56 protein-coding genes and 2 tRNA genes (2 of these 58 only partly in view) are annotated in these 56,349 nt (G+C 62.3%); 37 read left to right on the top strand and 21 right to left on the bottom strand.

Translation table 11 applies throughout. The features are described 5' to 3' along the window. The 3 genes in view from PQR54_RS18165 to PQR54_RS18155 are tightly spaced (at most 1 nt apart) and all read right to left on the bottom strand, a layout consistent with a single transcriptional unit that may run on beyond the window. Positions 1–325, bottom strand: the beginning of a protein-coding gene (locus PQR54_RS18165; protein ID WP_408247978.1) for an amino acid--[acyl-carrier-protein] ligase. 740 nt of this gene lie to the left of the window's left edge; 325 of the gene's 1,065 nt are visible here — the first part of the coding sequence; its start codon is at positions 323–325; its stop codon lies off the left edge, out of view. 1 nt (position 326) lies between these two features. Further along, positions 327–1,613 (bottom strand): acyl-CoA dehydrogenase family protein, encoded by a 1,287-nt coding sequence (locus tag PQR54_RS18160; protein WP_408247976.1) that lies wholly within the window; start codon positions 1,611–1,613, stop codon positions 327–329. Continuing rightward, entirely contained in the window at positions 1,610–1,861 is a 252-nt protein-coding gene (locus PQR54_RS18155; RefSeq protein ID WP_012432736.1) for an acyl carrier protein, read from the bottom strand. The genes PQR54_RS18160 and PQR54_RS18155 overlap by 4 nt, the downstream gene beginning before the upstream one ends. Before the next feature lie 347 nt (positions 1,862–2,208). Here PQR54_RS18155 and PQR54_RS18150 point away from each other — a divergent pair, with 347 nt between their 5' ends. From PQR54_RS18150 to lepB, 7 genes are all read left to right on the top strand, one after another. After that, positions 2,209–2,742, top strand: coding sequence for a GNAT family N-acetyltransferase (locus PQR54_RS18150; RefSeq protein ID WP_012432737.1), 534 nt, complete (start codon positions 2,209–2,211; stop codon positions 2,740–2,742). Between the two features lie 442 nt (positions 2,743–3,184). Then, positions 3,185–4,018: a class I SAM-dependent methyltransferase gene (locus PQR54_RS18145; RefSeq protein WP_408247974.1), complete on the top strand. Its 834-nt coding sequence runs from the start codon at positions 3,185–3,187 to the stop codon at positions 4,016–4,018. Positions 4,019–4,121: 103 nt separating this feature from the next. Next, a complete protein-coding gene (locus PQR54_RS18140; protein ID WP_408247972.1) occupies positions 4,122–5,327 on the top strand; it encodes a sugar phosphate nucleotidyltransferase in 1,206 nt (401 codons plus the stop codon). Continuing rightward, complete coding sequence (locus tag PQR54_RS18135; protein WP_408247969.1) at positions 5,302–5,892, top strand: flavin reductase family protein; 591 nt, start codon at positions 5,302–5,304, stop codon at positions 5,890–5,892. The genes PQR54_RS18140 and PQR54_RS18135 overlap by 26 nt, the downstream gene beginning before the upstream one ends. A gap of 334 nt (positions 5,893–6,226) precedes the next feature. Then, entirely contained in the window at positions 6,227–6,952 is a 726-nt protein-coding gene (locus PQR54_RS18130; RefSeq protein ID WP_408247967.1) for a FadR/GntR family transcriptional regulator, read from the top strand. Between the two features lie 146 nt (positions 6,953–7,098). After that, positions 7,099–8,097, top strand: a complete 999-nt coding sequence (locus PQR54_RS18125) for a Gfo/Idh/MocA family protein (RefSeq protein WP_408247965.1) — start codon at positions 7,099–7,101, stop codon at positions 8,095–8,097. A gap of 120 nt (positions 8,098–8,217) precedes the next feature. Then, on the top strand, positions 8,218–8,916 hold the full coding sequence (gene lepB / locus PQR54_RS18120) for a signal peptidase I (protein ID WP_012432744.1): 699 nt from the start codon (positions 8,218–8,220) through the stop codon (positions 8,914–8,916). Positions 8,917–8,934: 18 nt separating this feature from the next. Here lepB and PQR54_RS18115 read toward each other — a convergent pair whose 3' ends face one another. From PQR54_RS18115 to PQR54_RS18090, 6 genes are all read right to left on the bottom strand, one after another. After that, complete coding sequence (locus tag PQR54_RS18115; RefSeq protein ID WP_134456290.1) at positions 8,935–9,594, bottom strand: amino acid ABC transporter permease; 660 nt, start codon at positions 9,592–9,594, stop codon at positions 8,935–8,937. 113 nt (positions 9,595–9,707) lie between these two features. Beyond that, on the bottom strand, positions 9,708–10,502 hold the full coding sequence (locus PQR54_RS18110; RefSeq protein WP_408247963.1) for a cystine ABC transporter substrate-binding protein: 795 nt from the start codon (positions 10,500–10,502) through the stop codon (positions 9,708–9,710). 259 nt (positions 10,503–10,761) lie between these two features. Continuing rightward, on the bottom strand, positions 10,762–11,823 hold the full coding sequence (locus PQR54_RS18105) for a quinone-dependent dihydroorotate dehydrogenase (protein WP_408247961.1): 1,062 nt from the start codon (positions 11,821–11,823) through the stop codon (positions 10,762–10,764). A gap of 83 nt (positions 11,824–11,906) precedes the next feature. After that, entirely contained in the window at positions 11,907–12,728 is an 822-nt protein-coding gene (locus PQR54_RS18100) for an arginyltransferase (RefSeq protein WP_408247958.1), read from the bottom strand. 117 nt (positions 12,729–12,845) lie between these two features. Further along, positions 12,846–13,583, bottom strand: a complete 738-nt coding sequence (gene aat / locus PQR54_RS18095; protein ID WP_408247955.1) for a leucyl/phenylalanyl-tRNA--protein transferase — start codon at positions 13,581–13,583, stop codon at positions 12,846–12,848. Positions 13,584–13,592: 9 nt separating this feature from the next. Further along, positions 13,593–14,138 (bottom strand): NUDIX hydrolase, encoded by a 546-nt coding sequence (locus PQR54_RS18090; protein WP_012432750.1) that lies wholly within the window; start codon positions 14,136–14,138, stop codon positions 13,593–13,595. Positions 14,139–15,163: 1,025 nt separating this feature from the next. Between PQR54_RS18090 and PQR54_RS18085 the strand changes: the two genes are divergently transcribed. The 5 genes from PQR54_RS18085 to PQR54_RS18065 all read left to right on the top strand — a co-directional run bounded on the left by PQR54_RS18085 (position 15,164) and on the right by PQR54_RS18065 (position 28,334). Beyond that, positions 15,164–16,216 (top strand): helix-turn-helix domain-containing protein, encoded by a 1,053-nt coding sequence (locus tag PQR54_RS18085; protein ID WP_408247952.1) that lies wholly within the window; start codon positions 15,164–15,166, stop codon positions 16,214–16,216. A gap of 228 nt (positions 16,217–16,444) precedes the next feature. After that, on the top strand, positions 16,445–16,891 hold the full coding sequence (locus tag PQR54_RS18080) for a hypothetical protein (RefSeq protein ID WP_408247950.1): 447 nt from the start codon (positions 16,445–16,447) through the stop codon (positions 16,889–16,891). 289 nt (positions 16,892–17,180) lie between these two features. After that, positions 17,181–26,048 carry a two-partner secretion domain-containing protein gene (locus tag PQR54_RS18075; protein WP_408247948.1) on the top strand — a complete coding sequence of 2,956 codons (8,868 nt, stop codon included), beginning with the start codon at positions 17,181–17,183 and terminating at the stop codon, positions 26,046–26,048. Further along, on the top strand, positions 26,049–26,537 hold the full coding sequence (locus PQR54_RS18070; RefSeq protein ID WP_408247947.1) for an Imm42 family immunity protein: 489 nt from the start codon (positions 26,049–26,051) through the stop codon (positions 26,535–26,537). Positions 26,538–26,606: 69 nt separating this feature from the next. Further along, a complete protein-coding gene (locus PQR54_RS18065) occupies positions 26,607–28,334 on the top strand; it encodes a ShlB/FhaC/HecB family hemolysin secretion/activation protein (protein WP_408247945.1) in 1,728 nt (575 codons plus the stop codon). 44 nt (positions 28,335–28,378) lie between these two features. On the opposite strand, the gene PQR54_RS18060 is transcribed toward PQR54_RS18065, so the two are convergent. The 4 genes from PQR54_RS18060 to PQR54_RS18045 form a co-directional block, all read right to left on the bottom strand. Further along, positions 28,379–28,732 (bottom strand): hypothetical protein, encoded by a 354-nt coding sequence (locus tag PQR54_RS18060; protein WP_408247943.1) that lies wholly within the window; start codon positions 28,730–28,732, stop codon positions 28,379–28,381. A gap of 372 nt (positions 28,733–29,104) precedes the next feature. Further along, positions 29,105–29,293: a hypothetical protein gene (locus PQR54_RS18055; RefSeq protein ID WP_408247941.1), complete on the bottom strand. Its 189-nt coding sequence runs from the start codon at positions 29,291–29,293 to the stop codon at positions 29,105–29,107. Positions 29,294–29,311: 18 nt separating this feature from the next. Further along, positions 29,312–29,500 (bottom strand): hypothetical protein, encoded by a 189-nt coding sequence (locus tag PQR54_RS18050; protein ID WP_408247939.1) that lies wholly within the window; start codon positions 29,498–29,500, stop codon positions 29,312–29,314. Continuing rightward, positions 29,501–34,432 carry an LPD38 domain-containing protein gene (locus PQR54_RS18045; RefSeq protein WP_408247937.1) on the bottom strand — a complete coding sequence of 1,644 codons (4,932 nt, stop codon included), beginning with the start codon at positions 34,430–34,432 and terminating at the stop codon, positions 29,501–29,503. Positions 34,433–34,512: 80 nt separating this feature from the next. Here PQR54_RS18045 and PQR54_RS18040 point away from each other — a divergent pair, with 80 nt between their 5' ends. From PQR54_RS18040 to PQR54_RS18020, 5 genes are all read left to right on the top strand, one after another. After that, the gene (locus PQR54_RS18040; protein WP_408247935.1) at positions 34,513–34,851 is read left to right on the top strand and encodes a hypothetical protein; all 339 of its coding nucleotides are present in this window, start codon (positions 34,513–34,515) and stop codon (positions 34,849–34,851) included. Beyond that, complete coding sequence (locus tag PQR54_RS18035) at positions 34,844–35,863, top strand: hypothetical protein (RefSeq protein ID WP_408247933.1); 1,020 nt, start codon at positions 34,844–34,846, stop codon at positions 35,861–35,863. The genes PQR54_RS18040 and PQR54_RS18035 overlap by 8 nt, the downstream gene beginning before the upstream one ends. A 20-nt stretch (positions 35,864–35,883) precedes the next feature. Next, positions 35,884–36,393, top strand: a complete 510-nt coding sequence (locus tag PQR54_RS18030; RefSeq protein WP_408247932.1) for a hypothetical protein — start codon at positions 35,884–35,886, stop codon at positions 36,391–36,393. Next, the gene (locus PQR54_RS18025) at positions 36,390–36,614 is read left to right on the top strand and encodes a helix-turn-helix transcriptional regulator (protein ID WP_408247930.1); all 225 of its coding nucleotides are present in this window, start codon (positions 36,390–36,392) and stop codon (positions 36,612–36,614) included. The genes PQR54_RS18030 and PQR54_RS18025 overlap by 4 nt, the downstream gene beginning before the upstream one ends. A 239-nt stretch (positions 36,615–36,853) precedes the next feature. Next, positions 36,854–38,386 (top strand): recombinase family protein, encoded by a 1,533-nt coding sequence (locus PQR54_RS18020; RefSeq protein ID WP_408248082.1) that lies wholly within the window; start codon positions 36,854–36,856, stop codon positions 38,384–38,386. On the opposite strand, the gene PQR54_RS18015 is transcribed toward PQR54_RS18020, so the two are convergent. Beyond that, positions 38,343–38,419: transfer RNA gene (locus PQR54_RS18015), tRNA-Met, on the bottom strand. The genes PQR54_RS18020 and PQR54_RS18015 overlap by 44 nt on opposite strands. Before the next feature lie 238 nt (positions 38,420–38,657). Here PQR54_RS18015 and PQR54_RS18010 point away from each other — a divergent pair. After that, complete coding sequence (locus tag PQR54_RS18010) at positions 38,658–39,155, top strand: heme-degrading domain-containing protein (RefSeq protein WP_408247928.1); 498 nt, start codon at positions 38,658–38,660, stop codon at positions 39,153–39,155. A 10-nt stretch (positions 39,156–39,165) separates the two neighbouring features. Next, positions 39,166–39,498, top strand: a complete 333-nt coding sequence (locus PQR54_RS18005) for a DMT family transporter (RefSeq protein WP_408248080.1) — start codon at positions 39,166–39,168, stop codon at positions 39,496–39,498. 30 nt (positions 39,499–39,528) lie between these two features. On the opposite strand, the gene PQR54_RS18000 is transcribed toward PQR54_RS18005, so the two are convergent. Next, complete coding sequence (locus PQR54_RS18000) at positions 39,529–39,921, bottom strand: hypothetical protein (protein WP_408247925.1); 393 nt, start codon at positions 39,919–39,921, stop codon at positions 39,529–39,531. Positions 39,922–39,996: 75 nt separating this feature from the next. Then, positions 39,997–40,188, bottom strand: coding sequence for a hypothetical protein (locus tag PQR54_RS17995; RefSeq protein ID WP_408247923.1), 192 nt, complete (start codon positions 40,186–40,188; stop codon positions 39,997–39,999). Between the two features lie 287 nt (positions 40,189–40,475). Here PQR54_RS17995 and PQR54_RS17990 point away from each other — a divergent pair, with 287 nt between their 5' ends. After that, positions 40,476–40,754 carry a hypothetical protein gene (locus PQR54_RS17990; protein ID WP_408247921.1) on the top strand — a complete coding sequence of 93 codons (279 nt, stop codon included), beginning with the start codon at positions 40,476–40,478 and terminating at the stop codon, positions 40,752–40,754. Positions 40,755–40,930: 176 nt separating this feature from the next. Then, positions 40,931–41,215, top strand: coding sequence for a DUF1488 family protein (locus PQR54_RS17985; RefSeq protein ID WP_041758889.1), 285 nt, complete (start codon positions 40,931–40,933; stop codon positions 41,213–41,215). A gap of 218 nt (positions 41,216–41,433) precedes the next feature. Here the strand turns inward: PQR54_RS17985 and PQR54_RS17980 are convergent, their stop codons facing one another. Then, positions 41,434–42,432 carry an NAD-dependent epimerase/dehydratase family protein gene (locus PQR54_RS17980; protein ID WP_408247919.1) on the bottom strand — a complete coding sequence of 333 codons (999 nt, stop codon included), beginning with the start codon at positions 42,430–42,432 and terminating at the stop codon, positions 41,434–41,436. A gap of 135 nt (positions 42,433–42,567) precedes the next feature. Here PQR54_RS17980 and PQR54_RS17975 point away from each other — a divergent pair, with 135 nt between their 5' ends. Next, entirely contained in the window at positions 42,568–43,482 is a 915-nt protein-coding gene (locus PQR54_RS17975) for a TetR/AcrR family transcriptional regulator (protein WP_408247917.1), read from the top strand. Between the two features lie 46 nt (positions 43,483–43,528). Next, positions 43,529–44,653, top strand: coding sequence for an enoyl-CoA hydratase/isomerase family protein (locus tag PQR54_RS17970; protein ID WP_408247915.1), 1,125 nt, complete (start codon positions 43,529–43,531; stop codon positions 44,651–44,653). Between the two features lie 87 nt (positions 44,654–44,740). On the opposite strand, the gene PQR54_RS17965 is transcribed toward PQR54_RS17970, so the two are convergent. Next, complete coding sequence (locus PQR54_RS17965; protein ID WP_106307847.1) at positions 44,741–45,166, bottom strand: hypothetical protein; 426 nt, start codon at positions 45,164–45,166, stop codon at positions 44,741–44,743. Positions 45,167–45,670: 504 nt separating this feature from the next. Here PQR54_RS17965 and ssuD point away from each other — a divergent pair. From ssuD to PQR54_RS17945, 4 genes are read left to right on the top strand one after another with little or no spacing between them, the layout of a single operon-like run. Next, positions 45,671–46,831 (top strand): FMNH2-dependent alkanesulfonate monooxygenase, encoded by a 1,161-nt coding sequence (gene ssuD / locus PQR54_RS17960; RefSeq protein WP_408247913.1) that lies wholly within the window; start codon positions 45,671–45,673, stop codon positions 46,829–46,831. Between the two features lie 51 nt (positions 46,832–46,882). Next, entirely contained in the window at positions 46,883–47,725 is an 843-nt protein-coding gene (gene ssuC, locus PQR54_RS17955; RefSeq protein WP_408247911.1) for an aliphatic sulfonate ABC transporter permease SsuC, read from the top strand. Further along, positions 47,722–48,723: an ATP-binding cassette domain-containing protein gene (locus tag PQR54_RS17950; protein WP_408247909.1), complete on the top strand. Its 1,002-nt coding sequence runs from the start codon at positions 47,722–47,724 to the stop codon at positions 48,721–48,723. Before ssuC ends, PQR54_RS17950 begins: the two co-directional genes overlap by 4 nt. A gap of 48 nt (positions 48,724–48,771) precedes the next feature. Then, the gene (locus tag PQR54_RS17945) at positions 48,772–48,987 is read left to right on the top strand and encodes a TOBE domain-containing protein (RefSeq protein ID WP_012432764.1); all 216 of its coding nucleotides are present in this window, start codon (positions 48,772–48,774) and stop codon (positions 48,985–48,987) included. A gap of 23 nt (positions 48,988–49,010) precedes the next feature. Here PQR54_RS17945 and PQR54_RS17940 read toward each other — a convergent pair whose 3' ends face one another. After that, on the bottom strand, positions 49,011–49,304 hold the full coding sequence (locus PQR54_RS17940) for a hypothetical protein (protein ID WP_408247907.1): 294 nt from the start codon (positions 49,302–49,304) through the stop codon (positions 49,011–49,013). A gap of 152 nt (positions 49,305–49,456) precedes the next feature. On the opposite strand from PQR54_RS17940, the gene PQR54_RS17935 reads away from it, so the two are divergent. The 3 genes from PQR54_RS17935 to PQR54_RS17925 all read left to right on the top strand — a co-directional run bounded on the left by PQR54_RS17935 (position 49,457) and on the right by PQR54_RS17925 (position 50,465). Beyond that, a complete protein-coding gene (locus PQR54_RS17935; protein ID WP_408247905.1) occupies positions 49,457–49,654 on the top strand; it encodes a hypothetical protein in 198 nt (65 codons plus the stop codon). 112 nt (positions 49,655–49,766) lie between these two features. Then, entirely contained in the window at positions 49,767–50,039 is a 273-nt protein-coding gene (locus PQR54_RS17930; protein WP_408247902.1) for a hypothetical protein, read from the top strand. Between the two features lie 57 nt (positions 50,040–50,096). After that, the gene (locus PQR54_RS17925) at positions 50,097–50,465 is read left to right on the top strand and encodes a glyoxalase superfamily protein (protein WP_408247900.1); all 369 of its coding nucleotides are present in this window, start codon (positions 50,097–50,099) and stop codon (positions 50,463–50,465) included. A 148-nt stretch (positions 50,466–50,613) separates the two neighbouring features. Here PQR54_RS17925 and PQR54_RS17920 read toward each other — a convergent pair whose 3' ends face one another. Then, positions 50,614–50,880 (bottom strand): hypothetical protein, encoded by a 267-nt coding sequence (locus tag PQR54_RS17920; protein WP_091794641.1) that lies wholly within the window; start codon positions 50,878–50,880, stop codon positions 50,614–50,616. A 315-nt stretch (positions 50,881–51,195) separates the two neighbouring features. Here PQR54_RS17920 and PQR54_RS17915 point away from each other — a divergent pair, with 315 nt between their 5' ends. From PQR54_RS17915 to PQR54_RS17900, 4 genes are all read left to right on the top strand, one after another. After that, positions 51,196–51,420 carry a hypothetical protein gene (locus tag PQR54_RS17915; RefSeq protein WP_408247897.1) on the top strand — a complete coding sequence of 75 codons (225 nt, stop codon included), beginning with the start codon at positions 51,196–51,198 and terminating at the stop codon, positions 51,418–51,420. Between the two features lie 92 nt (positions 51,421–51,512). Then, positions 51,513–51,758, top strand: coding sequence for a hypothetical protein (locus PQR54_RS17910; protein ID WP_408247895.1), 246 nt, complete (start codon positions 51,513–51,515; stop codon positions 51,756–51,758). A gap of 117 nt (positions 51,759–51,875) precedes the next feature. Then, positions 51,876–52,877, top strand: a complete 1,002-nt coding sequence (gene dusA, locus PQR54_RS17905) for a tRNA dihydrouridine(20/20a) synthase DusA (RefSeq protein WP_408247894.1) — start codon at positions 51,876–51,878, stop codon at positions 52,875–52,877. A gap of 88 nt (positions 52,878–52,965) precedes the next feature. Further along, positions 52,966–53,041, top strand: a tRNA-His gene (locus tag PQR54_RS17900). Between the two features lie 89 nt (positions 53,042–53,130). Here the strand turns inward: PQR54_RS17900 and PQR54_RS17895 are convergent. Continuing rightward, entirely contained in the window at positions 53,131–53,499 is a 369-nt protein-coding gene (locus tag PQR54_RS17895) for a hypothetical protein (protein WP_408247892.1), read from the bottom strand. A 349-nt stretch (positions 53,500–53,848) separates the two neighbouring features. On the opposite strand from PQR54_RS17895, the gene PQR54_RS17890 reads away from it, so the two are divergent. From PQR54_RS17890 to PQR54_RS17880, 3 genes are all read left to right on the top strand, one after another. Next, the gene (locus PQR54_RS17890; protein WP_408247890.1) at positions 53,849–55,450 is read left to right on the top strand and encodes a tetratricopeptide repeat-containing sulfotransferase family protein; all 1,602 of its coding nucleotides are present in this window, start codon (positions 53,849–53,851) and stop codon (positions 55,448–55,450) included. After that, a complete protein-coding gene (gene cysC, locus PQR54_RS17885; RefSeq protein WP_408247888.1) occupies positions 55,447–55,986 on the top strand; it encodes an adenylyl-sulfate kinase in 540 nt (179 codons plus the stop codon). Before PQR54_RS17890 ends, cysC begins: the two co-directional genes overlap by 4 nt. A 126-nt stretch (positions 55,987–56,112) precedes the next feature. After that, on the top strand, positions 56,113–56,349 hold the start of the coding sequence (locus PQR54_RS17880) for a trimeric intracellular cation channel family protein (RefSeq protein WP_408247886.1). Its footprint extends 414 nt past the window's final position; the window shows 237 of its 651 coding nt (coding positions 1–237); its start codon is at positions 56,113–56,115; the stop codon falls past the right edge of the window.

Here is a 56,349-nt window from a genome sequence, read left to right as displayed (position 1 = left end):
GCTGGTGGCCCATGTCGTTGCCGCAGAACGAGTGAATCGTGCCGGCCAGATTCGGGAAGCTCTTCAGGTACTCGCTGTCTTCGAAGTCGGTGCGGCGCATGGCGGGCGGAAAGCGCAGCACTTCCGGCTGCTGGTCCGCGCCCAGATGCGTGATCGCCACGTTCAGGCGGTCCACCACGTCTTCGAAAACCTGGCTGCGGCCATACAGGCCGTTTTCGCCGGTGTCGATCAACAGGCCCGCGGCCAGCAGTTCGTCGCGAAAGCTCGGCGCTTCGGCTGCCTGAGCAGCGGCGGCAAGCGCGGCGGTATCGGTCATCGTGTTCATATCAGGCTCTCCCCGGGGCGGCAGGTCGTTGCGCGAGCAACAGGCTCGCGGTGTTCTGCGCGATGCGGTCGTTATTGATCATCAGCGGCGCGGAATGCAGGTCGCGCAAATGGCGCCCGACGCTGTACGGCGTGCCGTTCTTGTAGCCCGCCATGCCGCAGATCATCAGCACTTCGTGCACGACCTGCAGCGCGGTGGTGGAGATGCTCGTCTTCAGCGTGTTCATGTCGGAGGCGAAGCCGAGCATGGCCGCGAGCGGCGCATCGGCTTGCGAGCCGCCGTGACGCGCGTGGTGAGCGGTGCGTGCCGCCTCCAGCGCGACCGCGAGGCGCGCCTGCATCATCTGCAGCAGACCGACCGCTTCAGCGAGGCGCAAACCGGCCGGCGGAACCACACCTGGCTTCGCACGCGCCTGTGCGCGGAAGAACGCTTTCGCGCGATTCACGGCATCCGTGGCCACGCCGGTCCACACCGAGGCCCACAGCGTGTGCGAAACCGGCAGCATGGTCTGATCGGCGATCTCGGCGAAGGGCGTCGGCAGAATCTGTTCGGCCAGACCCGTGGCGACGAGCCGGAAGCCCTCGCTGCAGGTGCCGCGCATGCCCATCGAATCCCAGCCGCCGCGCTTTTCCAGTTGCGTATCGGCGCGCAACGCGACGATCAGCACCTGATCGGCTGCTGCCGATTCGGCGGTGCGGCGAGCCGTGACGAGAATGCCGTCGGCGTGCGCGCCATACGAAATCGTCGGTGCGAGCTTTTCGATGCGAAAGCGCGCACCGTCGAGCTCGACCGAGCAGGCGCTGGTGCGCATATTGCCGCCGATGGTTTCCTCGGAAGTGGCCGACGCCAGCAGCCACTGCTGCTTGACCAGTTGCACGAGCAACTGCCGATGCCATACCGCGTCGCTGCCATGCGCCTCGATGCACGCCACCTGAATCTGGTGCATTGCATACACCATCGCAGTGGAGGCGCAGCCTTGCGCGAGCGTTTCGCAGATCGCGCCGACGTCCGCGAGCGACAGGCCCGCGCCGCCGAACTCGGCCGGCACCATCACCGAGAGCAGGCACTCGCGCTTGAGCGCCTCGAACGCTTCGCTCGGAAAGCGCGCCTCGCGATCCACCGAGTCCGCGAACTGCGCGGCCACCGCCGCACAGCGTTGCGCGGCCGCGCGCCAGCCCGGTTCGGTTTCGACAGCGGTCAACCCGAGCGACGTGTCGGCGCCTTCCGCCGCACCGTGCGCGTGCCTTGAGGCGGGCTGTGCCGCCGCATCCAGCAGCGGGGCGTTCATGCTGCCGCCTTCGCCTGTTGCAGCTCAGTGACTGCGGCGGCCATCGAATCGATGCTGGAGAACAGGCGCCGCGTCAGCAGACGGTCCGGAATCTCAATGCCGAATTCGTCTTCGATTGCCAGCATCAGATGCACGGTCGCGAGTGAGGAGAGGCCCGCGGCGTAGAGGTCGGCGTCGTCGGCCAGCGTTTCCGCCGGGACGTCCAGACGGGCCGATTCGGAAAGGATGCGGCGCAAGGCGTTTTTCATGATGTGGTCCCCTAGTTGTTCAACGTTCTCGGATGGTGCGGACATCGATCGAACCCACGTGATCGTTTTTGTGTCCTTTGCCACGACGCATGCCGGCGTGGTCCATATGTGGGGCGCGGCGCGTTCACAGTGACCGCGTGCGGTTTCAGGCGGCGTGCCGTGATGCCATGCCCCGACGTCCGTATTTAAGATTCGTCAAAGCCCAGCGTCAGTGCGATGGCGCACGGAAACACGCGTTTCACGGACGTACCGTGTAGCCATCAGAACGGGCCAGCCCATGCAGCCAGGCCGTCAAAGCCGGCGCGCCGTGTCGGCGTGGTTGAACTTCTTGACTGCTGGGGAAGGTGATGAACTGGAAAACGCTGGAATTCGATCAGCTTTCGGCACGCGAGCTGTATTTGATCTTGCGGGCACGCAGCGCTGTGTTCGTGGTCGAACAGTCGCATGTTTGTCTCGATGCCGACGGCCGGGATGAAAACGCGGTGCACGTGTTCGCCGTGGAGGACATGTCGCGGCCGATGCCGATTCTTGCCTACGCGCGCCTGCAACCCGGCGACGCGGAAGATCCGGAGATCACCATCGACAAGGTGCTGACGAGCCCGCTGCGGCGCGGCGACGGCACCGCCGAACTGTTGATCGAACGCGTGCTGCAGGCGATTGTCGAGCGTTGGCCGGGCCATGCCGTGCGTGTCAGCGCGCCCCTCGGTCTGCGCGGTTTCTATGAGCAATTCGGTTTTCGCAAGACGGAAGGGCCGTATCTCGAACACGGCGTGCCCTTCATTGGCCTGACACGCCAGGTGCGCGGCAGTCAGCCGCTTTTCGGCGGACGGCGCCGTGAGCGCGACAGCGCGGTACTCGTCAATACGTTCGAGATGCTGTGATCGGGTAGACGCTCGTCACGCGCTTCCAGCGTACCGATTGTCTTTCCCAAGCTAATGCCGCGCGCTCGATGTTCGCGCGGTGCGCGTCGTATGGCAACCGACTGCATTGCCATGTTTTCCAGTGACGCGTGCGACGCGCATTCGCCTTTTCATCGGACTCCGAGACAATGTGGCGGGACGTACATATCAACCATGCAGCGTTTGTTGTAATGGCTTGAAAAAGGGGGAACCTTGTGAGGAGCGTGGCGTGAGGCTAGTAGCGTTCGACGACCGGTTCGGCTGGTGGCATCCGGCGAGCAGGCCGGGCGGCGAACGGCGGGCCACGGCTAAGGCTACGCCCACGCAATGCTTTGTAAAGCGCTCGCGCAGGTTTCGTCTATTCGGGGAAGCGTAATGCATGCGCAAGGATTGTCCAGCGCACATACGCTAAGGGGAGCGTGTAGTGAACAGTCAATCCGAGTTGGACCGCATCAATCGAGTTGCATGGAATTCGTCGGACGCCGAACGCGTGATGACGTTCGGGAAGAACTATTCCGATCCCGGGGAGCAGGCTGCCTTCGATTGGCTCGCACCGCGTTGTGCGGGTCAGCCCCTACTCGATATCGGTATTGGCGCCGGCCGCACGATTCCGTTGATGACGTCCATCTCCGACGACTACATCGGCGTGGACTACACACAGAAACTGCTCGATCTCGCGAAGGCGCGCCATCCCGAACGCGACCTTCGGCATATGGACGCGCGTGACATGTCCGCGCTGCGTTCGGATCATTACGGGCTTGCCGAATTCAGCTGGAACGGCATCGACTGCGTCGACTACGACGATCGCGTGAGAATTCTCGAAGAGATGTATCGGGTAGTGCGGCCCGGCGGTTATGTGCTGTTTTCGTCGCACAACCGCGGCGGCCCCGGCTACCGCGAGAACATCTGGCAGCTGCTGCCGCAATTTTCGTTCAATCCGCTCAGACTCGGCTGGCGCACGCTGCGCTCCGCACGGCGCTTCCAGCTCGGCACGCTGAACTATCTGCGTAACGTGAAGCTGAATCACGACTGCGGCGGCTACGCGGTCAAGACCGCGGCGGCTCACAACTTCGGCATTGTGATTGTCTACACGACGCTGCGCGAGCAGCGCCGGCAACTGGCGCAAGTCGGCTTGCAAATCGACGCCGTGTTCGGCAGTTCCGCGGGCGACCGCATTCCCGACGACGTGGAAGAGAGCGACGCGTGGTGGTTTCACTTCATCGCGCACAAACCGCTCGCCGCCTGTCGCTTCGACTGACGATCACCCTTGGACGAAGGCACGCTGTATACGTAGCACGGTAGTACGCACGGCAACATAGAACAATGAACCGGACGAGTTAGACCGGATAGGGGACCCGTACATGAATCGCATCGTAGAACCAGGCAATCCGCTTGCGTCGACCGGGGGCGTCAGCGAAGCGGCCACACGTTTAACCGTGCAGCCGGTGATCTTCGCAGATCGCTCGGGCACTCGATCGTGGCCGTTGTCGCGCGAACGCAATCGGAAACGGTCGATCGACCTCATGAGCGATGCGTCGTTGCTCGAAACCACGCTGAGCCGGCTCGACGCGTCGTTCGTCACGGCGCAACACGCTGCGTCGGCATGCGGTCCGCGATCCATTGCGGCGCCGTTAGTGGTCTGTTGCGAGGACCTGCATCGGCAAACGCGCGAACCACTAGAGCGGCTCGCGCGATCGGGCCGGTTCGTGCACATGATCCTCGAACCGATGTCACGCGACACCGCGCCCGCGTTGACCATCGCTGCGCTCGCCGCGCGCGCGGCGGCTGTGGAGGGCGACGATCCGCTTATCGTCGCGTTGCCGGCGGATCATCTGATTGCCGATCACATTACGTTCGGCGCGGCACTCGCCGAGGCGCTCGAGCACGCGACGCACGGCGCGCTCGTCGCGCTCGGCGTGCCGCCGAAGCGCGCGGAAACAGGCTACGGCTATATCCGCACGGGGGCGGCGCTCGGCAAACGGGGCGCGCGCGCCATCGAACGGTTCGTCGAGAAGCCCGATCCGGAACTGGCGGAGCGCTATGCCGCCTCCGGCAATTACTGGTGGAACAGCGGCATGTTCGTGGTGCGCGCGTCGGTCTGGCTCGCGGCCATCGCGCTCTGCCAGCCGGCGATCGCCGAGGCCTGCGCGGCCGCGTTCGAGCGTGCCACGGTCGACGGCGACGGCACGCTGCAACTGGCGCGCGATGCGTTGGCCCTGTGCCCGTCCCGTTCGATCGACTGTGCGGTGATGGAGCGCGTCGGCACCGACGCGCGCGTGGTAGGCGTCACCGTGCCGTTCGTCGCGGAGCGCGCGGAAGTGAGCGCCTGGGATTCGGCGATGCGCGCCGCGCGCGGCGAGGAATGCTTCATGCTCGCGGAGAAAAACCAGTCGACGTATGTTCCGCCCGGCGTCACGCGCCGGCTGGAAAATCCGGTCAGGACGCCGCGAGAAATGATCGAGGTCCAATCAGACGGCCATCCGGGCGAAGACGACATCGTGCGTTTCGAGGACCCGTTCGGTCGCAATCTGGAGAGCGCTCATGCACGCAAAGCTACTTCACGCTGAGACGCCGTACGTCTCGCAGGCGACTTTCGACGAGCGGCGCTTTCGTCACGCGTTGGGACGCTTCGCGACCGGCGTGGTGGTGATCTCGACCGGCAGCGGCGACGATTTGCATGCGATGACCGCCAACGCCTTCATGTCGGGCTCGCTCAAGCCGCCGCTGATCGTCGTCTCGGTCGGGCACCGGGCGCGTATGCACGAGCGTCTGATGGACAGCGCGCTATTCGGCGTGAGCGTGTTGTCCGAGGCGCAGGAGCCGCACAGCCGCCACTTTGCCGGCGAGCCGCAGAGCCGGCTCGCGCCGCGCTTCGCGCCCGTCGAAGGGCTCGCGGACGTGGTGCTGCTCGAACACGCGGCGGCGCGTTTCGCCGCGCGCGTGGTGGACCGGCATCCGTGCGGCGACCATACGCTGTTTGTCGGCGAGGTGCTGGTGTTCTCGCTCGATGAACACGCGCCGCTGATCTTTTTCGGCGGGCGTTATGGATCGGTGGCGGCGCCGGATTCTATTCAGCGATCGACTGCGGCGTCCACACAGGACTCGCCGCCAATTGCCGCGAGCGCCTCCTGATGCGAACGTCATCCGTCATTTCCCGCCAGTTCCTATCCGCCGACGCAGGGTGGATCAGACAAATCGTCTCGCAACGTGCGTCTTCGCACTATGCAAATTCTGCAACGCAGGCACGCTTGAGACGCAAGCTTATGGCCCGTCAAAATATGCGGCGTTACAAGGAAGAAACAATTCTTCAGAGGGATAACCCTGTCAGGAAGTCTCCCAACTGGCGCAACCGTTTTGAAGCTAGCAACGTATCGTAGAAGAACTAAGCGACATCAATAAAGCGAGACATAAGGGCCGCACGACCAACAGGCTACGCGGGGGCAAACACCGCTTCGGGGAGAGTGTCATGGAACAGGCAAACAAAGATCGATCGCTCGTGAGCAAAGTCATGGATGGACTGGTCACGGGCATCGTCGAAGAGAAATACGGCGCCATACTGCCACCGCAGGATGTGCTGTCGAAGGAGTTCGACGTCAGCCGCACCGTCATGCGCGAGGCGCTGTCGATGCTGCTCGCGCGCGACATGCTGGACGTGCGGCCGAAAATCGGCACGCGCATCCGGTCGATGAGCGATTGGCGCATGATCGACGAAGACGTCGTGAACTGGCGTTTTCGCGCTAAACCCGATCCGCTGTTTCTGCGCGACGTGATCGAGTTTCGCATCCTGATCGAACCGCGCGCCTCGGCGCAGGCGGCCGCGCGCGGCAGCGCGGCGGATATTGCCGCGATCCGCGAGGCGTTCGAGGCGTTCCGCACGATCCGCCCGGGCGAGCCGGGCTATCAGGAAGCGGACGAACTGTTCCACACCCGCATCGTGGTGGCGAGCGGCAATCAGTTCTTCAAGCAGATGGCGGCGATCATCCGCGGCGCGCTCTCGACCGTCAATCCCATCGTCACCGAAAGAGACGGGGACGGGCTGTGGGAAACGGCGGTGAAATCCCATCAACGCGTGGTCGAAGCGATCGAACGGCGCGATCCGAAGGAAGCGGAACTCGCTTCGCTTGCAATGATCGACTACACCGCGGAAGAAGTCAGCGGCCAGTTTTCATCGGAACCGCCGGCACGCAGTTGAGCGTCGCCGCCGCGGCGGCACGCTGGGTCTTTTATTTTCCTTGTGAGACTGTGCGATACGGAAGGGCGCGCGTTCACGTCCACGCGAGAGCGTGTGGCATGCGCGACAATAGCGCCTGTTCTGAACTGCATGGACTCGAAGGAACGATGACAATCGCAACGCAGGAAATCCCCTCGGACGGCACGATCCGCTGGGGAATCGTCGGGACGGGCCGCATTGCCCGTCGCTTCGCGGCAGGTCTCGCTCATGTGCCGCACGCGCAACTTTCCGCGCTATGGTCACGCCGTGCGGAACCGGCCATGGCATTCGCCGGGGAATTCGGCGGCGAGGTGTGCGCGAGTTTCGACGCGCTGCTCGCCAGCGGCATCCACGCGCTCTATATCGCCACCGTCCAGGACAGTCACGCCGACTACGCGATCGCCGCGCTGCAAGCCGGTCTGCACGTACTGTGCGAAAAACCCGCCACCATCAATCAGCCGCAGCTCGAGCGCGTGCTCGACGCCGCGCGAGGCGCGCAGCGGCTCTTCATGGAAGCCATGAAGCCGCCCTTTTATCCGCTCTACAGAAAGTTGCGCGCACATCTAGATGCCGATCCGATCGGCGCGGTCGGGCTGGTGCGGGCCGGCTGCTCGGTGCCGGGCGTGCCGGACGATCATCCGTCGCTGTCGTTCGAGCATGCGGGCGGTGCGTTGCTCGACATCGGTATCTACGAGATGTTTCTCGCCGTCGACTGGCTGGGCGCGCCGCTCGAGGTGCAGACGCTGGGGCGGCTCGGGGCGACGGGCGTCGATACGTTCGCGAGCCTGAACAGTCGGCACGAAGGCGGCATCGCCCAGTTGTTCTGCGGGCTCGATCTGCACGGCAAGGGCGATGCGCTGCTGATGGCCAAAGGGGGACACGTCACGATTCACGAGCCATGGTGGAATCCGTCGCGCGCGACGATCCGTTATACCGATGGACGCGTGGTCGAACTCGACGAGCCGTTCGAAGGCGGCGGCCTGAACTACGAGACCGCGCACTTCTGCGAACTGATCCGGGCGGGGCAGGTGGAAAGTCCGGTGATGCCGCATGGCAGGTCGCTGCAGATGATCGCGATGGCCGACGCGGCGCGCGCGGCACTCGGGTTGAAGTTCGCAGGAGAGTAGCGCAACCGGCGTTGCCGCATTGCGCCCAGCAGCGGTGGTAGGATTTGCGCGGGCATGCGGAGAGAAAAAACGCTCCACGTGTCCGCCGCTTTCGAATTCCTTCCAATGGAGCCGCTTGCCATGCGCATGCTCGGAAAACTGTGGCGCGACAACAAGAGCGTCGTCGCGTTTCTCTTCCTGATGGTGTTGTTTCGCAGCGCCGTGGCCGACTGGAACGTCGTGCCGAGCGGCTCGATGCTGCCGACGATCCGCGAGGGCGACCGGATCTTCGTCGACAAGATGGCCTACGATTTGCGCGTGCCGCTCACGCATATCGCGATCGCGCATCTGCACGATCCGCAGCGTGGCGATATCGTGACGATCGATTCGTCGGCGGCGCATGAGCTGATCGTCAAGCGCCTGATCGGCTTGCCCGGCGACAGCGTGGCGATGCGCGAGAACGTGCTGTATGTGAACGGCGTGCGCGCCGATTACCAGCCGCTCAAGCTCAAGCCGCTGCCTGGCGACGCCGCATCGCCCGGCGACTATCTGACCGAACGCTTCGACGGCGTCACGCATACGGTGCGGCTCGCGCCGCAGGCGCCGAGCCCGCGCGATTCGTTCGGGCCAGTGGTCGTGCCGCCCGGCGAGTATCTGATGCTCGGCGACAATCGCGACGACAGCGCCGATTCGCGTTACTTCGGCTTCTTTCCGCGCAAGGAATTGATGGGCCGCACGCGCCATGTCGCGTTTTCGCTCGACCCGGACCACTACTACACGCCGCGCTTCGAACGCTTCGGTGCGCCGCTGGATGCGGCGTCTTCTGTCGCCAGCCGCTAAACCAAAAGCTTCGGGTGCTCAGTGGCGCGACGGCAGCGCAAGGCGCCGTTCGTACCAGCGTTGCACGCTTTCGAGCACCTGACACAACACCCAGTAAACGGCGGCCGCGGCCAGATACAACGGCAGCGGCTGATAGGTCGACGCGATGATCTCCTGCGCGCTGCGCAGCAGTTCGGTCACGGTGATCACCGACACCAGCGAAGTGTCCTTGATCAGGCTGATCAGACTGTTCGACAGACTCGGCACGGCAATGCGCAAGGCTTGTGGCGCGATCACGTAGCGCAGCGTCTGGCGTCGCGAGAGTCCGAGACTGTAGGCGGCGAGCCATTGGCCGTTGTGGATCCCCAGGATCGCGCCGCGCATGCTCTCCGACAGATACGCGGCCACATTCGCGGACAATGCGATCACGCCGGCCGGCGTCGGGTCGAGTGAAATGCCGAAACTCGGCAAGCCGTAATAGATCACGAAGATCTGCACCAATAGCGGCGTGCCGCGCATCACGCTCACATAAATGCGCGCGATCCAGTTCAGCACGCGGTTGTGGCTGACGCCCATCAGCGCGAGCACGGCGCCGGCAATCAGGCCGAAGATCATCGACAGAACCGCGAACTTGACCGTCAGGACGGCGCCCTGCGCGAGCACGGGCAGCGATTCAACGAGCAGGGAAGTGGTGGACATGAGCTGGGCGGAGGACGGGTTAGGCGCGCAAAAGCGCACATCATAAACTTTGCTGTAGAAGCGCGAAGGGCGGCATCGTCGACGATGCCGCCCTTCGGTTCAGCTAGCGTGTTTTACTTGATCGGCTTGCTGACGTCGATGCCGAACCACTTGTCCGAGATCTTCGAGAACGTGCCGTCTGCTTCGAGTTGAGTCATCGCGTCGTCGATCGCCTTGGCGAACTTCGGGTTGCCCTTTCTGAACGGAATGCCGGAAGGGTTGCCCGCGCCGACATTCGCGCCGGTGCGCAGCGGCAACTGCGAGTTCTTCATCAGGTAGGCGAGCATCAGGCGGTCGTTGAGCGCCGCGTCCAGACGCCCGGCGGCCAGATCGCGCAGGTACTCGGGCGCGCCCGGATACGTCTTTACGTCGATGCCCGGCACCGACTTCGCCATGTCCATGTAGTTCGTGCCCAGACCGACGCCGAGCTTCTTGCCCTTCAGATCGTCGAGCGACTTGAACTGGCGCGTGTCGTCCTTACGCTGGATCAGTTGGGCGGCCGAATACGTGTAGGCCGGCGAGAAGTCGAGCGCCTGCTTGCGTGCGTCGGTGATGCCGACCTGGTTGACGATCACGTCGAACTTGTTCGCCTGCAGACCGGCGATGATGCCGCTCCATTCCGTCGTGACGAATTCCGGCTTCACGCCGAGCTTGGCGGCCACGGCCTTGGCGATGTCGACGTCGTAGCCGACCAGTTCGCCCGACGGCGCTTTCGAATTGAACGGCGGGAAGGTGCCTTCCAGACCGATGCGCAGCGTGCCGCGCTGTTTGACCTGATCGAGCAGGTCGTCGGCGTGGGCGGCGACGGCGGTGAACGACGCGCCGATCAAACCGGCGGTGAGAATCTTTTTCAGCAAGCCAAATTTCATCGAGTTCCTTTTTTGTTCGTCTGGCGTTTTAGCAGACGAAAGCATAACAAAGCAGACTATCGAAATTCAAATATCGTTTGTTTATGTCTATATTACGGGCGCGGGGCGCGGCGTCCTGGATGCGGCGGCGAGACGCGAGACGCAGAAGGCGAGACGCGAGACGCGGGGCATGGTCGCGCGGGGCACAGGGCACCGGCGCTATAACCCGATGCCCGAGCCGAGCGTCGCGAGGCAGGCGCGACGCTCGGCGCAGCCGGGTTTAACGCAGCGCTTGCGCACATTCGGCGACCAGCGCCGGTCCGCGATAAATAAACCCGGTATAAAGCTGCACCAGCGACGCGCCGGCCGCGATCTTCGCGCGCGCATCGTCGCCGGAAAAAATCCCGCCGACGCCGATGATCGGCACCGTTTCGCCGACTTCCGCGCGCAGCTTGCGGATCACTTCGTTCGACGCGTCGAACACCGGCTTGCCCGACAGGCCGCCGGCTTCGTCGCCGTATTGCATGCCGGCGACGGCGGTGCGCGAGAGCGTGGTGTTGGTGGCGATGACGCCTTCGAACCGGTGACGCAACAACGTGTCGGCGATCGATTTGATCTGTTCGTCGTCGAGGTCTGGTGCGATCTTCAGCGCGAGCGGCACGAGCTTGCCGTGCATGTCGGCGAGACGCTGCTGCTTCTCCTTGAGCGCCGCGAGCAGCGCGTCGAGTTCGCCCGCGCCTTGCAACTGGCGCAGATTCTTCGTATTCGGCGACGAGATGTTGACCGTCACGTAGCTGGCGAACGGATACACGCGTTCGAGGCAGTACAGGTAGTCTTCGGCGGCGCGCTCGATCGGCGTGTCGGCGTTCTTGCCGATGTTCAGGCCGAGAATGCCGCGGTAGCGCGCGGCCTGCACGTTCTTCACGAACTGGTCGACGCCCGCGTTGTTGAAGCCCATCCGGTTGATCACGGCGTTCGCCTGCGGCAGGCGGAACATGCGCGGGCGCGGATTGCCCGGCTGCGCGCGCGGCGTGACCGTGCCCACTTCGATGAAGCCGAAGCCGAGCGCGGCCAGGCCGTCGATGCAGGCGCCGTCCTTGTCGAGACCCGCCGCGAGCCCAACCGGGTTGCGGAACGTCAGCCCCATCACGGTGCGCGGCGCATCCGGCACGCGCGGCGCGAGCGCGCCGGCGAGGCCGGTGCGGCCGGCGGCGCCGAGCATGCGCAAGGTGAGGTGGTGAGCGTCTTCCGCGTCCATGCGAAAGAGTTGGGCGCGTACAAGCGGGTAGAGGGAACTGAACACGGGATGAAGCCGGGCGGCCGGAAAATGGGAACCCGCCATTTTACCGGCTTTGGGACATTAATGAGACCGACTGGCGGGATCGGGCGCGGCCCGCTCGATCGCGCGCCTTTGCAACGGCCGGGCTACGGCTTGAGCGGCGGGCGCTTGCCGTGTATCGCCAGGTCGACCGGCGGCAGGTCTACGCTCGTGGGATCGAGCACGCACCAGGCGCCGTCGATCAAACCCTCGAGCGGCCGAAAATTCGCCTTGTACGCCATCTTCGGACTCTCGCGAATCCAGTAGCCCAGGTACACGTAGGGCAGCTTGAGGCTGCGCGCCTGCTCGATCTGCCAATAGATGTTGTAGGTGCCGAAGCTCGTGTTGGGCAGCCCCGGTTCGAAAAACGTGTACACCGACGAGAGCCCGTCGCCGAGGATATCGATCATGCTGATCATGCGCAGAATGCCCGGCGCATCCGGACGATCGCGCAGCGGTTCGCGGAATTCGACCAGCCGCGAGTTGATGCGGCTCTGCAACAGGAACTGCTCATATTGGTCGCGGCTGTCGCGATCCATGCCGCCGCCCGCATGCCGCGCCGATTGATAACGCATGTAGAGCGCGTAGTGCTCTTCGTCGTAGTGGAGCGGCGCGACGGTGGCAATGAGTTCGCCGTGTTTCTTCCAGACGCGGCGCTGCGTGCGGTTCGGCTCGAACTGGTCGACCGGCACGCGCACCGGCACGCAGGCGCGGCAGCCGTCGCAATACGGCCGGTACGTGAACACACCCGAGCGCCGGAAGCCGGCCTTGACGAGGTCGGTGTAGACGTCGGAGTTGATCAGGTGACTGGGGGTGGCGACTTGCGAGCGCGCAATGCGCCCGTCCAGGTAACTGCAGGGATAGGGCGCCGTTGCATAAAATTGCAGCGCCGAAAGCGGTGAAAGAGGCAGCTCGTTGGGATGAGTCACGTTGGCAGCTCTCGAAGCGTCTCTGGTAATGCAAACCCGGCGCCTTGCGGTGGACAACCCGCGGCTCGTGACCCGCGGCTCGGTAGGCGGCGGATCCGGATTCGGCCTGATTCTTTCCTACGACGCCGGCGCGACGACCTCGAGCAACGCGGTCTTGTCGAAGCGCCAGGGAATCGGCGGCGCCTCGACCGACGCGCGAACATGCGCGATGAACGCCTTGCGCGCTATCTCGCGACCGCCTAGCGACGCCAGATGCGACGTGTTCTGCTGGCAGTCTATCATTTCTATTTCGTGACGGCGTAAGTGTCCGACAAGCGCGGCCAGCGCCATTTTCGACGCATCCGTGACCTCCGCGAACATGGACTCGCCGAAGAACATTTTGCCGAACGACACACCGTACAAACCGCCCACGCGCTTGCCTTCGAACCAGGTTTCGATGCTGTGCGCGTCGCCCACGCGATGCAGCGACGAGTACGCATCGACCACATCTGCGGTGATCCAGGTGCCGCGCTGTCCACGTCGCGGCGCCTGCGCGCAGGCGCGCATCACCGAGGCGAAATCATGGTCGACGCGGATTTCCCACGCGTCTTCGCGCAGCACGCGCCGGAGCGTTTTGCGCAGCGACGGCGCCACCTTGAATTCGGCGGGGCGCAGGACCATGCGCGGGTCGGGGCTCCACCACAACACCGGCTGGCCGTCCGAATACCACGGGAAGATGCCGCGCCGATAGGCGTCGATCAGGCGCGACGGCAGCAGGTCGCCGCTGGCGGCGAGCAGGCCGGGCGCGCCGCTGGTCGCGCCGAGGGCGCGTTCGACGGGCGGAAACGGATCGTCAGGTCCGAGCCAGGGAACCATGCGCGCCGCTCAACCTTCGCGCAGCGAGCGGAAGATGTCGCCCGTGTGCAGGCCGAAGCTGCCGGCGGCGCGGTCGGCGAAAAAGAAGCGCAGGGTCTGGCCGACCGTGGGAAAGGCAATCTCGTCCCAGGGGACTTCGTGTTCTTCGAAGAGCTTCACTTCGAGGCTTTCTTCGCCGGCGGCAATGTCGAGATCGAGCAGGCGCGCCATATAGAACAGATGCACCTGATGCACGTGCGGCACGTTCAGCAGCGAGAAGAGGTTTTGCACTTCGACGCGCGCGCCGGCTTCTTCCAGCGTTTCGCGCGATGCCGCTTCGGCGGTCGTCTCACCCATTTCCATGAAGCCCGCGGGCAGCGTCCAGTAGCCGTAGCGCGGTTCGATCGCGCGACGGCACAGCAGCACTTTGTCGTCCCACACCGGGACGGTGCCGACCACGTTGCGCGGATTCTGATAGTGCACCGTGCCACAACTGCCGCAAACGAAGCGCTCGCGGTTGTCGCCAGGCGGAATGCTCAGGCTGACGCCCTGGCCGCAGACAGAACAGAATTTCATAGGAAGGGGACGAGAAAGGGTGATAGGAGTTTATCACTGGGACGCGATTTTTCTCAGGCCGCAGAATTGGCGTCGCACGGGATTCCGCGGGCGGTGAGGCTGGGGCGCGGGGCGCCGGAACGGCTCGCAAATGCCGCAATCATTTTGTTCGGAATCCGGAGTATCTAGCGCGTGAGGCTTGATTCGAAGGCGCGGATGCGTCAGGGGCGGGGTGATTGACTTCAGGAACCGCTGATGGAATCAGACTGGGGAAACGAGAAAAGCGGGGAATGCGCGACGCGCGATGAAATATTTGGAAAGAAAACAAAAAAGGCCTGCCGGTTTGGCAAGCCTTCAATGTTGTTTTCGACGTCTCTAACCAACTTGATGAGCTTGGTTGCGGGGGTAGGATTTGTCACCCGGAGACAGGTCTGGCTGCAGTCTATAGACGTGCCGACCGGACGCCCACGGCGCGCTAGGCCCGTTGGCGCGCCGGCTCTGCCGCGCTGACATTGACCGGGGCTGCGCAGCCGGTCGTGCTGCGCGGCTTCTCTGCCTTGGTTGAAATTGTGCTTGCTCGCGTGCGCTGTATAGAAACACAGTAGCAGCCAGAGCCGCGTTCCGCCCCCCTTCTGTACGACAACTCTGACGACGACGCGGTCCGCACTATCACGCGCGCGACAATACGGCCGCGCCAGGGAAAACACCTACAATCCGTAAGATCGAAACTCAATTTACCGACCGCGGCCAAGCGCTCTGATCTTCGAGTCGCGCAGCCCCCACCCGACAGGGCTTTCACGCCGAATGCAATTAACGACGGAAATCAACTTTTGTCCGTAAATTGATTTTGCGAATTCCAAGGAAATAGACATGCGTATATTCGACAGGAACGTCCACCAGTCGAGGCTTGCGCACGACGTTTAAATCCTCTAATGTTGATTCCGCATTACCGAAACCCAAATAATAAACACTCGTCTATAAGACCGCGCGCAAATAGACAATTGTATTAAATGAATTCACCGTGTTAATTGCTTGGGGAATTTTTTATGTACGGTCTTGATTTTTCCGAATGTCGCTTCGTAACGGACCACAAGGGGAACAAGTTGCGCGCCGACATCCCTTATTCCATGTTCTCGATGCTGGCCGAGTTCAGGCAGGCGGCGCTGGCTGCGCAGACACGACGCGTTGAACAGTCGGTAAGGCCTGGAGCTTTCAAGGGATCGCTTGCCAATTCGGCTTGCGGTATGGCCGAGTTAGGGAACGAATGCACTGGCAAACCGTTGGACCGACAACCGCCATCGAACCCACGAGTGGGCAGGCGCGAGGCATTCGAAGCCTTGTTCAGCGAGCCGGTGGCGCCTATCGTTACAGCAATCGGACCAGATGTGCTATCCGCCAGCGAGCAGTTGAACGATGCGCCCACGCTACCCGTCGTAGACGCTGCCCCGGCCACGAGCCGCTACATACGTCACGTTTTCTTTCCACGAGAGTTTCGGGCACCTGTCCCTGACGAGGTCGCCGCTGCGATCGAGGGCGGCACCTACTTTCTGCGTGCATGGCGGGAATACCGTAAATTCACGGCAGTTGACGCGGCCGAATTAACTGGTCTGTCTGATAAGACGGTTATCTGGCACGAGCAGGGATATAACTCACCCGGCAAAGAAACGCTAAAGCGCTTTGCTGAAATATACGATTGCTCGCCTGATCAGTTGAGCGCCATTTCAAATTCTGAAAAGACTAAAAAAGAAGCGAATTATAATAAGCCAGATAAGATGGCACCCGTTGACACGGATTATCCTGATACCGTGCTCGATCACATTCGGGCAGGTAAATCGCCGGTTATTGCCTGGCGCATCTATCGACGGATGACGGACAAGTATGTTGCCGACGGCTTCGGAACGTCGGTCGAATTATTGACACGGATGATCGACCAGGATCGCATGAGCGACCGTGTGCTGAAGAAGTTCGCCCAGATATTCCATTGCAGCCTGGATCAGCTACGCCGTCCCGAAGGGCTGGTTGTCGAGCCACATAAGGTCAGAGCAATGGCTGCCTCTCATCTGACAACAAATACATTACAGGCCGCAAATGCAGCGTAAGACGATAATCAGGAAGGCACGCCCATTCCTGAACTGATCTGATTATTAGAACCGGTTAGGGACGACGCAAGTCGTCATGAAACGGTCGCATCAAAAAAAAGCACGACGGCGGTGCATGTATTCAAAGGAACCTGGAGATTACATATATAAAACATTGCGCTCGCCGTTGATGAAATCTAACTCTGAACGCCCGCACTTGCGGGCGTCGTCATTTGCGAGGGCGGCATTATGAGTTTCGGCGAGAACGTGCGGCATGTTCGTCTGCTCCTTGGATGGAAGCGTGGCGACCTCGTAGACCGACTTGGTCCAAAGGCCAAAGGGAGGGATCGGGCAAAACTTGGACAACAGGTTTATCAACTTGAGCGGCGCGCGTCGCGTCACTCGGATCTGCTGTTGCCACTCGCAGATGCATTCGGGATTGCGCCGGATCTTCTGCTTAACCGAGACCTGACCAGTCTCACGCTCGCCGAAATGCGGCTGCTCAGGGAGGATGCAGCCGCCCCGGTCCCGAACGACCTGTTAGTTCTGGCCGAACGGTTCGTGCTGGCGACAGACGGAACTCGCACAATGATTGAGAAAATCGTCGCCGCAGACCGTGACAACCCTGCCGTCGTCAGGCGACTGTCGATCATCGTCGATGTTTATCTGGACGATGTCCGGGCGCGCCGCAGGTGAATCGGACTATTCATACGGGCGCGCGCCACGCGCGCCCGTATATTGGTGGCTGTATCAGGGCCATCCTTCTATAAAGACGGGCCGTGCTCCCCGGACGGCAAGTCATGCGGATTTGGCCCGCTCCCAGTGGGCTCTTTTTTCCCATGTTGGCGAAATGCTACAGATCAATGCGCCGCGCATCGCCCATTCATAGGACAAATCTGAAAGTATGCGTTCTTGATAATTTGTGACGGACTTTTTCAACCCAACCCCGAAAAATTGACGGATTGTTTACAGCGGGGTTGTGTTGATGAATCGTCGTTACCGGTTGGTCTATAGTCGCGCGCGCAACATGCTCGTCGCCGTTGAGGAAACGGCGACGGCCGCGGGCAAGGCTGGAGAAACGCGCGCTACGGGGCGTGCGCCGCTTTGCTCTGCCATTCGCGTGACGTTGTGCCGTTTCCTGCCTGCGGCGCTGCTGGCGCTCGCGCCGATGCTTACGTTCGCGCAGATCGTCTCTGGCGGCGCACACGCACCTAACGTCATCCAGACACCCAACGGCCTCGATCAGGTCAACATCAACCGACCTTCCGGTGCAGGCGTCTCGGTTAACACGTACAACCGCTTTGACGTGCAGTCGAAAGGTGCGATTCTCAACAACTCGCCGACGATCGTCCAGACGCAACAGGCCGGCGCGATCAACGGCAACCCGAACTTTGCAGCGGGCCAGTCGGCGAGGGTCATCGTCAACCAGGTCAACAGCGCGAGCGCATCGCAGTTGAACGGGTTTCTCGAAACGGCAGGCAATCGCGCCGAAGTTATCATCGCCAATCCGAACGGCATTGCTGTCAATGGCGGCGGGTTTATCAATATTTCCCGTGCGATTTTGACGACGGGCACGCCGAACTATGCGGCCGATGGTTCCGTCTCAGGCTTCAACGTCACGGGCGGCAACATCACTATCAATGGCGCAGGTCTGAACGCGTCGAACGTGGACCAGGTGGATTTGCTGGCGCGTGCCGTACAGGCGAATGCGGCAGTCTACGCGAAGAACCTGAACGTCGTCACGGGCGCGAACAGCGTCGATCACAACACGCTTTCGGCGACGCCGATTGCAGGCGACGGCCCCGCGCCGGGTGTCTCCATCGACGTGAGCAATCTTGGCGGAATGTATGCGAATCGCATCGTTCTCGTGGGCACAGAGGCAGGTGTGGGTGTTTCGCTCAAGGGCGTCGTAGGAGCGAATGCCGGCGACCTTGTCCTGACTACACAGGGCAAACTGGAACTGGCGAGTCAGGCGAGCGCAAGCGGCAACATAAGCGCGAGCGCGCGCGACGGCATCGACAACAGCGGCACGACTTACGCACAGCAGGACGTCAGCCTGAACACGGCTGGCGCGCTAACCAGCAGCGGCATGATTGCCGCGCAGCAGAACACGACCGTCAGCGCGGGCGCGGTAAATTCGACGGGCACGCTCGCCTCTGGCGTAAATGGCGACGGCTCGCTGGCGCAGTCCGGCGACCTGAACGTGAACGCTTCAGGCGGGGTCGCGGCGACCGGCCGCAATGTGGCGGGCGGCAACGCGGCCATTAGCGGCACAGCGGTCAATCTCGCGGGTAGCAGCACGTCGGCGAATGGCAACCTCGTCTCGACCGCGACGGCGGGCGACCTGAACACGTCAGGCGCGACGGTAACAGCAGGCGGCACGCTGACGGCCAACGCGGCGGGCACGCTGACCAACGACAACGGCGCATTGTCGTCAGGCGGCGCAATGGCTCTCAATGCGGGCGCGCTGTCGAACAGCAACGGACAGATCGTATCGGCCGGCACACTTGGCGAAAACGTCACGGGTGCCGTCTCGAACACGGGCGGCACCATGCAGGCGGCGGCTGCGCTGACGGCGAGCGCGGGCTCGTTTGATAACACTGCCGGACGTGTTGCGTCGCTGAACGGTGACGGGCTGACGCTCTCCTCGTCCGGCCTGCTGAAAAATGGAACGGGCGGCACCGGGGCTGGCACCATCGGCGGCAATGGCAATGTCACCGTGCAGGCCGGACAGATCGCAAACGCGGGTTCGATCACGGCCGTTCGGAACCTGATTGCGGCTGCTGTGCAAACGCTGTTCAACAGCGGCACGCTGGCGGCGAACGGCAACGTCAACGCTTCGGCGGGCACGATACTGACGAACGCGGGTCAATTCGGTGCGGCCGGTGCGCTCACGCTCTCGGCGGCCACCTTCGACAATAGCCACGGCTCGGCCAGCGCCAACCAGTTCACGCTGCACGCGGCGAACCTCCTCAACCACGCGGGCACCATCACGCAGACCGGAACCGGCTCGATGACGCTCGACGTATCGGGCACACTCGACAATTCGGCAGGCGGCACGCTGCAAAGCAACAGCACGGACCTGACGATTGCACCGGCCACGCTCGACAACGACGGCGGCGCGATTACGCACGCTGGCAAAGGCAAACTGACAATCAACACGGGTAATGGCACGGGTGCCGTGTCCAACGTTGGCGGCGCGATTGCTACCAACGGACAGGCCGCGATACAGGCCGGAACGCTCAACAATACGGTGGGCTCTGTCATCGGACAGAACGGACTCACGGCGGCAGTCGGCGGCACGCTGAACAACACGAACGGCAAGCTGCTTTCCAATACCGACCTGAGCGTTGTCAGCGGCACGCTGAACAACAACGGCGGCCAGATTGGCGCAGGCGCGAACGCATCGGTCCGGGCGGGATCACTGACCAATAGCCGCGGCTCGATTGTCGCGCCGAACCTCACGGTGACGACCGGCAGCACGCTCGACAACAGCGGCGGCGACATTGAGGCGAACCAGCTCGCGATGAATGCGACGGACCTGTTGAACCACGCGGGCACGATCACGCAGTACGGTTTGTCGTCGATGGGCTTCAATGTCAGCGGCACGTTCGACAACTCGAACGGCGGCATATTCCAGACCAACAGCACTGACCTGACGCTCGCACCAGGAGCGCTCATCAATGACGGTGGTTCGATCCTCGATGCCGGAACGGGCAGTTTGACCATTGCACCGGGCAACGGCGCGGGCACCTTCTCGAACATCGGTGGCAGGATCATCACCGCAGGCCAGCTTGTCGCGCAGGCCGGCAGCCTGAACAACGCGAACGGCGTGCTCGCCGCTCAGGGCAATCTCGCGGCGAACATCGCGGGCAACGTGAACAACACGCAAGGCTCAGTTCGCTCGCTCTCGTCCCTCTCGCTCGATAGCGGCGGTGCGCTGACGAACACAAACGGACAGGTTCAGTCCGGCACGGGTGCGACGGGCGACGCGAGCACACTTGGCATACAGGCCGCGTCCCTCGATAACACGAACGGGCTTGTCGGCAATCTCGGCACGGGCGACACGACCATTCACGGCGGCAGCCTGACCGTGAACACTGATGGCGTAATGACGGGTAACGGCAATGTGGACGTCGATACCTCGGCACTCGTGAACACGCAGAACGGCCAGCGCGGCGGCCAGATAAGCGGCGCGAACGTTACGGTGCAGGCCGGTACGGTCGATAACAGCGGCGGCCAGATCGGCAACCTGACCGGCTCGAACGGCAATGTCGCGATCACGACCGCCGGCGCCGTCACGAACACGAACGGCCAGATCGGCGCGACACATAACCTGTCCGTCAGTGCTGCGGCACTCACGGGAGGAGGCGCATACAGTGCGGCCAATGATGTCGCGGTAGCCGTACAGGGTGATTTCGCGCCTACGCCAGATTTGCAGTTCGCCGCGGGCCACGACCTGACTTTTACCTTGCCGGGGACATTCCGCAACGGCGCGACGCTGGAAGCGGCGAATAACCTCGGCATTAACGCGGGCGATATCGCCAACAGCGGTGTCATGATGGCAGGCGGCACGCTCACGACGCACTCGAACACCCTTGAGAATACCGGCGCGATTGTCGGCGGCAGCATCTCGCTCAATGCCACGCAGTCCATACAGAACGTCGGACCCACCGCACTGATCGGCGCGACGGACAGCACCGGCACGCTCGAACTACTCGCTCAGGACATCGAAAACCGCGACGACACGACGATGACCGACACGCAGGCGACGACTGCGATCTACGGTCTTGGCAAGGTCGTACTGGCAGGTGGCAAGGATGCGAACGGGAACTACACGAACGCCAACCTGATTCGCAACCAGTCGGGCCTGATCGAATCGGCGGACGACATGCAACTGCATGCCGGCCAGGTCACGAACACCCGCACGACGATGACGACGACCGGCCTGAACCAGCCGGTCGATCCGACGTTGCTGGCTCAACTCGGCATCAGCCTCTCGGGATGCACTGCGGTCAATATGGCCGCCTGCTCCGGTCAGAATGTGGGCTGGTCCAATGCGACCCCGGACATGATCGGCGGTGTCAATATCGAGCCGCCGCACGGCGGCCAGTGGAACAGCGGCTACCAGTACACGACCTATACAGGTGTAGCGCTGGCGAATCTGATCGCAAACATCAGCCCGCAGGCGCAGATCATTGCGGGCGGTAATCTCGACGCGTCAACCGTGGGCGTGTTCCAGAACTACTGGAGCGCGGTCGCGGCAGTCGGCAACATCGCCGCGCCCGTGTCGCTCGACCAGAATAGCTGGCAAGGACAAACCGCGCCCCAGGTGCAGGTCACGTACTCCGGCTATTACCACTACAACAACTACGACAACTCCGAGCACAACTGGACATTGCCGTTCGGTAATGCGCCATTTGCTGGTTCGAATCCGGGCGGATATCAGGCTGCGCCGGCCGACATCCGCAACTACTCGCTCCCGAGCTATGAATCGAGCTTTGTCTCGGGCGGCACGCTATCGGGTTCGGGTATCAGCATCGACAACACGGCCGGCAACGCAGGTATTCCGTCGATGGGTCTCGCACCCGGTCAGGCAATGTCCGGCGTGAGCGTGAGTGGCCTGAGCGGTAACGCGAGCGGCGCGAAGTCCGGCGCGGCGTCGGTGAGCGGTGGCGCGGGCATGGTGAATCCGACGATCGCGAGCGCGACCGCGCAGAACGTGCTGCAAAACCTGACTGTTCCTCAAGGCGGCCTGTTCGGTCCGGCAACCGCGCCGGGATCGTCCTGGCTGGTTGAAACGAATCCGGCCTTCACGAACCAGAAGACGTTCATTTCGAGCGATTACTATCTGCAACAGCTTGGTCTGAATCCGCAGACGACCGAAAAGCGTCTCGGCGATGGCTTCTACGAGCAGCAGCTTGTTCGCAACCAGATTACGTCGCTCACCGGCAAGGCTGTGCTCGGTCCGTACACCGATCTTCAGTCGATGTACCAGGCGATGCTTGCCGCGGGCGCGTCGCTCTCGCAGTCGCTGAATCTCCCGCTCGGTATGAGCCTGTCGCCTGAGCAGGTGGCGGCGCTCACGAGCAACGTCGTCATCATGCAGACCGAAGTCGTTGACGGTCAGTCCGTTCTGGTGCCGGTCGTCTATCTCGCGAAGGCGAGCCAGCAGAACATGAACGGTCCGCTGATTGCAGCGACCGATATCGACATCCAGAACGCGCAGACCTTCACCAACAGCGGCACGGTGCAGGCCGGCAATACGCTCTCGATCCAGGGCAACCAGATCAACAACGCATTCGGCACGCTGCAAAGCGGCGGCCTGATGTCGCTGACGACGAAGGGCAACGTCGACCTGACCTCGGCGACCGTGAACGCCGGCAGTTTGGCGCTGAACGCGGGCGGCGACCTGCTGCTGAATTCGGCGGTGAAGACGGTCGACCAGATCAGCGCGACGGGGGCAACGCGCACTACGACCACGCTCGGCCCCATCGCGAACCTGAACGTTACGGGCAATGCGGCCATTGTGACCGGTGGCAACTTCGAGCAGAACGCCGGCAACCTGAACGTCGGGGGCAACCTCGGCATGGCCGTAGGCGGCAACTACGACATCGGCTCGGTGCGGACCGGCGAGCACAAGGTCGTTTCAGGTGCGAACGGCGTATCGAATACGAACATCAACCAGACGACCGGCAGTTCGGTGAATGTTGGCGGCGTCTCACAGATCGGCGTCGGCGGCGACCTGACGGCGACGGGCGCCAACATCAACCTCGGCGGTGGCGGTGTCGTCGCGGCGAATGGCAATGTGACTTTCCAGGCGGCGAAGGCGACTTCGACCGTCGACAGCAACAGTTCGGGCAGCGACAGTCACGGCAGCTACTCGGAGTCGCTGCATAGGTCCGACGATACGCTCACGGCGACGACGCTCAATGCGGGCAATTCGCTGACGGTGGCTTCGGGCAAGGACATCAGCGTGACTGGCAGCGCGATCAGTCTCGACAAGGGAACAGCGACGCTCGCGGCGGCGGGCAACGTCAACATCGGCGCTGCGACGGAAACACATGTCGAGAACTCGCAGGAACAGCACAGTCACAGCAACGTGGTGAGCGGCAAGGAGGTCAAAAGTTCGAGCAGTTCGACGGCGACCGTCAGTCAGGGCAGTCTTGTTTCGGCTGACGCTGTGCAGATCGTGAGCGGCAAGGATATCAATGTCGCGGGCAGCACCATCGTTGGCACGAGTGACGTTGCATTGAGTGCTGCGCATGACGTGAACATCACGACGACGCAGAATATCGCGCAATCATCCAGCAGCTACCAGGAGACGCGCACGGGCCTGGGGACAAGTGGCCTGACGGTGACAATCGGCACCAACAAACTCGCGACGACGAACGAGGCGTCGAGCGTCACGAACAACGCGAGCACGGTCGGCTCGATCAATGGCGACCTCTCGATTCAGGCAGGCAACACGCTACACGTGACGGGCAGCGATCTGGTTGCTGGCGGGAACCTCGCTGGGACGGCGGCGAACGTCATCATCGACGCCGCAACTGATACGTCGCACCAGGCGCAGACGCAAAAGCAAAGCAGCAGTGGTCTCACAATCGGCCTTGCGGGTTCGGTTGGCGATGCGATCAACAACGCGTATTCCGAAAGTCAGGCGGCAAAGAATTCCACCAGCACGGGCAACGACCGGGCGGCAGCCCTGCACAGCATTGCGGCGGCGGGCGATGTTGCCCTGACCGGCCTCACGTCTGCGGGAGTAACAGCGGGCGGCAAACCCGATATCGGCATCAAGGTCAGTATCGGTTCGAGCAAGAGCGAAAGCCAGTCGTCGGAGAATCAGACGACGCAACGCGGCTCCAGCATTCAGGCAGGCGGAACTGCGGGGCTCGTTGCGACAAACGGCGATCTGACTATTGCCGGGTCGAACGTGAACGCCAGCGATGTGATTCTCGCGGCGAAGAATCAGGTGAACGTCATCAACACGACGGACACGGATTCAACCCGTAGCTCGAACAGTTCCAGCAGCGCGAGCATTGGTGTGCAGTACACGCTTGGCGGCGGCTTTGGCGTCTCTGCCGCTATGGCGAACGCTCACGGTGATGCGAACAGCGATGCGTCGATCCAGAACGCTTCGCACGTCACAGGCGCGAACAGCGTAACGGTCATGTCTGGCGGTGATACCAACATCATCGGCTCGCAGATCAGCGGCAAGCAGATCAATGCGGATGTGGGCGGCAACCTCAACATCGTGAGCGTGCAGGACGTGACAAACAGCGCCGCGCACCAGAGCAGCGCAGGCGGCGGCTTCACGATCAGCCAGGGCGGCGGCAGCGCAAGTTTTAGCGCACAGAACGGGCACGCCGATTCGAACTATGCGGGCGTGAACGAACAGGCCGGCATCATGGCGGGCGATGGTGGATTCAACGTCAACGTCAAGGGCAACACGGCCCTGACTGGCTCGGTCATTTCGAGCACGGCAGACGAGTCGAAGAACAGCCTGACGACCGGCACGCTTACGTTTAGCGATATCCAGAACCAGTCGCACTATGACGCCAACAGCAACGGCATCAGCGCGGGCGTAGGCTTCGGCGGGAACACCGGCAAGGCAGTCGGTCCGGGCTCTGTAAGCGGAACGCCTTCGGTCGCGCCGATGGTTTCGCAAAACGAGAATGGCGATTCGAGCGCGACGACGCGCAGCGCGATCAGTGCGGGCACGATCAACGTGACGAACTCGGGGGCGCAGACGCAGGACGTAGCGGCGCTTTCGCGCGATACGACGAACACGAACGGCACAGTCGCCAAAACGCCGGACGTGAATGCGATCCTCAACCAGCAGGCCGACACCATGCAGGCCGCGCAGGCAGCGGGCCAGACCGTGTCACAAGGCATCGGTGCGTATGCGGATATGAAGCGCAACGATGCGGCCGATGCCTACGCCGCTGCATACAAACGTGGTGACAGCGACGGGATGGCTGCGGCGGCAGCCGACTACAACAACTGGAAGGAAGGCGGCGATTCACGCGCTGAACTGCATGTCGCGGGCGGCGCATTGATTGGCGGACTTGGCGGCGGCAGCGCGTTCAGCACCATTGGCGGTGCGGCGGGCGCGGGTCTGGCGTCGAAGATGGCCGGTTCACTGAACGATATCTCGAAGGGAGTCGCATCGGCGACGGGATCGGACCTGATCGGCAACCTTGCGGCGAACATTGCTGCGGGCGTCGGCGGCGCTGTCGTTGGCGGTACGGCAGGTTCAGCGATGGCGTCGAATGTCCATCTGTATAACCAGTCGATAGACGACGAGCGCCAATTGACAGGCGAGCCCGGAAAGAAATCGCCAACACTGTTCTCCCTGGCGATGCAGGGCATTGCGAATGGCCTAAACGCGATTGTGGGCGTGGGCGGCGGTGGTCCGCCCGCTGCAAGTCCGGGTGTCGTGCTCGCAGAAACCGGTGCTGCGAACACTGTGCCTAAAACGCCGGGGTATGTACCGGACAATGCCACGCTGGCAAGCGGCGGAAACAATAATCGACTGCCGATCCCTGAGACAGTAACGGCCGATAACGGTTTGCAAGTTGAGTCGAATCCGAAGCACACGGAAGGTTTGCCAGGCAACCGTCCGAACGCCGGAACGGAGCCCCAAAACTCGCTTGACTTGTTCAATTCGTCAGTTCCAGGTGGGGACGGTGTTCGCTATGCCATTGACTCGAACGGTAATATCAACCGATTCTATTCAGACGGGAACGGCGTGTATCACTGGTCGGGGGCGACGGGCGACTCGTCGGCACCTCTGAACGTTTCGAAAATTCCAATCGACGTTAAACGTACTCTTGGATTCAAAGGAAAGTAAATGCTATCTGGCAACCCTGACACGTTTGCGATCTGGTGCGATCCTGTCGAATCTTGGTCAACTTCCAAGTTTCAAAATGGATGCTTGGGCTTCCTTATCGGCGGCAAGCTGATCTGGTCCGACCGGTCAACGCTCGGTGTTGATCTGCACAGGCTTTCACTACTGCATTGCATGAGTAATGCAGTGGAGGACGTAACGCTGTTCAATCTCGCGCCAATTGACGCGTACCGGACGCTCTGCGAACGTGCCTTTCCGTCGATTGATTCTGAAGCGGAGACCAACGACTTTAGTCACCTGGTATCTGCGGAAAGCCTCTCTGACGAAGGCCACTATGTCTTTCTTGTTGAGGGCTCCGGTCAAGCAAAGTTGATCTATGGGTTCAAGGACGAACCGCAAAGCGTTTACGAAGTTGTCGTGGGTCTCGGCGAATTCCAATCAGTGGTGCGTGACGTCCTCGGCAAGAGTAAGGCTGCCCAAATTAACAGCTAGGAAAAGAACTGTCCTTTCGGCGGCGGTCTCGTAACCGCTCGCCGCGCAGAATCGGAACCAATCAAAGAAATGAAAATTCGCAAGAGGCTGGCGGCTCTGCCGCTCACAGCCCTGGTCACTCTCGCGCCCAACGTGCCGGCGCAGAGCCTCGGCGGTATAGAAACCGAACAGAACCAGCAGCAACGACGCGACGCGCAGCAGCGTGAGGCAGCAGTATCCGCGCCTGTCGTGCGCTCGGAACTACCGAAGATCGAAACGTATCCCGCACTCCCGCGCGAGTCGCCGTGTTTCCGCATCGACCGTTTTACCCTCGGTGTTCCTGAAACGCTGCCCGAGAGCGCTCGCAAGAAAGGCGCGTCGGCGTTGCCACTCGACCCGTTCGCATTCGCACGCGAATGGCTCGACCACTACCAGGGCCAGTGTGTCGGCAAGGAAGGTATCGACGTGCTCACCAAGGGCTTGCAGCAGGCGATTCTGAGTCGTGGCTATGTGACCACGCGCGTACTCGTGCAGCCGCAAGACCTGTCAGGTGGAGTCCTGAAACTAGCGCTTGTTCCTGGCGTCGTGCGCAACATCGCCTTCGCCGATCCGTCGATGTGGGGCACATGGCAGACCGCTTATCCGACCAGCGGCGGCGACGTGCTGAATCTGCGCGATCTTGAACAGGGCCTTGAACAGATGAAGCGCGTCGGCAGCCAGGACGTGAGCATGGAAATCCGGCCGACCGACGTACCGGGCGAAAGCGATGTTGTGCTGACGGTCAAGCGTGCGAAGCCCTGGACTTTCGTTGCTTCGGTCGATAACTCAGGCACCGAGTCGACGGGTAAATGGCAAGGCAACGTCAGCCTTGGCATCGACAACCCGCTCGGACTGAACGACATCTTCACAGTAGGTGCGAATCAGGATTTGTCGTTCGGCAACAAGGCGCTTGGCTCGCATGGCTTCAACGGCTCGTATTCGATTCCCTGGGGCTACTGGACCGCCACGCTCTCGGGCAACACGAACACGTACTACCAGAACATCGCGGGTGTGAATCAGACGTTCGTGTCCAGCGGTAACTCACAAACGGCTGCGCTAAAGCTCGCGCGCGTTATCTCGCGCAGCCAGAACGACGTGCTTGGTGGCTACGTGCAGCTATCGAAGCGCTTCGGCGACAGCTTTATCGACGACACGACCATTCCGACACAGGCGCGCAATAACACCTATCTGGAACTTGGCGCGACCGACCGCCATTATTTCGGTGGCGCGCAGTTCGACGGCACGCTTGCCTACCGACAGGGCATCGGCGGTTTCGGCGCAACGGCCGCCCCGTATCCCGATGGTCCGACCTACCGCTATCACATGGCCGTGCTCGACGCGAACCTCTCAGTTCCGTTTGCGATTGCCGGTCAGGGCTTTCGGTACGTCGGAACCGTACACGGCCAGTTCACCAACGACACGCTGTTCTACATCGACGACCTGACCATCGGCAGCCGCTACACGGTGCGCGGCTTCGACGGAGAAACGATGCTTGCGGCCGAACGCGGTTTCTACTGGCGTAACGAACTGCAATGGCCGGTATTCCAGACGGGACAGACGCTGTATGCGGGGATCGATTATGGGCGCGTGTTCGGACCGAACACGGCGGCACTGGCGGGGACGCAACTGGCGGGCGCGGTGATTGGCATTCGCGGCGGCGTGCCGGCGAAGTATGTCGGCGTGTCCTACGACCTGTTCGCAGGAACGCCGATCTACAAGCCTTCAGGATTTCCGACTGCCCGCGTGACAGTCGGGTTTCAGATGACGGCGCCGTTCTAGAAAGAAGAAGGCGCAAACGCTCACGTCTTCGGTGGTCGCTACGCTCAGTGCGTCGCGGCCTGCTCGGTTTCACCTGTACCCATTAGTGCCTCAAATTCTTCAAGGTCATCCGGCCCAAGCGAAACGGCGTAGGACATACATTGGGCGTCGAGTTCTGCACCGGATTCGCCCTGCGTCGCCAGCACTTCAAGAGAAGCAATGATGCCTAGCCGGTCTGCAAGCGAAACGTTTGGTCTTCTGGCCGACCGCGCAAGCGCCCTGATATTTGCCATCTGCGCAGCAAACATTTCAGCGTTCAGCATTGCCCGTTCATTGATACGTTCGACCATTGCCGTGCGGCGTTCGACCTGTGCAGGGGTAAAGGTCTTAGGGGATTTAGATAGGTTTCTCTGCGTCATGGTGCGGACTCCGTTCGTTAAGGACGGCCCGGCCTACCAGGTGAGGAAGGGTGAGCGGGCACATGACAGGGTTGGCGAACCGGCACTGAAAACCATAACCGGCAGACCCGGAGGTCTCCCCGCCACGGCCCGCCCATTGAAAACGGACGTGCAGAGGCAGAGCACGACCTGCTTGCGCAGGCGTGCTGGTTTTCAGTGAATCAGGTCGCCAAACCTGAACCGTCGTTGTTTCGACGGCGTGCCAAGTATAGGCCACTGCTGCCAGCAGGCGTTCACCCGCGCAAGCTAAATCAGCCAAGCTGTCATTATTTCAGAATTATCCGACCCCGCCAAATCATGGCAGTACCGTCGCCGTTACCAGTTCCGCATCACTCACCCGTTCGTTTCGCCGCCCGGTTCAGCCGGGTCCGTTCCCATCTCCAGCTCGCGCAGTTCGAGCACGCCGCCATTTGCTTCGAACAGTTCATCGGCGCCAGCTTCAAGCGTGCTGTCGTTGACCGTGTCGCGGTCGACAATGACGCGGACAGGATGCTCGCCTTCGTTACCAATGCGTACTTTCATGGTTGCCTCCAAGGGTTGTTACTGCTGGGAACGCTTCAGCCGGTCAAGCATGCCGCTCGGCTGCTGCTGCGGCGGTACAGTCAGGCCACCGCCGTGACCGCCCGTATCGCTGATTGAGTTGCTGTCGCCTTCGATATAGACGAACGTGCAGGCGCAAAGCGGCAGCAGCATCAGCGCGCCGATGCACCGTAAAATTGCGGAGTTCATTTATTGCGCCTCGCGGTATGCCTTGTTTGCCATCATCTGCACCGTGCGCAGACGGCGGTTCAGATCGCGCACCGCCTGCTGGCGCTGCAATGGATCTTCCGTGCCTTCTGTTTCCTTGCGCTGCCTATAGAGCGTCTTGATTTCGTTGTTCGCCGCGTCATAGATCGCGAGCTTGCGCGGTACGTCGGGGTTCGATGCGTCGAAGTGGTCGAGCGTCCCGCTTTCTTCCGCGTACTTGCGCTCGGCCCCGAGCTTTTGCATGTCGCTGTAGTTCTGTCTGAAGTCGGTCACGTCCTGATTCATCACGCGCGAGCCGAACGTTTGCGCGAACGGGATATCGGACAGCGACAGTTCCGTGCCGGCTTTCTCGCCCATCAACTGAATCGCGCGAACGGCGTCCATCGGGCCGTTGCCGCCATAGCTGCGCAGCAGGTATTGCAGTGTTTCGGGATACACGTCGATGCCCGTACCGTCGTGCAGTTCCTTGGCGGCGTCCTTGAACATCGCGGGCGTGCCGGGATAGCTTTCCGAGAAATGAAGTTTTGAACCTGTCCATTCGTCGGGCTTGTGGATCGGCGAACCTTGGGCGTTCTGGTTCATCGCGAGTTGCAACAGCGGTTTCATCAGCGACGGCGCGAACTGCTGCATCGCCCATGCGCTCACGTCCTTCGTCGGGTCAACGTCGGTCGGGTCAATCGGCGAGAAGTTCGACAGCAATCCATCTTTCGCCACGTTGCCGGCGAACGTGCCGCCATCGTCCACGCCGTCCGCGTATCGGTGCAATGCCGCCGCCAGCGTCAGCGCAATGCGCGCGTAGCCGAATCCAACGGGAAACTTGTACCCCTTTCCGTCCGGGTTGTCCGGGTCGAGCAGCGTCAGGAACCGGCCTGTCTGGCTCAAGGGAACCTTGTTCAGCCGTGCGACGCCGTCGTCATCGGTCCCGCCCATTGCCTTTAGTGCGCCGTACATGCCGTACATGCCGTACATGCCGTACATGGCTGCAAATTGCGCCGCCAGCACGGCGGCGCCACGCGGCGAGCGCAGTGACTGCGCCATGCGGCGCGCGTCGAACAGCGCCGGACCGGCGAACGTATAGAGCGCGCCAAGCTGGCGGCCCCATCGCCCCTTGGTTTCGAAGTTCATCGTGTTCTTCGAATAGATTGCGGCATCCTGTTCCGGCATACCGGAATCAACGAGTGCCTTGAACAGGGCAATGCGCGATGTCATTTCCATGTGTTCATTCACATGGTCGATGAAACCGTGAATCTTCTCGCCCGCTACCTTGGCCTGGTGCCAGCGCGTCGCGCCTGCCGTCTTCGCAAACTCGTTCTCGAAGTTGTGCATCGTGTCGTTGCGGAACAGGTCGCTGTACATGGTCGAGCCGCCGAGCCGTTCAAACTTCTCGCGCCACTCGTGATACTCGCTCCCCGGCCTGTCTTTCCATTGGGTCAGGAAACTCGCGTTGTTGGCAATCGTGCGCCGCAGCGCGCCGGCCCGATCCTTGACCGGTGCGTCGGCCGCGATCAGTGCTAGTTGCGATTGCACATCACGAATCTTGTTCATCAGCGGAAACGTCGGGTTGTAACGCGTATAGATGCCAGACAGCAGCCGCGTCGCCTTGTCGGGCAGACCAAAGACGCCGTCTATCTGCGCCTTGTTCGCGCCGTTCAGCGCTTCGAAAATTTTCTTGTTACCAACGTCGACGACTTTTGTCTTGTTGCCGTCGTGCAGCACGAGCGCATCAGGCGACATCGAAGCATTCGCCTTTACACGTCGATGAATCATGCCGTCGTCGCCGATGTACTTTTCGAAGATTTCGTTTTGTGTACCGTCGTTGACCTTCGCATGTGCAAGGTCTTTGGCCTGTGGTGACTTCTCCATGAGATTGACAAAGTCGCGTTTGAAGTCCTGCATGCCGGCGCGACGGATTGCAACGTCGGTACGTTCCAGCACGTTATGCAATGCGTTCTGCGACAGCGTGCCTTCGCGTCCGGTTGCCTGCTTCGCCTTCGGTGACTTGAGGCTCACGGCGGCCGAACGCGATAGCGCGTCCTCGGTCTCGTCGGGGTCTCCCGTGAGCGGCAGATACCAGTCATAGTCCGGCCGCGCCTTTTCCATCTCTGGCGTGAGCAGTCCCGCGTTGCGTAGCACGTCGTCGCGATGGTCGAGCATCGGCTTCAGGTGCTTGCGGTAAATGTCCTCGTAGGTGTTGTCGATTCCCGGCGCACTGCGCGCAAGGTCGCGCTGTATCGCATCGATTTCCGCATCGGTGCGCCCCGAGCCTGCCAGATCGTTGCCCTGGGTCTTCTCTGCAATGACCGCGTTGCGCTCCTTGCCGTGCTTGACGTAGTTGCCGACTGAACCCAGGTCTTCCAGGAACTGCTGGTAGCCATGCTGTTTGTAATACGGCATGTCCTTGTATTTTTCGTTCCATGCCTTCGCGAGCGTCTTCAGCAGTGGTCTGGCGTGTTCGTGTTCGAAGTCGTGGATGTCCTTTTGCGTTTTCGCTTCGAATGTCCGCATGGTATTCAGGAAGCGGCGACCAGCGTCGGTGTTGCCGCTTCGCCGTACCAGTTGCTCCAGCGGATTACGATAGTCGAACAGGTTCGTAACGGTGTTTTCGAGCCACTTCGGTTGCGGCGCCGTGCCGCCACCTTTCGCCAGTCGTGCCGTGTTGCGCGCGGCCGAGCGCGCGGCGTAGCGCGGATTCGCGCGAATGTCCTGAATGCGTTCAAGCAAGGTCGGCCGGCGTTCGACAGCGGGTATTGACGTGCCAGGCACGGTGCGGATTTGCGGCGCCGGCCGGGAGAACTCCGCCGTCGCCATGCGTGGCGCCGGGTCCGCGAGACTGCGGCCGTGTTCGCGCAGATAGCCCTGCGTGTCGCGTAGCTGCTTTCTCACTTCGGCATCGGTCATATCATGGTCGACGAGTCCGGTCCGCTTGAGGAACCCGCGCACGGCGTCGACGACGCGGCCCATGAATGCGTTGTGCATATCGCGTTCGGCCATCAGCGCGACCATTTCGCGCGCGCGCCGGTTAGCCGGCAGATTCGGTTGTAGCCGGTCCACGTCCGCGCCGAGCTTGGCAAATGTCCGGTTGCCGAGCTTTTCGGCTAGGCCAATCCTGCGCTCCAGTTCGGACATTTCCGCGTGCCCCAGCATGTTCTGCAAACCGTAATGTCCGATGACTTCATGCCGTGCGACTTCGCGCGCACGCGCGGGCGAGTCGATACGGTCGGCAATCAGCGCCACGCGCCCGGTGCGTGGATCGTGAAAACCTTCAACACCCTGTGAGCCTTCCGCCTGCGCCTGTTCACGAATGTGTTCGGGCGCCTCGTCGAGCGTCGGGTAAATGTCGACGTGACGGTTAGCCGGGTCGGCGCTGATCGCGTTGCGCACGTCGCTGGCAGACATACCACCGCCACTCGTGGCGCGCGAGAAGTCGGCCTTCTGCTGCGCAGCCTCGCCGGTCGGAATGCGCTCAGGTAGCGAATAGTCCTTTAGCTGCTCGAACAGCGTTTTCGTATCGGGCGTGTCGGACAGGTCAAGATTGCGCTGATGGATGCGCGCGGCGCGGTCGGGGTTCGTCTGCTTCTCCAGCACGACGATATAGGACTTGACGCCAGTACCGGCGCGCTCGAACGCAGACGTGGGGAGCGAGATATTGGCGACGTGGTAGACATGCTTCGCGGCGTCACTTTCCATCATTGCATGAAACCGCTTGTCGGCCATGCCGCCTTCAGGTATCAGCGCGACAATCCGGCCACCGTCGCGCAGGTGCGTCATCGCCTTTTCGACGTGCTCCATTGCCGTCTTGCCACCAGAGCCGAAAGGCGGGTTCATTACGACAGCGTCGTACTTGTTCGCTATGTGGTGGTCTTCGAAGCGGCCCGCCTTGACATCGCCGCGGGCATTGATACCAAGCCTTGATTGCAGTTCGTTGGACGGCTCGATGAAGGTGTTGCTGGTGTTCTCGGGAAAGAAACGTGCAATCGCACCATCGCCAGCAGAGGGTTCCAGTGCTTTCTCGCCAGGCTTGAGGTTCGCCCATTCGGCCATCTTCATGCCGACAGGCTCGGGAGTGGCAAACCAGTCCGCGCCGGCGCGCTCGTGGCGGCGCCCGCGCTCCTTCATCTTCGCGTAGTACAGCGTCATCGCCTTTTCGAAAGGCGAGAGCTTTTCAAGCTGAACGTCCGCTTCCTTGCCGCCCGTGCCTTGCTCAAGACTTGGCTCGAAGTCGGACCCGCCAAGGTAGCCGTCCTTGAACGCGCGTTCCAGATCGCGCGCACCGTGACCGAGCGCGAGATTTTCGGCCGTGCGTGCGCGCTGCGCGATAGTGTTGGCGAACGTTGATCGCTCGAAGTTCAAACCGGCCTTGAGGTATTCGAGCACAGCGTTCGACTTGTTGCCGGTCCGGTATATGCGGCCTTCCATCTGGATTGCGTCGGTCGGGCTCGTCGGCAACGGCAACGCCATCAGCGCGCGCTGCTGCTTGCCAGTCGTGTCGTGCAGGCTGATACCTTCCTTGCCGGCCTTCATCTGGACGAGCATCACGTCCTTTTTCCCACCGTCCTGATTGAATTCGCGAATTGCTGCGAAGCGTTTCGCCTTCGGCACGTCGCCATTGAACAATGCAAGCCGGTCGCCGAATGCTTTCTGAAACGCATCAATCGGGTTGCCGAGCCGGTTGAAATTCATACGTGCAACGTCGGGGAATTCGCGCTGGAACTGGTTGACCTGGTTCGTCCATTGCGCATCTGCGTCCGGTGCGTTCGATATCACTTCAGGCGGGCGCTTCGCAGGAAACGCAAACGGGTTATCCGTGTGTCCGGTCTTGTAGCCGTGAAACACGACGACCTTGCGGCCAAGTGCAAGGTGTTTCTTCGCGCGTGCGACCGCGTCGTCGGCCTTCAGGTTCCGCAACCTGTTCAAGCGTGATATGCCCGCTATGGCGCATATCAGCCTGCGCGAGTCGCGGCTGGTAGTACGGCGCCGCTGACTTCGCTGCGTCGATGCGTTCAGCGAACGACGGTTTGCGCTTGCGCAGGACCTGTCTGCTGCGCCGACTTTATCCCGAGACGAACGGCGAAACCATCACGCTCGACCCTGACGCGCTGCACTGGCACGCCGTCAGGTTGCAGGCGGCCGAACGCGCGGCGCAATACGAAGCGATCTCGGGCGGCGCGCGCGCGCATCTGCTGGCGATGCTCGGAGAAAACGCTATCGGGCAGCTTCCAGACGGCACCGGCAGCTACCGGCGCAAACAGGTCACTCGCAAGGGCTATGAGGTTGCGCAGACCGCCTACATGGACTTCCGGTTTATCAAGGCAAAGGGAGGCAACGATGAATGAATTGCAGGTAGTTGGCGACGGCGCACCCGACCTGTCGCCGCGCAACTTCGATGAACTACTCCAGTTTGCGGACACACTTGCGCGCTCGAACCTGGTCCCGAAAGAATATGTCGGCAAGCCAGAAAACATCGTCGTGTCCGTGCAGTGGGGCTATGAAATTGGCCTCAAGCCGATGCAGGCGCTGCAAAATATCGCTGTCGTTGGCAATCGACCGTCATTGTGGGGCGACGCCATGCTCGCGCTCGTGCTTTCGTCTCCTGTCTGTAAAGACGTGATCGAGTATTACGAGGGCGAAGGCGACACGCTGACCGCCGTCTGCATCGCGAAGCGCCACGGCCGAGCCGACAAGAAAGCGACGTTCTCGCTGGCCGATGCGATCAAGGCGGAATTGGTTAGCAAGGATGTTTGGAAGAAATACTCGCCGCGCATGCTCCAGATGCGCGCGCGGGGCTACGCGCTGCGTGACCAGTTCGCCGACGTGCTGCGCGGAATGCCGATTGCCGAACTCGAAATCGAGCGTGTCAAGAACATGGGGCCGGTCGAAGAAGTACAGCCAGAGGATGCGCCTACCGTGGGCACACGCACCGAGAGCGTCAAGCAGCGAATGCGCAAACAGCGAATGCGCAAACAGCGCGACAGCACGCCGACGCTCGACGACGTGCTGCGGCGGATTGCCGAAGCGCAGAACGCCGAAGAACTGACGGCAGCGGGCGCACTAGCGGCGCATCTGCACGCGGACGAGCAGAAGGCTATCGCGCGCACGGCGTACAGCGACAAGCTGGAAGCGTCGCGCAAGCCGAAGCGCAACGAGGCCGATCCCGGCAAACAGGGCGCGACATCGAGGGCGCCAGAAGTGACGTTCGCCTACGTCATGGACGCGCTGGAGCATGGCGACACGCTCGACGCGCTCGACACGGCGGCCGACCTCATCCGGGCCGTCGCCGACGAGCGGCAGCGCGAGGAACTGGAGGAATTCTATGTGGCGAAGCGCGGCAAGCTGGAAGCTGCGTAAGCACGTTCGGGACCACGATCATGATGAATTTTACGAATCAGGAAGTCACGGTTCAGCACATCAACACCCGCGTCGAATTCCACGGCGAAGAAGAACGCCTGGCGCTCGACCTGACGATCAAGGCAGATTTGCCGAACACTGCGCTCGACGATCTGTCGCCGACGCTGCGGCGCTCGCTCTATGACGCCGACAGGCAGGCCGATATCGTCGACCCGGACAGCACGCCGCTGTTGCGCAATCCACAGCTCGGCACGCTGCGCTGGGCCGGCAGATTTAACGGTGTGAAACTCGGACTACGCGACGCAGAAGCTGACGACCGTCTACGCGACCTTCACTTTGTAGACGCACGTATGGATCGCGTTCGCTTCCAGCCGAAGGAAGGCGGAACGTGCAGTTTCGTCTGGCACGTTCACGTCTACCCGGACGACGAAGCGGCGACCGCACACACGGTCTATTTCCTGCGCCGGCCGCACACGCTCGGCACCATCAACGTGCCGGATTCAGACGGTATGGAGGACGCGCACGAATGAACACAGCCGACGACGGGCCGCGCGCGCGGCCCGATCTTGCGTCGCTACCGGACGACGCGCTTCTGCGCATCGACGGCGTGCTCGCAATCGTCGGGCTGTCGCGTTCCGCGTGGTATGCGGGCATCCGGCGCGGCGACTTTCCAGCAGGTATCGCACTCACGAAACGCAGTCATGTATGGCGCGCCGACGAAATCCGCAGGGTCATCGCGGCGCGGGATTGATTGTGCGCAAATTCAGATTTTGCTGGCAGCCATCAACAAATGTGGAGACTAGAATTGTTGCGCGACAAGCATCCTGAAGCATGGCAAGCCCTGATTAACCTGGTCGCGCGCAGTGTGGCGCACGACATGGTGCGGGACTCTCAACCGGCAACCAGAACGGAGAATGACAAACAATGCGAGTGGCAATCTACGCACGCTTCTCGACCGATAAGCAGAAGTAGACATCTGTTACGGATCAAGTGAGGGTCTGCGTGCAGCGTGCGCAAACCCTCGGCGACTGCGAAATCGTCGCGCAACATTCTGACGAAGGCGTATCAGGCTCGACCCGAGTCGAATCACGCGCGGGAGGCAAGCGGCTTATGGCCGACGCGATGGCGGCCCGCTTCGACGTGCTCGTTGTCGAAGCGCTCGACCGCCTTTCGCGCGACCAGGTCGAGCAGGAAACGATTCTCCGCCGGCTCGAATTCCGAGGCATCCGCATCGTCGGCGCGGCGGACGGCTACGACTCGACTTCGAGCAGCCGTAAGGTGCAGCGCGCCGTGCGCGGTCTCGTGAACGAACTCTACATTGACGACTTGCGTTGCAAGACGCTGCGCGGCCAGACGGGTCAGGTCGAGCGTGGTTTCGTGGCAGGCGGCAAGAGCTACGGCTACGACATCGTCAGGGGCGAGCACGGCAGCGACTACCAGGTGAACGAGGAACAGGCCAGGTGGGTCCGGTTCATCTTCGAGAAGTTCGCGGGCGGCTGGTCGACGTTCCAGCTATGCGACTACCTGAACGCCAACGGCGTGCCGTCGCCGCGCAATTCGACGTGGATGCGCTCGGCGCTCTACGGCTCGCCGCGCAAGGGCTCGGGCATCCTGAACAACTCGGCCTACATCGGCGTGTACATCTGGAACCGGTCGCAGTGGATCAAAGACCCGGACACGGGCGCGCGCGTGCGTCAGGACCGTCCTGAGAGCGAATGGAAAACGGAGCGGCGTGACCACTACCGTATCGTGACTGATGAAATCTGGCAGGCCGTGCGTGCGCGCATGGGCAACGGCCGGCTCAACGCTGGCACGAGTGGGCGCGGTGGTTTTCCAAAATCGCTATTCGGTGGTCTTTTGCATTGCCCTAAATGCAGTGGGGCACTCGTCGCGGTGAACAAGCGGTATTACGGATGCGTCACGCGGAAGGAACGTGGAGCGAGTGCGTGCGAAGGCGTGCATATTTCCCGCCAGCAAACGGACGAGCGTCTGCTTTCAGTTTTGCGGGACGAACTTGGCGCGGACGAATCTCAGGCCGATATTGAAACGGCGGTTCGCCGCTATTTTGTAGGCGGGTGTTCCGGCTCCCAGGAATCGGCAAAACACATCAGGGAGAAAATCGGGGAGCTTACGAACGAGATTGCAAACCTGACCGCCGTTCTTGCGAAAGTTGGCATTTCCGACGCGATTATGGAAACTCTGTTAAAAAAGGAGAACGAGAGGGAAGCGTTAAAGCGGACACTGGCGCAAACGCAGGTCGATGCAGACCAGTTCGCGGACATTGCTCGTCGTGTTCGAGAAAAAACAAGTGAACTAAGGGGTACGTTATCGGGAGAGGCCACAGCAGAAGCGCGACAAATCATCGCGAAGCTTATGGGCCCGATAGGGATTGAAGCGAAGGAAGGTGCGTACTTTGCGACCTACGACGACGTTTCCGAAAGGCTTCTTGCCTCAGCCGCTGGAAACGTGTCTCTAGGCGTGGTTGCGGGGGTAGGATTTGAACCTACGACCTTCGGGTTATGAGCCCGACGAGCTGCCAGACTGCTCCACCCCGCGTCCGTCGAAGAAAAGATTATAGAACAAAGCGGATACGCTTGCAATAGCCATTTAAGAATCGGCTTCAATCCATAAAGTCATGCGTCGGCGCGCGAGCGCCGAAGTCGCCGCACGCATGGCTCGCGTCGCATGCCGGAAGGCCCGCGTAAGGCGCTGCGCTAGAATTCAGGTTCTTCTCGCGACGCCGCCCTGCACGCACGGCGGTGCGCGCTCCACCTCTTACCTTGCTCTGAACTCCATGGACATCGCCCACGATCTGCAAGTGATTGCCGCTCAGGAACACACGCTGGTGTTCTCACAATTCGACGCCGACCGCGCGTGGCAAGTCGGCGCGTATCTGCACGAGGTCGCCAAGGCGCGTGGTATCCCCGTCGCGATCGACGTGCGCACTTTCGGTCAGCCGATGTTCTTCAGTCTGCTCGACGGCGCGACGCCGGACAACATCGATTGGGTGCGCCGCAAGAGCAACACGGTCGCGCATTTCCGCCGCAGTTCGTACGCGATCGGCCTGAAGTTGCAGCAGGCCGGCGGCACGCTCGCGGACAAGCACGCCCTGGCCGCCTCGGAATTCGCGTCGCATGGAGGCGCGTTTCCGTTGACGGTGGCGCACGCGGGCGTGATCGGTTCGATCACGGTGTCGGGTCTGCCGCAGCGCGCCGATCACGAACTGGTGGTGGAAGCGCTGTGCGCGCATCTGGGCCACGACTACAGCAAGCTCGCGCTTGCAAAGGCCTGAGCCGATGCGGCTGCCTCCTTATGCCTTGCTCGGCATCGCCATCGTCGCGGAAGTGATCGCGACCTCCGCGATGCGGGCGTCGGAGGGCTTCTCGCGGTTCCTGCCTTCAGCGGTGATCGTGCTCGGCTATGGCGTGGCGTTCTATTGCCTGTCGCTCACGCTCAAGAGCATTCCGGTCGGCATCGTCTACGCGGTGTGGTCCGGCGCCGGCATCGTGCTGATCACGCTGGTCGCGGTGCTGCTGTACCGGCAGGTGCCCGACGTGCCGGCCGTCATCGGACTCGGGCTGATCATTGCCGGCGTTGCCGTGCTGAACATGTTTTCGAAGATGCAGGCGCACTGAGCCGTTGCATCGACACAGCGCCGCGGGCGCTTACTTGCAGCGCACGATCATCGAACGGTTTTTCACGTTGGCCGAGACGACGTTCGTGACGCTGCCGCCCGCCGTGCCGCCTTCGTCATTGTCTTTGGACACGATGTCGTAGCCCGTCGCGCCGCAGGCCTTGCCGGCCTGCACGTAGCACGATGCCCAACTGGAAGCGGCGTCGGCGCCGCTGCAATTCACGGCGAAGCCGGTCTGGCCGTTCGGCAGGTTGATCAGCGACGTGGTGTTCGACGATGCGCAGCCGGCGAGGCTCGCCACGCCGAGCAGCACGGCGGCGGGCAGGGCGGCCGCAAGCGGGCTGCGGCGAACGAGAGCAAGCGCTGCGCGGGTTCGAAGGCGGTTGAAGCGGCCGGCGCGGCGCAGTTGCGTCATGAAATGCATCGTGATGTTTCCTTTCAGATTGATATTCGGGTCGCCACGTGGACTGGGGAGCGCCCGTCGACGCTCGGCAGAGGCTCAGGGCGTTTCGATCGTAATGCCCGCCGCGCTGACCATCCGGCGGCTTTCCCCGCCTTCTTTGGTGGCCGCGTCTTCCCAGATGCTGATGGCTTTTGGAATGTCGATGCCGTGGCTTTCGGCGTACGCAAACCATGTGTTCGCCGCATCCGGCTCGGGCAATTCGTGGTTTTGCAGAAAATATTTTCCCATATTGCGCTCGCTGAACTCGAAAAGGCGTCGTCGCGGCAGCACGGACCGTGCCGATGATCCAGTTCGACCGGCGCGGGCCGAACAAGTGCGATCGGTTGCATCGCCGGACGGCGCTGCAGAACTAATCAGCTCGCGACGCGCCTTACATAGTGGTTGGCCGTACGCCGATGCAGGCGTTGCACCGGCCGCACGGGCGCAACCGGCGACATGAACGTCAACGCACGGGCAGGCGTATCGAGCGCCGCTCCGCGCGGCATCCACCCTGAATTGCAACGAGGAGAACGAATATGGCTGAACGGGTCAGCGGCCCTTATCGCGGTTATTACATCAGCGCCGCCGCGCGCCTCGTGCCGGCGGCCGACGCGCCGGCCACGACCGCAGGCAGCGCGAGCGGGACTTACGTCGGCTCGGTGAGCCTCGCTGAACACGGTCCGGACGATCCTCATCGCATGGAAACCTTGCTTGAACTCGGCGACGGCCAGCGCTTCGGCAGCGAGGAGGAGGCGCTCGTCTTCGTCGAGCAGGCGGCGCGCGATTACATCGACCGCTTGCTGGGAGGCGCTTGATGGCGGGGCGTAAGGTGGAGCAAAGCGTCGCCGGGCGTGCCGGCAAAACCGCAGATCAAAGCGCTGCGGCAGGCTGGACCTCGGTCCGGCCGCGCGAGTACCATAACGACGTTCTCCGGCGCCGGCCGGTTCTCGCCGGCGCCGGTTTCCCGTCGGATCTTTCTGATGAGGCAACCATGGAAATTCGGTTTCCCGCGGACGCGCCTGCTTACCGCGACTCGAATCTGACCGTTGTCTTTCCCGCACTGGTGGACGGCGAGCCGGTGCCGTGCGCGATCTCCGTCGAAGCGCTCGAAGATCACTTCGGCGCCTACTCCGAGGACCTGGAAGGCTGGATGCGCGCTTTCGACGCCGGACGTCCGCGCATCGAAGCGGTCGCGCGCGAGCACTTGCAGATCAGTAACGGCACGCCTGTGTTGCTGAAGAGCGGCCACTTTCCGCCGGGCAACGTGGCGGGGTGAGGGCGCTGTCCAAAAAGAGGATGCGGGTAATGCGGGCACCGTCGCCACGGCAGCGGATTGGCGGGTCAGGCGCGCTACGTTGATGAGCACTTCCCAACAGAGCGGGCCATGCGAGCCATGGCGAGTTAGCCTGCGCTGACCTGAAGTGCCGGACGCGGCAAAACACCGCGCAACTCGCCAACGCCACTTGCCCCACCCGACGACCTTCGCGCCCTCGTTCAAGCCGCGCTCGCGGCGCTTCCGTTTGCTCCCGCTTTTGCCGATGCCGCCTCGCGCGCGGCATCGAATGCATGGCGGATCCCTTCTTCGTAAGACGTTCTGGCGATCGGGCCGATCAGTTCGGTCAACGCCGAGTCGTCGAGCACGACCGGCTCGGTCATCAGGTAATTCATTTCCACCAGTTCCCGCATCAACGGATTGAACAGGCCGAGCACGCGCAGCAGGGTCTTGCCGGCCACCATCAGTTCCGGTTGGCGGCCCGCTAACGCATAGGCCTGCCGCGCGACTTCGCGCTGCGTGATGGTGCCCGCGCCGGCGAGGTGCAACCAGCGTCCGTATGCCTCGGGCATGCGCGTGAGCTTTTCCACCACCGGCCCGATATCCGGCAGATAGATGAATTCATGCGGCACATCCACCGGGCCGATCACCTGCGCGCGCTTGCCGCTCGCCGCGGCTTCGAACACGCCGTTCAGCAGACTGCGCTCGATATTCGGGCCGTAGAAGTCGGGCAGGCGCAGCACGAGTGTCGAGAGGCCATCGCGTCCATGCGCCGCTAGCACCAGATTTTCCTGCGCGAGGCGCATCTGCCCCTTGAACGTGTGCGGCTCACGCGGATGATTTTCGCGGATCGGATTGCCGCGCGCGCGGCCGTACGGATACACCGTGCCGATCAGAATGAAGCGTTCCACGCCCGCCGCCGTCACGCCCGCAAGCGTTCTCTCCATGAGCGGCGGATGCGCGGCGAACTGGTCGTACGGCACGCCGACCAGATAGATCACCGTCTGCAGGCCCTGCGACGCCGCGCGGATCGATGCGGGGTCGTCCGGATTCCACGTGACGATCTCCGCATGCGGATCGTGGCCGAACGCGGCCTCTAGCGGCTGACGCGAGCGGCCGACCACCCGGTAATTGCGGCCCGCCGCGCCAACTGCCGCCGCGATGATCCGGCCGGCCGCGCCCGCTGCGCCGAATAAACCCACCTTGCCTGTGACTTGCATGACCACTCCTTGAAGCGGCGCCGCATCGCGTCCGCGTGGATTGTGATTGATTGCTGAAAATTTAATGAACACCGTTCAGTGAACAGTGTTCAGTTTAATTTGACTTTTCAGTTTGTCAACCCGAGAATGTTCGTCATGGGAATCGCTGAACGAAAGAACCGCCAGAAGCAGGCACTGCGCGAACGCATCCTCGATGCCGCGCGGCGCATCGTGATGCGCGAAGGCTTTGCCGCGTTGTCCATGCGCAAAATCGCCGACGCCATCGAATATTCACCGGCCACGCTTTACCTGCACTTCGCAAGTCGCGACGAGATCGCGCAGGCCCTGTGCGCAGAAGGCTATGCGCAGTTGCTGGAAACGTTCGTGCCGCTCGCGGACATTGCCGATCCGGCCGAGCGGCTCAAGGCGCTTGGCCGGGCGTATGTGGCGTTCGGCGTCGCGCATCCGGAAACGTACCGGCTGATCTTCATGGAAGATCCGAGCTACACGGGCGCGGCGTTGGGCGGCGTGGGGAAGGGTAAGGCGGTGGCGGATCCGGCCAATGCCGGCGCGGCGACGAGCGGCGCGGTACTGAGCGAGGACACTGAGGCCAGCGCGGCTGACGAAGCGAGCAGCGAAACGACCGCTACCGGGGATGACCCCGGAGAAGCCGCGTTGCACATCATGATTTCCGCGCTCGACGAACTCAAAGCGGCGGGGCGTCTGTCGGCGTCGATGGATGTGGCGGTGTGGGCCGAGGCGTTCTGGGCGAACTTGCACGGCATCGTCGCGTTGAATCTGACGTGTCCCGTGTTTCCCACCGCGCCGCTCGATACAGTGGTGGGCGTCGCGCTCGACGCCTGGTTGGGCGCATCGCACGCAGAACAAGCGCCGACGGGCGCCGTGGCCAGCGCCGGCACGCGCAAGAAAAAATCGCCGGAAACGCGTGCAGAATCGGCAGCGCGACCGGACAACGATCTCGCCGCTCAGCCTCTAGCTAAAAAACCGGCGAGAGCCACAGCGAGCGGCGTCACCGCGCCGGCCACCAGACGCAAAACCACGAGCGCGTGATAACGTTCAATTCCACCTCAATTTGCGCGGTTGCGCTTAGCTCTCCATGTCCATTTCCGCCTCGCCCGCCGTCAGCGACGAAGTCGCGACTTACGTAGCCAACCGCATCGGTTTCATCGAACTGGAGAGGCCGAAGGCGCTCAATGCGCTGTCGACCGGCATGATTCGCGCGATGCACGCGGCGCTCGACCAGTGGCGCGAAGATCCGGACGTGCTCGCCGTCGTGGTGCGCAGCCAGCACCCGCGCGCGTTCTGCGCGGGCGGCGACATCCGCTTTCTCTATGAGACGGCGCAGCGCGGCGAGCAGGACGCGCGCGACACGTTTTTCATCGAGGAATACCGGCTCAATCACGCGATCTTCACCTTCCCGAAGCCGTATATCGCGCTGATGAACGGCGTCGTGATGGGCGGCGGCATGGGCATTTCGCAGGGCGCGCATCGCACCGGCGGTCTGCGAGTCGTCACGAATTCCACGAAAATGGCGATGCCAGAAACCCGCATCGGCCTGTTTCCCGATGTCGGCGCGGGCTGGTTTCTGGCCCGCACGCCCGGCGCGATCGGCCGCTATCTGGCGGTGACCGGCGAAACGATCGGCGCGGCCGATGCGCTTTACGCGGGTCTCGCCGACATCTACATCGACGACGCGGCCTTGCCCGCACTGGTCGACACCTTGCGCAGCGAGCGTTTCGAGCGTGGCGCGGACGTGGTGGCGTGCATCGAGCGCGAGGCGCTCGCGCATCAGGTCGTGCCGCAACCGGAGGCCTCGTCGCTGGCGAACGGGCGTGCGTTGATCGATCGTCACTTCGCGTTGCCCGATGTCGCGCGCATTCTTGCCTCGCTCCAAAGCGAGCGCGAGGCCGCCGATTGGGCCGAACAGATGATTGCGGTCTTGCGCGAACGTTCGCCGTTGTCGATGGCGGTGTCGCTGGAAGTGGTGACGCGCGCCGAGGGTTCGATGGCCGACGTGCTGCGTGGCGATCTCGATCTGACGCGCACGAGCTTTCTGCACGGCGACACGATCGAAGGCATTCGCGCGCGCATCATCGACAAGGACAACGCGCCGCGCTGGCGCTTTGCGCGCATCGAGGACGTGCACGCGGCCGACGTCGAGAAGATGTTCGAGAGCCCGTGGCCGGCGAACGAGCATCCGCTGCGGGATTTGCGCGGTTAGATCCGAAGGTTTGAACCCAGGCGGCAAGCTGTGACGCGCGCGCCATAGCGCCGTTGCAAACGACCAGCGGCCAAGCCGCCAGGCCGCTCACTCCTCGTCTTCGCTCGCCATGAAGGCGCGCATGAACACCAGCGCGCCCCAGCCCCACATCGCATTCGCAGCGAATCCCACGGACAGGCGCGGCAGCATGTTGCCGCTCGGCCAGATCCCGCGCAGCGGGTCGATAACGAACACGCTCGCCGCCGTCAACGCAATGCCGCCGAACACGAAAGCCGGCACCCACGGTGCCCGCCGATGCGGCGCGACGCGCAACAGCCACGCCATCAGCACGGCCCAGAACGCGCTCCAGATCGCGTTGGCGATGAACTCAGGCAAGCCGAGCGGTAAAAACGGCGCAGTCGAAAAACCGGTCGGCTCGATCATCCCGGCTGCGTGCAGCAGCGCCAGCGTCGATTCGTGGAAGAACAGGGAAGCCAGAAAACCGGCGACGAACGGCAGGATGAGTTTTTGCATGCATTGCACCGCCAGGATACAGGCGGCGTGGTGCGCATGGCCTGTACCGGATTATTCGGAAAACGTGCGCCATTATATATAGACGTACCCCCTTTCCAGCGTACACACCGCGCAACATCCGTATGCTTTAGCGTCGGGCTAATCACGAAAGTGGAAAACCTAAGCTAAAAAAAATCGTTCAAAAGCCGCAGCCCGATCCATAGACTGTTTCTCCATGCAGACGGCGTTTGCCGCCGTCGCCGTTTAATCGAGCGCATGACGCGCACGTTTGGTCGAGGGAAGCCGTCGCGATGTCCTGCCTGATGCCGATCTTCATCCGCCGCATGGCGCACGCGCGCCGGCCGGTCCGTTGTCGCCGCTAGCGCGCACCGACACCGCATTTTTCCGTCTCTTTGCGCTGCACCGTCCGGCTGTGTGCCGCAGGGATGCGCGCGGCCGGCGTGTGCGCGAACGCTCGACGCACCGTCTTCATTCAATCCAGTTTCGTCCATGCAGGAGCAGCAAATGAATGTGTTCTGGTTCATTCCGACTCACGGCGACAGCCGCTATCTCGGTACGTCCCAAGGCGCACGCGCAGCCGATTACGACTATTTCCAGCAGATCGCCGTCGCCGCCGATACGCTCGGCTACGAGGGCGTGCTGCTGCCGACAGGCCGCTCGTGCGAAGACGCATGGGTCGTCGCGTCGAGCCTGATCGCCGCGACCAAGCGGCTGAAGTTTCTGGTGGCGATTCGCCCGGGCATCTCGTCGCCGGGTCTGGCCGCGCGCATGGCGGCGACTTTCGACCGGTTGTCGAACGGGCGTCTGCTGATCAATGTCGTGACCGGCGGCGATGCGGCGGAGCTGGAAGGCGACGGCGTGTTCGTCGACCACGACACGCGCTATGAAATCACCGACGAATTCCTGCACATCTGGCGCAAGCTCCTCACTGCCGCGCATACCAACGACGCGATCGATTTCGAGGGCAAGCATCTGAGCTCGAAGGGCGGCAAGGCGTTGTATCCGCCCGTGCAGAACCCGCATCCGCCGCTGTGGTTCGGCGGTTCGTCGCCGGCCGCGCACGAGATGGCGGGCGAGCATATCGATACCTATCTGACGTGGGGCGAGCCGCCCGAAGCCGTGGCGAAGAAGATCGCCGACATTCGGGCGCGCGCCGCGGCGCACGGTCGCCAGATCAAGTTCGGGATTCGTCTGCACGTGATCGTGCGCGAGACCGAAGAAGAAGCGTGGGCCGCCGCCGACAAGCTGATCAGCAAGCTCGACGACGAAACCATCTCGCGTGCCCAGGCCTCGTTCTCGAAGATGGACTCCGAAGGCCAGCGCCGCATGGCCGCGTTGCACGGCGGCAAGCGCGGCGGGCGCGCGGAGCTCGAGGTCTATCCGAATCTGTGGGCGGGCGTGGGCCTCGTGCGCGGCGGCGCGGGCACGGCGCTGGTCGGCAATCCGGAGCAGGTGGCGGCGCGCATGAAGGAGTACGCCGATCTCGGCATCGACACCTTCATTCTGTCGGGCTATCCGCATCTGGAAGAGTCGTATCGTTTCGCCGAGCTCGTGTTTCCGCTGCTGCCGAATCGTCGCAACAAGGTGTCGAATGGACCGTTGTCGGGGCCGTTCGGCGAGATCGTCGGCAACAACTATCTGCCGAAGGCGGCGAGTTCGAGCTGAGTCTCGAACCCGGCATGCATGCCCATCGACAAGCAATGAGGAACGAGAAGCATGGCTGAATCCACTGTGAGCGCCGCGCGGCATGAAGGCGCCGAGGCCGGCTCGGGTTTGAACACGTTGCGCCGGATCGGCGCGCATCTCGCGCCGTGGCTCGCGCCGCTCGCGATTCTGCTGGCGTGGGAATTCGCCGCGAGAAGCGGCGTGCTGTCGACGCGCGTGCTCCCTGAACCGCTCGCGGTCGTCAAGGCCGCGTGGTCGCTGATCCAGTCCGGCGAAATGTGGGCGGACGTGAAGGTCAGCACGTGGCGCGCGGTGTCGGGTTTCGCGATCGGCGGCGGCATCGGACTCGTGCTCGGACTCGCGACAGGCTTGTTCAAGCCCGCCGAGATCGCGCTCGACTCGACCGTGCAGATGATCCGCAACATCCCGGCGCTAGCGATGATTCCGCTCGTGATTCTGTGGTTCGGCATCGAGGAGCAGGCGAAGGTGTTCCTCGTCGCGCTGGGCGTGTTTTTCCCGATCTACGTGAACACTTTTCACGGCATCCGCTCGGTGGATGCCAACCTGATCGAGATGGCGCGCAGTTATGGCGTGAAGGGCTTCGCGCTGTACCGGCACGTGGTTCTGCCGGGCGCGTTGCCGTCGATTCTGGTCGGCGTGCGCTTCGCGTTCGGGCTGATGTGGGTCACGCTGATCGTCGCCGAAACCATTTCCGCGCAATCGGGCATCGGCTACATGACCATGAACGCCCGCGAATTCCTGCAAACCGATGTGGTGGTGGTCGGCATTCTGCTCTACGCGGCGCTCGGCAAACTCGCCGACGTACTGGCGAAAAGCCTCGAACGCGTCTCGCTGCGCTGGCATCCGGCTTATCAACGAGGAGCGAAATCATGAACGCAACGACCTTGTCGGCGTCGTTCGGCGGGATTGCCGGCAGCGATCTCGAAGCCGAGTTGGCGCACGATCGTAATGTCGATCATGACGCGCACGAAGCCGCTGGCCTCGAATATGCCGATGCGACGCATCATCATCAACCGCGCGTCGATGCCGGACTATCGGCCGGCGCGCTCGCACGCAACGACGCCCGCCGTGCCGCGGATTATTCGGTGGAATTGCGCGGCGTAGGCAAAAGCTACGGCGAGCGCCAGGTGCTGTCCGATTTTAACCTGTCGATCGAGCGCGGCAGTTTCGTGGCGATCGTCGGCCGCAGCGGCTGCGGGAAATCGACCTTGCTGCGGCTCGTCGCCGGGCTGGAAAAGACGACCTCGGGTGTGCTCGAAAAGCGCACCGAAGACGGCGGCCCGATCGACACCCGCATCATGTTTCAGGATGCGCGCCTGCTGCCCTGGAAGAGTGTGCTGCAAAACGTGATGCTCGGCCTCGGCCGCAGCGCGCGTGAGGACGCACGCGCCGTGCTCGCCGAAGTCGGCTTGCTGGAACGCGCCAACGACTGGCCCGCGCAGCTTTCCGGTGGTCAGCGTCAGCGGGTGGCGCTGGCGCGGGCGCTCGTGCATCGGCCGCAATTGCTGTTGCTCGACGAACCGCTCGGCGCGCTCGACGCGTTGACGCGCATCGAAATGCACGCGCTGATCGAGCGCCTGTGGCGCGAACATCAATTCACCGCGCTGCTGGTCACGCACGACGTGCATGAAGCCGTGGCGCTCGGCGACCGGATTCTGCTGATCGAGGAAGGGCGCATCGCGCTCGATCAGCCGGTGCCGCTTGCCCGTCCACGGGCGCGCGCATCAGCCGGTTTCGCCGCGCTCGAAGAACATGTGTTGCAACGCGTACTGAAGACGGCGCCGAACGACGACGCGCTGTCCCATCACGCGTACGACGCACGTGACGAAGGCCGCCTCAGGCGGCCGACAGAGGTTCGCTGGGCCGTTTGACATTGCTTGACTGACTGTTTCTAAATCGCTTTTCTGGAGTCACTCGATATGGGCATTTCCGCAATCAACGTACGCAATCAGTTCAAAGGCAAGGTCAAGGAAATCATCCGCGGACCGGTCGTGTCCGAAGTCGATGTGGATACGCCGTTCGGTATCGTCACCTCGGTGATCACCACGCGCTCCATCGACGAACTCGAGCTGACGGTCGGCTCGGAAGTGATCGCGCTGGTGAAGTCGACGGAGGTATCGATCGCGCGCCTGTGAGGTTCGCGCAACTCGGGCTTGCGCTATTTCGCGTTGGCGCCGCTGGCCGGCGGCGCGTGCATCATCTTGTCGTTGGTGGGCTTGCTCGGGCGCTTGATCGGCATGTTGTCAGGATTGCTCGAGCCGCCTGAGCCGGAGGCGCCCTCGGGCGGCCTGGCTATCGACGAGCTGTCGTTTTGCGGCGCTGTCTGCGCAGGGTTTTGCTGCGTTTGTGCCGGTTTCGCCGTCTGTGCGAATGCCGTCATGGTGCCGTTTATGCCGAGACCTGTCGCCAGCGCGACGCCGGTTATCAACACCGCCCATCTGCTTCGCTTCATATCCGTCCTCCCTGGTGGCGATACCGCCTTGCGGTTTCGGCGCCGTGCGCTGGTGGAATCATGTTTTCCACGCATTTCGCGTGCCGCGACGCGCGCCTGCATACGTCCCCGAAACTTGCTAGGATGAATTGAGCATGCAGACGGAGACGGCCATGTCAAAGTCATTGAGTCCCGAAGCGGTGGAAGCCTTACGGCGTCTGAACGACGTCGGTGTCGGACAGGATGCGCCGAAGCTGGCGCAGTCCGTGACAGCCGAACTGCTGGCCGGCGGCCTGGTTGCCGAGGCGGGCGGCGGCGACGTCGAAATCACCTGCAACGGCCGGCAATATCTTTCTGGCGATTGCGATTGATCGTCAGCGCGAGGTCGGCCTGACGTTCGGGCCGAATCGATCCGCGAGCCGTCGAGCGTGCTCGCCGGACAAGTCTGGCCGTCACATTGGCGGCGACACCATGGAGGCGAAGATGGAGCCGAAGGGTCTCGACATGGGGGACTACCAGGAGCGCTATCGGGACTACGATATCGAGGTCGCCGTCGAGCAGGTGCTGACGGGCGTCAAAGCGCATTTTCGGGTGTTGCGGGGCGATGCGGTGATGATCGACTGGCGGCTCGTGCATATCGACACTTTATGGTGCACGGAGCATGCCGCGGCCGAAGCGGGCTTCCGCGCGGCGCGCGAAGTGATCGACGCGGGTGGTCTTGCCGCCTCGCCGCATGTACCTTCCGCACCTGGATGAAATTGCGCACGCCTTCGATTAAGCTGGCTGTCCCGCCATGACTAGCCGGAGACCACTGTGCATCTCGCGCGTGCCATCCCGATCATCCGTATCTTCTCCGAGGAAAAAGCCCGCGAGTTCTACGTGGACTTTCTCGGCTTCACTGTCGAATGGGAGCACCGGTTCGACGAAAATTTCCCGCTCTATGCGCAGGTGCGGCGCTCCGATCTGATCCTGCACTTGAGCGAGCATCACGGCGACGCCACGCCGGGCTCGACGATTTTCGTGCCGATGCACGACATCGACGCGCTACATGCCGAACTTCAGCGCAAAGACTACAAATACGGGAAGCCGGGCGTCGAAACGTTGCCGTGGGGAAGGGTGCTGGAGACGGTCGATCCATTCGGCAACCGGATCCGGTTTTGCGAATCGCCGAAGGGCGAATAGGCGGGTGATCGGTCGCCGCGCGGTGAATTGAGCGTCCCGATGCGGCTGCAAAGGCGCGTAAACGCAACTGGGCGCCGGCATCATACTGCATGCGCGGCGCCCAGTTTACCGGTTGCCCTCGTGAGGCAGCCGGTTCAACGGCAACTGCTTAGTGGCCGAAGAAAACCGATTGCGGGCCCGAAACCGGCTCTTTGGCACCCGATTGCGACGACACGTTGTTCACGCCGCCGTAAGCATTCGATTCAGCGTTGGCACGTTCAGCTGCCACGGTTTGTGCGTTCTGGCCTTGTTGCGAAGCCGGTGCGCCGACCGACGGACGGTAGAACGGTGCCGGACCATAGCCGCTTGCAAAAGCGGGAGCAGCGATCGAGGCAGAAACAGCAACCAGCAGGGCGGCGATGAGCTTGGTCTTCATGGTGTGACTCCGATAACGTTTCGACTTCAGTTCAGGAAGGCGTCGCAGGGGGCCGGTGAGGTGTGTCTGCAACGTCGATGGAAGGCAGTGTATACCCCTACTATCGAAAATTTGTGCCGATAATCCGAAATTACTGTTCTTGAATCTGAAATAATCGGCTGAGGGTAGGCGGGGCAAGCGTCAGCGGTGGTCCGACCCCGCGCGCCATGCGGTTTGGGGCGTTAAAGACCCGCGTCGCGGTGCGGGTTAATCGCGATGGATAGCGTGGCGCGAATCGAACTTCGGTTTGAATTCGTCACCTTGGAGAGCACTTCGATGGACCTGTGGATTCAACCGTGCGCGGATTGCTTCGAGCTTTCTGGTTTGCCGTCTGCGCATCGTCCGCATGACAACCTGACCTTGAATAGTCGTGGAGCGGTGAAGGACGAGCGGGTGGAGGAGCATTACACGTGCGTGCGTTGTAGAGCGGCGTTCGCGCGCGTCCTTGCCGGCGAGCCTCGAAAGCAGATATGGATGTTGCTGAACGCAGGGCAGCACTGATATGGCCAGACCGTTCTGCGAGGGGCCGCCGTTTCACATGCCCTCGTGAACCTGGCTGTAAAGTTTTCGGCGCGGCTGCCGAAAACGTGAGCATGAAATATTTCTTCGACTCCAGGCTCGCCGATCGATACGGCTATGGGATGGCCGTGTATATCGCCGCCGAGACCTCCGATCTGCAGCGCGCCATCGATTTAACAAACGCACGACGCCTGCGCGGCGGCCGACGCCTGCTCGAAGACGCGCGAATCGAGGACGTGCTTTCGGCCATGCTCAATACCGGGTTGTTGAAAGCTAGAACGGATGAGGGCGGAACAAACGTTTCGGGGGCGACTCGCTGAGGCTCGACGTTTAGATATCAAATAAATGAAGCGCGCGCGACGACTATCGCCCCCGGGCCGGCGATTTCACGCCTTGCGGTAAAATCGGTGTTTTGAATCAAGCCGTCTGGCCGCCCCATGTCTTCACCTCACACTCCCAGTCCGCGCCGCGTATCGGTCGCACCGATGATGGACTGGACCGATCGTCATTGCCGTTCCCTGCATCGCGTGATCTCTCGCCATACGTGGCTTTACACGGAAATGGTGACGACCGGCGCGCTGCTGCACGGCGATGTGCCGCGCCATCTCGCATTCACGCCCGAAGAAGCGCCGGTCGCTCTGCAACTCGGCGGCAGCGAACCCGACGACCTCGCGCGTTCGGCGAAGCTGGGCGAGCAATGGGGCTACGACGAAATCAATCTGAACTGCGGCTGCCCGTCCGAGCGCGTGCAACGCGGCGCATTCGGTGCGTGCCTGATGAACGAGCCGCAACTCGTCGCCGACTGCGTGAAGGCCATGCGCGACGCGGTGTCGGTGCCGGTGACCGTGAAGCACCGCATCGGCGTGGATGCCGTGGAAGAGTATGGGTTCGTGCGCGATTTCGTCGGCACGATTGCGGACGCCGGTTGCAACGTGTTTATCGTTCACGCGCGCAACGCGATTCTCAAGGGCTTGAGCCCGAAGGAAAATCGCGAGATTCCGCCGCTCAAATACGAGTACGCGTATCAGTTGAAACGCGACTTTCCGCAACTGGAGATCATCATCAACGGCGGCATCAAGACGCTCGATGAAGTCGAGACGCATCTTCAACACGTCGACGGTGTGATGCTCGGGCGCGAGGCTTATCACAATCCGTATGTGCTGGCCGATGTCGATGCACGCTTTTATGGTTCGACGCAAACGCCGCTCACGCGCGAGCAGGTCGAGGCGAAGCTGATCGAGTATTGCGCCGCTGAGATGGCGCGTGGCACGTATCTCGGCGCCATCACGCGCCATGCGCTCGGCCTCTATCGTGGCGAAGCGGGGGCGCGTGGATGGCGACGCGTGTTGTCTGATAGCAAGCGCCTCGCCGCGCGCGATCTGACCATCTTCGACGAGGCAAGACAGCATCTGCGCGAGCCTATCGAAATTTTTGAATAAAGGACTAGGCAAACGGGATTCTTGTTCGTATAATCTCGTTTCTTCATCGACGAGCCAAGTTTTACGGCAAGTCAAGCAGATGTCAGTGGTGGCTGTAGCTCAGTTGGTAGAGTCCAGGATTGTGATTCCTGTTGTCGTGGGTTCGAGCCCCATCAGCCACCCCAAAGAATTCATGCAGTAAAAGTTTTACGAACGGCGTTGTGAGAAATCACAGCGCCGTTTTTGTTTTGGATTGTGGAGTTGGTTTTCGATTTCAACGCCCACGTCCCCCATGGCCGCCACCGCCGCTGCTCCACGAACTTCCCCCGCCGCTAGCGCTGCTGCCGCCGTGAGATCCGCCGTACCCACCGCCATGCCAGCCACCGCCACCGCCGTGCCATCCGTTCCCGCCGTGCCACCCATGGCCGCCATGCCCATACCCGCCGCGATAACAGCAGGATCCACCCCAGCCGCCATAGATGCCGACGCTGCCATAAACCGGCGCATACGGTGGTCCGTACGCATAGCCGTAGTCGGGGTAATAAGGTTGCGCGTAGCCATAGTCGTATCCCGGTGCGACCGCGCATCCGGTCAGACTGGCCGTCACCGCCAACAGCGCCATCGATGCAATGAGCCTGCTCACGATTTTCTCCTTCGTATGTGATTGAGAAAAACCGCACGCTCAGGAGTTCAGCGGCATTTGTGTCCGCAAATTACGGTTTGCGCATGCTATGGCGGATCCATCGAACAAGCATGGCGAGCGAACGCAATGACAGTCAGGCACGGCGACAAGCTTTCCAGAACTTACTCATACACGGTGCTGTAACAGTTAGTTAAATTTTCGAAACGAAACTGTAGGGCGCGGCTGTTAAGTTCGCTTCAGACAATTAGCTTCGACTCCCGACCGCGCCGCTCGCCGGGCCGGATGAAAAGATCGCACTCGCTCACAGTCAGGACCGCTCGATGCGAAGCCTGCAAATAACCAGCCGTCAATGAAGCAAGATCCACAGCCGGCCAACGCATCGGAATGGCGCGCCGAAGGCGACGCCTGCGCCGCGCGCGGCGAACTCGACGCCGCGCTCGAACGTTACGAATCCGCCCGCGCGCTCGATCCCACCGATGCGCTCGTCCAGCAGCGCCTCGCGGCCACGCTCGCCGCGCTGAACCGGTTTCCCGAAGCCGTCGTCCGCTATCACGAAGCGATCGCGCTCGATCCGCGCGACACGGATTCGCATCACGGCCTCGGCTGGACGCTCGAGCAGATGCATCGGCTCGAACAGGCGGTGGACGCCTATCGCGAGGCGACGCGCGTGAATCCGCAAGCCGACGGCTCGCACAACAACATGGGCAACTGCCTGCAGGCACTTGGCCGTTTCGGCGAAGCGCACGAAGCGTATCGCCGCGCAATCGAAGCCGCGCCGCAAGTGCCGCTGTACTACCGCAACTTCGTGCAGTCCAAGCGCCTCGCCGCCGACGATCCCGTGTTCCTCGCGATGGAGCGTCTCGTCGGCTATGCCGCTTCGCTCACGCCGGCCAATCAGGCGGAGCTTCACTTCGCGTACGGCCAGGCGCTGTCCGACGTGGGCCGCAACGACGCATCGTTCGATCACTTTCTGAAGGGCAATGCGCTGCACCGCGCCGGCGTGCGTTACAACGAAGCGGAAACGCTCGGTCTGTTCGCGCATCTGCCCGAACTGATGACTGCCGATCTGCTGGCGGCGAAGCGCGGTCTCGGCGACGCATCGCAGGCGCCGATTTTTATCGTCGGCATGCCGCGCTCGGGTTCGACCTTGATCGAACAGATTCTCGCGAGCCACCCGCAAGTGTTCGGCGCGGGCGAGCGCACGGAATTCGGCGAGGCGCTGGTGAACTGCATCCGCCGCGATCAGGGTGATCCGTTGCGGATCGATATCGAAGCATTGGAAGACGTGGGCGCCGCGCCATTGCGCGCGCTCGGCGCGGACTATCTGCGTCGCATGCGCAATGCGTTGCCGGAACTGCAGAGCCTGGCGCAAAACGACGAACGCAATCCGGCCGCGCACTACACGAACTACACGCACTTCACCGACAAGTATCCGTTCAACTTCATCAACCTCGGGCTGATCCATCTCGCGTTGCCGAATGCCCGCTTCATTCACAGCAGCCGCGCACCTTTGCCAACCTGCCTGTCGATTTTTTCGCGGATCTTTCACGACGTGCCGTTCAGCTATGATCTCGGCGAGCTGGGCCGCTACTATCGCGCGTACGACGCGTTGATGGCGCACTGGCAACGCGTGCTCCCCGAAGGTGTGATGATCGAGGTCAAGTATGAAGAACTGGTCGACGATTTCGAAGCCAATGTGCGCCGCCTGCTCGCACATTGCGGGCTCGGCTGGGACGAACGCTGTCTGTCGTTTTATCAGACCGCGCGTCAGGTGAATACGGCCAGTTCCGCGCAGGTGCGCCGTCCGCTTTATAAGACGTCGCTGCAACGCTGGCAGCCGCGGCAAGCGTTGCTGCAACCGCTGCTCGACGGCTTGGGTCCGGAGTTGGCGCCGGCGCATCGACACGAGACTGACGAGGTCGCGGCACGCGGCGCGGAGCATCGCTCATGAGCGCGTCGCGCGGCGCCGTGATCTGGATGACGGGGCTTTCCGGCGCCGGCAAATCGACGCTCGCCAACGCTTTGCATCAGCGTCTGAAGGAAGCGGGGCACGCGGCGATCGTGCTCGATGGCGATGTGCTGCGGCGCGGACTGAACGCCGATCTCGGCTTCACGTCCGAAGACCGTACCGAGAACTTGCGGCGGGTCGCGCACGTCGCGGCGCTGTTCATGCAGCAAGGCTTCGTTGTGATTGCCGCGGTGATTTCTCCGGAGCATCGGCATCGGCGCTCGGCGCGTGAAATCGTCGGCGACGGTTTCGTCGAAGTGTTCGTGAATGCTCCGCTGAACGTCTGCGAAGCTCGCGATGCGAAAGGGCTTTACGCTCGCGCGCGGCGTGGCGAGATCCCGCATTTCACCGGTATTTCCGGACCTTTCGAAGCGCCGCTCGCGTCGGATGTCGTGATCGAGAGCGACCGGATGCCGGTCGACGAGTCAGTCGATCGCCTGTTCGCGCATCTGGTCGCGACGGGGCGTCTAGGCGGTTAGCGCGCTTCGTCCTGAAGCGCGGCGAGCCACGCGCGGCGCCTAACCGCATACGCAGATTTTTCACCCGGCCCGCGGCGTTTCGCTATACCGTTTTGATTTCTCGGGGACAGAAGGGGTGTAGCGCCGATGCCGACATTGTCGATACGAAAAATCAGGCTGAAGGTCGAAACATTGGTGCTGGCAGCGGACCTGGCGGGCACGGTGGTATTCGCGGTCGAGGGTGCGCTCAGCGCGATCCGCGGCGGTCTCGACCTGTTGGGCGTGATGGTGATTTCGTTTGTCGCGGCGCTCGGTGGCGGCGTGATTCGCGATCTGCTGATCGGCGATTCGCCGCCGAACGCGATCCGCGACTGGCGCTATCCG

The sequence above is a fragment of the Paraburkholderia phytofirmans genome (assembly GCF_046028095.1).
GTDB classification, from domain to species: Bacteria; Pseudomonadota; Gammaproteobacteria; order Burkholderiales; family Burkholderiaceae; genus Paraburkholderia; species Paraburkholderia phytofirmans_A.
Note: the sequence above shows the minus strand (reverse complement) of the source record. Positions and strands in the feature narration are given on the sequence as shown.

Bases quoted from the DNA above. Each gene is read 5' to 3' on its own strand.
- PQR54_RS17980 (WP_408247919.1), bottom strand. From the start codon at position 42,432: ATGCAAGTCACAGGCAAGGTGGGTTTATTCGGCGCAGCGGGCGCGGCC.
- PQR54_RS17985 (WP_041758889.1), top strand. From the start codon at position 40,931: ATGGAAATTCGGTTTCCCGCGGACGCGCCTGCTTACCGCGACTCGAAT.
- PQR54_RS17930 (WP_408247902.1), top strand. From the start codon at position 49,767: ATGGAGCCGAAGGGTCTCGACATGGGGGACTACCAGGAGCGCTATCGG.
- PQR54_RS17995 (WP_408247923.1), bottom strand. From the start codon at position 40,188: ATGGGAAAATATTTTCTGCAAAACCACGAATTGCCCGAGCCGGATGCG.
- PQR54_RS17940 (WP_408247907.1), bottom strand. From the start codon at position 49,304: ATGAAGCGAAGCAGATGGGCGGTGTTGATAACCGGCGTCGCGCTGGCG.
- PQR54_RS18075 (WP_408247948.1), top strand. From the start codon at position 17,181: ATGAATCGTCGTTACCGGTTGGTCTATAGTCGCGCGCGCAACATGCTC.
- PQR54_RS18065 (WP_408247945.1), top strand. From the start codon at position 26,607: ATGAAAATTCGCAAGAGGCTGGCGGCTCTGCCGCTCACAGCCCTGGTC.
- PQR54_RS18085 (WP_408247952.1), top strand. From the start codon at position 15,164: ATGTACGGTCTTGATTTTTCCGAATGTCGCTTCGTAACGGACCACAAG.
- PQR54_RS18030 (WP_408247932.1), top strand. From the start codon at position 35,884: ATGATGAATTTTACGAATCAGGAAGTCACGGTTCAGCACATCAACACC.
- PQR54_RS17990 (WP_408247921.1), top strand. From the start codon at position 40,476: ATGGCTGAACGGGTCAGCGGCCCTTATCGCGGTTATTACATCAGCGCC.
- PQR54_RS18115 (WP_134456290.1), bottom strand. From the start codon at position 9,594: ATGTCCACCACTTCCCTGCTCGTTGAATCGCTGCCCGTGCTCGCGCAG.
- PQR54_RS18070 (WP_408247947.1), top strand. From the start codon at position 26,049: ATGCTATCTGGCAACCCTGACACGTTTGCGATCTGGTGCGATCCTGTC.
- PQR54_RS18055 (WP_408247941.1), bottom strand. From the start codon at position 29,293: ATGAAAGTACGCATTGGTAACGAAGGCGAGCATCCTGTCCGCGTCATT.
- PQR54_RS18080 (WP_408247950.1), top strand. From the start codon at position 16,445: ATGAGTTTCGGCGAGAACGTGCGGCATGTTCGTCTGCTCCTTGGATGG.
- PQR54_RS18040 (WP_408247935.1), top strand. From the start codon at position 34,513: ATGCGTTCAGCGAACGACGGTTTGCGCTTGCGCAGGACCTGTCTGCTG.
- PQR54_RS18105 (WP_408247961.1), bottom strand. From the start codon at position 11,823: ATGGCGGGTTCCCATTTTCCGGCCGCCCGGCTTCATCCCGTGTTCAGT.
- ssuC (WP_408247911.1), top strand. From the start codon at position 46,883: ATGGCTGAATCCACTGTGAGCGCCGCGCGGCATGAAGGCGCCGAGGCC.
- PQR54_RS17945 (WP_012432764.1), top strand. From the start codon at position 48,772: ATGGGCATTTCCGCAATCAACGTACGCAATCAGTTCAAAGGCAAGGTC.
- ssuD (WP_408247913.1), top strand. From the start codon at position 45,671: ATGAATGTGTTCTGGTTCATTCCGACTCACGGCGACAGCCGCTATCTC.
- dusA (WP_408247894.1), top strand. From the start codon at position 51,876: ATGTCTTCACCTCACACTCCCAGTCCGCGCCGCGTATCGGTCGCACCG.
- PQR54_RS18025 (WP_408247930.1), top strand. From the start codon at position 36,390: ATGAACACAGCCGACGACGGGCCGCGCGCGCGGCCCGATCTTGCGTCG.
- PQR54_RS18090 (WP_012432750.1), bottom strand. From the start codon at position 14,138: ATGAAATTCTGTTCTGTCTGCGGCCAGGGCGTCAGCCTGAGCATTCCG.
- PQR54_RS18010 (WP_408247928.1), top strand. From the start codon at position 38,658: ATGGACATCGCCCACGATCTGCAAGTGATTGCCGCTCAGGAACACACG.
- PQR54_RS17970 (WP_408247915.1), top strand. From the start codon at position 43,529: ATGTCCATTTCCGCCTCGCCCGCCGTCAGCGACGAAGTCGCGACTTAC.
- PQR54_RS18140 (WP_408247972.1), top strand. From the start codon at position 4,122: ATGAATCGCATCGTAGAACCAGGCAATCCGCTTGCGTCGACCGGGGGC.
- PQR54_RS18160 (WP_408247976.1), bottom strand. From the start codon at position 1,613: ATGAACGCCCCGCTGCTGGATGCGGCGGCACAGCCCGCCTCAAGGCAC.
- PQR54_RS18125 (WP_408247965.1), top strand. From the start codon at position 7,099: ATGACAATCGCAACGCAGGAAATCCCCTCGGACGGCACGATCCGCTGG.
- PQR54_RS18050 (WP_408247939.1), bottom strand. From the start codon at position 29,500: ATGAACTCCGCAATTTTACGGTGCATCGGCGCGCTGATGCTGCTGCCG.
- PQR54_RS18000 (WP_408247925.1), bottom strand. From the start codon at position 39,921: ATGCATTTCATGACGCAACTGCGCCGCGCCGGCCGCTTCAACCGCCTT.
- PQR54_RS17935 (WP_408247905.1), top strand. From the start codon at position 49,457: ATGTCAAAGTCATTGAGTCCCGAAGCGGTGGAAGCCTTACGGCGTCTG.
- PQR54_RS18035 (WP_408247933.1), top strand. From the start codon at position 34,844: ATGAATGAATTGCAGGTAGTTGGCGACGGCGCACCCGACCTGTCGCCG.
- PQR54_RS18130 (WP_408247967.1), top strand. From the start codon at position 6,227: ATGGAACAGGCAAACAAAGATCGATCGCTCGTGAGCAAAGTCATGGAT.
- PQR54_RS18150 (WP_012432737.1), top strand. From the start codon at position 2,209: ATGAACTGGAAAACGCTGGAATTCGATCAGCTTTCGGCACGCGAGCTG.
- PQR54_RS17965 (WP_106307847.1), bottom strand. From the start codon at position 45,166: ATGCAAAAACTCATCCTGCCGTTCGTCGCCGGTTTTCTGGCTTCCCTG.
- PQR54_RS18135 (WP_408247969.1), top strand. From the start codon at position 5,302: ATGCACGCAAAGCTACTTCACGCTGAGACGCCGTACGTCTCGCAGGCG.
- aat (WP_408247955.1), bottom strand. From the start codon at position 13,583: ATGGTTCCCTGGCTCGGACCTGACGATCCGTTTCCGCCCGTCGAACGC.
- lepB (WP_012432744.1), top strand. From the start codon at position 8,218: ATGCGCATGCTCGGAAAACTGTGGCGCGACAACAAGAGCGTCGTCGCG.
- cysC (WP_408247888.1), top strand. From the start codon at position 55,447: ATGAGCGCGTCGCGCGGCGCCGTGATCTGGATGACGGGGCTTTCCGGC.
- PQR54_RS18060 (WP_408247943.1), bottom strand. From the start codon at position 28,732: ATGACGCAGAGAAACCTATCTAAATCCCCTAAGACCTTTACCCCTGCA.
- PQR54_RS17920 (WP_091794641.1), bottom strand. From the start codon at position 50,880: ATGAAGACCAAGCTCATCGCCGCCCTGCTGGTTGCTGTTTCTGCCTCG.
- PQR54_RS17950 (WP_408247909.1), top strand. From the start codon at position 47,722: ATGAACGCAACGACCTTGTCGGCGTCGTTCGGCGGGATTGCCGGCAGC.
- PQR54_RS17890 (WP_408247890.1), top strand. From the start codon at position 53,849: ATGAAGCAAGATCCACAGCCGGCCAACGCATCGGAATGGCGCGCCGAA.
- PQR54_RS17910 (WP_408247895.1), top strand. From the start codon at position 51,513: ATGAAATATTTCTTCGACTCCAGGCTCGCCGATCGATACGGCTATGGG.
- PQR54_RS17915 (WP_408247897.1), top strand. From the start codon at position 51,196: ATGGACCTGTGGATTCAACCGTGCGCGGATTGCTTCGAGCTTTCTGGT.
- PQR54_RS18155 (WP_012432736.1), bottom strand. From the start codon at position 1,861: ATGAAAAACGCCTTGCGCCGCATCCTTTCCGAATCGGCCCGTCTGGAC.
- PQR54_RS18110 (WP_408247963.1), bottom strand. From the start codon at position 10,502: ATGAAATTTGGCTTGCTGAAAAAGATTCTCACCGCCGGTTTGATCGGC.
- PQR54_RS17975 (WP_408247917.1), top strand. From the start codon at position 42,568: ATGGGAATCGCTGAACGAAAGAACCGCCAGAAGCAGGCACTGCGCGAA.